Source organism: uncultured Cetobacterium sp., assembly GCF_945952365.1.
In the GTDB taxonomy this organism is placed as follows: Bacteria; Fusobacteriota; Fusobacteriia; order Fusobacteriales; family Fusobacteriaceae; genus Cetobacterium_A.
The window spans coordinates 1-57,671 of record NZ_CAMFHX010000015.1; the positions used below are offsets into that span (position 1 = coordinate 1).

The following is a 57,671-nucleotide window of genomic DNA, read 5'->3' on the forward strand; positions in this document are numbered from 1 at the left end:
CTTTATATATTTTATTAAAATAATTATAGAGTTTTATAAGTATTTGGTAACGGCATTTATGTATTATCAACTAGAAAATTTTAATAAAAGAATAAATAATGCTAACTTTATCTTTAATTTAAATTCAAATCTGAATAAAACTGAACGAACTTTTCTAAACTATCTACTAAAAAACTTTTTAAAATTAGATGATTTAAAGGTTCAAATTCCTACTGAAGAAATTTTAAACTTTCTAAAGTTAGACTTACAAGAAACCAACCTATTTTTAGAACGTCTATCTAAAAAATCTATTTTATATAATTTCAATGATTCATCTGATGATATTTTGGGAGCTTTTAATCTTATAAACTCATACCTTATATCTAATAAAATGACTTTTATTCATCTACCTAAAGAGGTTAAGTATTCAAAATATGTAAAAATTTTATACAGTTTTTCAAATAAGCCAACATATAAATTTTACAGCTACTTCCTTAAAAATTTTATTTTAAAAAAACGATTTGAAGTCAAACTAGAAGAGTTTAAAGATATTTTAAATTCAGATAGTAAATACGAACGTTTTTTTGATTTTGAAAAAAATATACTAAAACCTTTGCTTAAAGATTTAGAGGCCTCTTATAAAATTAGATATGATAAAGTTAAAGTTGGATGTAATTTAAATAATAAAGTCGTTGCTATTGCTTTCTATTTTGAAGATGAGATGTGGGAAGCTGATGAAGATTTGAAATTGAGAAGTATCCTATTTATGATTAAAAGTGATTTACAAGATGTTGCTGAGGTTTATTCGATTTTAAAAAATGGTATTCAAAACCATGGGTATGATATCACATATAAAACTTGTTTTAAAATTAAGCAACTCTATAAAAAAAGTGCACTTACTTTTGATGAGGTTTTAAAAGCAAGTTTTAAAAAGTTAGATTTAAAAGATACTGAACCAGTTGTATATATAAAAAAAGTTTTTAACTCTCCAAAAGAACTCAAAAAATGCTTCACTCAGGAGCTTGAAAAAATAAAACCCGGAATTATGTTAGATACCTCTGTTTTTTGCGAAAAGTTCCTTCAAAGCCTTTTTCTTTTAAAAGATGACAAAATTTTACATTTTAAAAACTCTGATTTTTCAGTTTTTATTAATTGGAAAAATAATGAGGAGTCTATTATCAAAATCTATCTATTTTAATAATAGAAGGAATGAAGAGTAAAAAATTATTCTCTTCATTCCTTTTGTATCTTATTTTTCTAAAATATAAATCTCTTTCGATAAAATCTCTCCTAAAACCTCTATCTCAATTTGGTTATCTCTAGGATTTACAACGGCACTCATCACTTTTTCACCATCGTTTATATATATCTCTACAACACATCTATCAACTATCACTCTTAAATTCATCTCTTTATTTTCAGAAATTTTGCACTCTCTTAAAGTTCCGAAAGTTGTAAGAGGTGTAAAATTATTTATAACACCCTCTCTATCTAAAACGAAAGATTCCCTCTCCTTAAAGTAATTTAACTTTAATCCATCTTTTTCATTTTTAAATAAAGTCATACTAAAGTTATCTAAACTTTTTAATCTCAATTCAATATCATAGCAATTTTTAGCTTTAGAAATTTCTGAAAACTCTGCTATTTTTTCTTTTCTAAAATGTTTCAGCTCCTCTACAGGTAAAGTCAAAACTTTGCTATCTTTTAATGTAACCTCTCTTGGCAAAGTCATCATCCCATTCCACTCCTCTCCATCTAAAGGTGCATGCCCAACTAACCATCCTATTATAATTCTTCTTCCTTTTTCATCCTCAAAACTCTGTGGTGCATAGTATTCAAAACCATAATCAACTCTTTTAAACTCTTCATGCTCAAACGTTCCATTTTCATAGTTAAAATCTCCTAAATAATATCCTGATATACTTTTTTGTCCATCCTCAGATACTCCTTCTGGACTAAACATAAGCAAATCCTTTCCACCAATCTCAAATAAATCAGGACACTCCCACATATATCCCATATTTTTCTCTGAAATTTTACTAAAAAGTTCCCACTTTCTCATATCTTTAGAAGAGTATATTAAAATCTTTCCACCTTCATTATCTTTAGCTCCTATTGCTAAATACCAAAGCTTTCCTCTTTTCCAAACTTTTGGATCTCTCACATGAGCCTTTGAACACTCCTCTGGAATAAAAAGCTCTATCTTCTCTATCTTTTCAAAATTTTCACCATCTTTAGTTTTAGCTAAAACTTGAGTAGGAAGCAAGTCATCAGATCCAATAGTTATTGTATTACCAAATTGATTAGCTTGCTTTGTAAGCATCTTTACTCCTGTATAAAAAAGATACAACTCTCCATTCTCCACTAATCCACTTCCCGAAAAACATCCATCTACATCTCCGAACTCTTCAGAATCTGGATAAAGTGCATGAGGTAAATGTTGCCACTCAAAAAGATTTTTGCTCTTAGCATGCCCCCAAGTCATATTTCCCCAGTAACAATTTTCTGGATTATGCTGATAAAACATATGATACTCTCCATTAAAATATGATAATCCATTCGGATCATTTATCCAATTTTTCTCTGCTGTAAAATGAAATAATGGTCTTTTACTCATCGGCTTTCTCCTTATTATTTTTTATTTTAACATTCATGAAATTAATCAAGAAAATATGAAATCGCTTACATTTGTTTTTAAAATATAAAGATAAGAAAATTCTTATCTTTAATTTTACTAAACTATTTTTTTTATTGTTGTATCTCTAGGAATTAATCTTGGTAATATCTTCATGTGCTTACACTCTCTAACTCCTAATTTCATCTCATTTATCAATCTTTCAAAAGCTAAAAATCCAATCTCTCTAACAGGTTGTGCTACAGTTGTTATAGAAAGATAGCTTGTAAAACTTATGTTATCAAATCCAGCGACTGCTATATCTTCAGGTACCTTTATACCCTTTTCTCTAAAAAAGTTTATAACTTCCATAGCAACTATATCATTTCCTGTGAATATTGCACTAAATTTAAATTCTCCATTTTCTTTTAAGTGTTTCTCCATCGTTTTAAAAACTAATTCTTTTAAATTCCCAGAAGAGTAATTATAAAACTCTATACAGTTTTTATTTTTCAAAGGTATGTTTAAACTTTTTAATCCATCTTTAAACCCTTCAAATTTCTCATCTTTATTTCCTATATAACCTATATCTATATGACCTAAGCTCCCAAAATGTTTAGCTAATAACTCTCCTCCAACTCTATGATCTATAGCAACTCCAGAAAAACTTTCTGTTAGGGTTGAAATTGTAACTACAGGAACCCCTGCTTCAGAGAATTTTTTCAGATAGCTAACATCTCCATCTAAAGGAGAGATTAAAACCCCTGCTGGATTATACTTCAGAGAATTTTCCACCAATTTTTTCTCTTTGTGAGAATTCCCTTGGCTATTCATAAACATAATCTCAAATCCACTTTGATAAGCTTCATCCTCTATAACACTCAACATCTCTGAGAAATATGGATTTACTATATCTGGTAAAATTACAATTATTATTGAACTCTTTCTACTCGAAAGTGATTTTGCAGCACTATTTCCTTTGTATCCTAACTCCGCTATAACATCTAAAACCTTCTGCCTCGTCTGAGGTTCTACATAACTAGTTCCATTTATTACCCTAGAGACAGTCGCTTGAGATACTTCTGCTCTAAGAGCAACATCCTTCATTTTTACCATGAAACAACTCCCTTTTTCATGAAATCGTATACCTATTTCAAAATTTGTTTTTATTATATTACTAAACTTTCTATTTTTCAACAATTTTTATTTTTTAAATTTATTTTTTAGTATAAACTCTTGTAAAATCAATATGTAAAGCATCTATTTTATTTTTAAAATTAAAATCATTGTTGAATTTTTAAACTTTATGTGATATAAATGACGTTATAAACTTTAAGTGAACAATTATATTTTTTTACTTTTTCATGAAAACGCTTTCACAAAGTAAGAAAATAAAGAAAATTCAAAGGAGAATATTATGAGCTTAAAAAATTTAAAAACAATTAACTACATGTATTGGCCGGCTATGGCTCTTTTTATAGGTATTGTTTTCTACCCATTTCTACATGGAATAAGAATTTCCTTTACTGATTGGAATGGATTTTCTCAAAATTTTAACTATGTTGGTTTCAATAACTACAAAAGTTTATTTTTAGATGCTAATTTCTATATGGCTTTTAAAAATACACTTATCTACGGTTTAGGAAGTACACTTTTCCAACAAGTTTTAGGTCTTAGTTATGCTCTTCTATTAAATAGAGATTTTAAAGGTAGAAATCTACTTAGAGCTATAATATATCTACCCGTATTAATTTCTGGACTTATTATGGGATATATGTGGTACTTTATCTTCCAATACAGTGATGGCGCTCTAAATGATATTCTTCTTTTCTTTAATTTGGAACCTAGAGATTGGCTTGGAAATCCATCTTATGGTGTTTGGATTATTGTTGCTGTTAACACTCTTCAATATTGTGGTGTTTCAATGATTATATATTTAGCTGGGCTTCAGTCTATCTCAAAATCTTACTATGAAGCTGCAAATATTGATGGGGCAAGTACTATTCAACAATTTAAATATATTACTCTACCTCTTTTAAAGCCAGCTATTATAACTAGTTTTACTCTAAATCTTATTGGAGGATTAAAACTATTTGATACTATCAAAGCTTTAACAAATGGAGGTCCTGGATACGCTTCAAACTCTTTATCAACACTTATAAATGTTTCATACTTTAGATCTCAAATGGCTGGATACGCTTCATCTATGGGACTTGTTCTATTTATTTTTATAGTCTCTATAACTATTATTATTCAAAAGAAATTTACTGTAAAAGAGGGTGAACTATAGTGAATAAAAATCTAAAAAAAATAGGATTTGCTATCTTAATTTTTATCCTAGGATTTATACATCTGATTCCTATCTATATATCTTTAACTGTTTCATTAAAAAAGAAAAGTGATTTGAGTTCAAGATGGTTTTTACCAAAAGAGTTTTTCTTTGAAAACTTCTCTTTCGCTTTTGAAAAAGCAGAACTTTTATTAGCTATGAGAAATAGTTTCTTTATAACAGCATTATCAATCACTTTGATAACTTTGCTTGGAGCTATGGCTGCTTATCCACTAGCTCGTCATAAAACTATGACTAATAAGATTGTTTTAAATCTAATCTTAGCTGTTATGATGGTCCCTCCTCTAAGTATTTTAGTGCCACTACTAACAATTATGACAAAAATTCATGGTGTAAACACTTACTGGGGAATTATTTTAACACTAACAACATTCAATCTACCTCTAAGTATTTTCCTATATAGTAACTTTATACACACTATACCTAGAGAGCTCGAAGAAGCTGCAATGATTGATGGATGTAGTCAGTTTAAAACTTTCTACACTATAATTTTTCCACTTTTAAAGCCTATAACTGCAACAGTTATTATCCTAACTGGAGTTGGAATCTGGAATGACTATCAATTCTCAGTTTATCTACTTCAGTCACCAAAAATGAAAGTTGTTACTTTAGCTATCTCCTCATTCTTTAGTCACTCATCATCTAACTTAGGAGCGGCTGCAGCTGGAGCTATAATAGCAGTTTTACCGATTGTTACTTTATACATCTTCCTACAAAGATACTTTATTGCAGGAATGACAAGTGGTTCAATAAAATAAAAAAGGAGAAATTATCTATGAAAAAAATTATTTTATCTTTAGCTCTTTCAGGTTTACTTTTAAGTTGTAACAAATCTGAGGATACACCTCAGAAAAAAACTTTAGTTATCACAAGTAACTCTCATGCTCAAGAGCCTTCTTCTATAGCTCTTCAAGAGATTATTGATGAATATACAAAGTCTAACCCTGAAATTAAAATTGATTTTATTCCAGGAAGCTCTGATTATGAAGAAACTATGAAAACAAAAATGGCAACAAACTCTCTACCTGATATTTTTGCAACACATGGTTGGTCGATTAATAGATATAAAGAATATCTAGAACCCCTTAATGATAGAGAGTGGGCTCAATATGTAAGCCCAGCTATAAAACCTGTTATCACTGATACTAACGAAAAGTTTTATGTTCTACCTTTAGATGTAGATATTGTTGGTTTACCGTATAATCTTGATGTTTTAGAAAAAGCTGGAGTTGATCCTAAAACTATTAAAACAACGGATGATTTCCTAGTTGCTTTAGAAAAAGTAAAAAATATTGGTGTGACTCCTATCTACTTAGGTGGTAAAGATTCAGCATCTATCGGAAATATATATGACTGGATTGCACCTGGGTTAATTATTTTAACAAACGACAACCCTCAAGGAGAAAATCTAAAAAATGGAATATTTGACGAAAAAGCTTGGAATATCACAGGTGAATTTATAAAAACTTTAAAAGATAATGGCTACATAAATAGAGATGCTTTAACTGGAAATGATGCAGCTAGAGCTCTTGGAACTGGAAAAGCAGCTTTTCTTTTCTTTGGAACATCTATGATTAGAGAAGGGCTAACTTACAATCCAGATGCAAGAATGGACTTTATTGCACTACCTACTAAAGAAAGAGATCAAAAATCATACTTTATAACAGGTGAAAGACTAGCGCTTGGAGCTTGGAAAGATTCTCCAAATAAAAAGGAAGCTTTAGACTTTTTAGATTATCTTGCAAAACCTGAAAATATCTCTAAAATGGCAACAGCTAATGTTTTACCTACTGGTCTTACAAATGCTAAAAGTGATCTTGGAAAGTTTGAAAGTAGCTATGATTTAGGAGATAAATATCAATATGTTGGATTCTTTGATAGAGAGTATCTGCCTAGTGGAGCTTGGGAAACTCTTTGTTCTATTGGAGCTGGTATAATCTCTGGCCAACTTACTGTCGAAGAAGCCTCTAAAAAAATGAAAGAGGATTTTGATAAACTAAAAAATAAATAGGAGCGACTGTAATGAATATATTTGTTAATTCTAATTCTGAGTTTCATTTACAAAATGATTCTATCAGTTATATTTTAAAAGTTTTGGATAACGGAGACCTTGGACATCTTTACTTTGGAAAAAGATTACATCATAAAGATGATTTTTCAAATATGCTTCAAATCTTTGAACACCAAGTTCCTTATACTCCAGAACAGATTGATGGCGTATCTGGATTTGCATTAGATAGCTTAAAACAAGAGTTTCCATCTTTTGGAACAGGAGATTATAAAGAACCAGCTTATGTAGTTTTACAAAAAAATGGAAGCAGAGTAACCAATTTTAAATTTTCAAAGTATGAGATTTTAGATGAAAAACCCTCTTTAAACGGGCTTCCTCATACATATATTTCAGAAGAAAATGCAGTTAAAACTTTAAAAATAACTTTAAAAGATGAACTTTTAAGCTCTGAGATTATTTTAACTTACTCTATATATAGGGATTTTCCTATTATAACTAGAAGTTCTAGTATCACAAATAATGGCGATGAAGATTTAACTTTAGAAAGATTTTTAAGTTTTAGTATGGATATAGATCAAAAAAAATACGAGCTCCTTCATCTTTCTGGAGCTTGGGCTAGAGAAAGAAATATTGTTACTAATACTATAAATCAAAATAAAATTACTATTGATAGTAAAAGAGGTGCAAGTAGCTCTAACAACAACCCTTTTATAGCTTTAAAAGAGAATGGTGCCGATGAATTCAAAGGTGAATATATTGGAGTTAACCTTGTTTATAGTGGTAATTTTATTGCTGGAGTAGAAAAAGATCACTATAACCATATTAGATTAAATATGGGAATAAATCCTTTCAACTTCTCTTGGATTTTAGAAAAAGATGAGAGCTTTACAGCTCCAGAAGTTGTTATATGTTACTCTGATTGTGGATTAAATAAGATGAGTCAAAACTATCATAAGTTCTATCAAAATCATCTTATTAGAGGTGAATGGCAACATAAAGCTAGGCCAATTCTTATCAACAACTGGGAAGCAACATACTTCGATTTCAATGAAGAAAAAATCTTACAAATTGCTAAAAAAGCTAAAGAGTTAGGAGTTGAACTATTTGTTTTAGACGATGGATGGTTTGGTTCTAGAAATGGAGATACTGCTGGGCTTGGTGATTGGTGGAGCAATCTTGATAAATTAGAAAGTGGAGTAGAGGGTCTCTCTAAAAAAGTTGAAGAGCTTGGTTTAAAATTTGGGCTTTGGTTTGAACCTGAAATGGTAAATCCAGATAGTGATCTTTATAGAACTCACCCTGAATGGGCTCTTTCTATTCAAAATAGAAAACCTACTTTAAGTAGAAATCAGCTTACCTTAGATTTAGGTAGAGATGAGGTTGTAGAATACCTATTTGAAAAAATATCTAACATTTTAAAAAATTCTAAAATCTCATACATTAAATGGGATATGAATAGAAATATGACTGATGTTTGGTCTGGTGTTTTAGAAGGTAAACGTCAAGGTGAAGCAGCTCATAGATATATTTTAGGTGTTTATAAACTTATGGAAAAAATCACTACTGCTTTTCCTGAAATACTATTTGAATCTTGTGCTGGTGGTGGAAATAGATTTGATCCTGGAATGCTTTATTACATGCCTCAAATATGGACAAGTGATAACACTGATGCAGTTGAAAGACTTAAAATTCAATATGGAACATCTGTAGTTTACCCTGTTTCAGCTATGGGAGCACATGTTTCAGCTGTTCCTAACCACCAAACAGGTAGAGTAACTTCTATCAATACAAGAGCACATGTAGCTTTCTTTGGTGCTTTTGGCTACGAGCTTGATCTTAACGAGATAACTCCAAAAGAGATGGAAGAGGTTAAAAAACAAATTATTTTCTTTAAAGAGAATAGAGAACTTCTACAATTTGGAACATTTTACAGAATAGAATCGCCTTTTGAAGGTGAATTTCAAAATATCTCTTGGGCTATGGTAAATAAAGATCAATCTGAAGCTATATTAGGTGTTTATAGAGTTCTCTCTATTCCAAATCCTGGTTTTGATTCTGCTTTTGCTGCTGGATTAAATCCTAGTTTTAAATATTCTATAGAAAATGAAGATATCTTAGGAAAAGTTTTCTATGGTGATGAACTTATGAATTCTGGTATTAAATTTAGAAAAGTGGGATTAGATGCACATAACCCTAAAAGTTTAGAAAATCTTGGAGATTTTAGAAGTAAACTGATAAAAATTTCAAAAGTATAATCTTATCCAAATAGAAAAGTCAGAGTATTTAACTCTGACTTTTTCATTTTTTAAAACACATATCCTATATGTACTTGGAATAGTGTTCCACCATTTAAAACGTCATTTGATACAGAGAAATCCATTGGTCCAAGGAATGTATCCCAACCAATTCCAACTCCATACCCATGTTCACTTCTATCCCATATATCATTTTTAGTTTCAAATCCAGAACTATAATTATATGTTCCTACATTATAGTTAAAGTTTAAATATAAATTAGGAACTATTGTGTATTGCAATCCAGCTGATCCCATAAAGAAGTTATCTGTATAAACAGCTCCTATAGGTAACCCTACAAATGAGTAACTTCTTCCCATAGGGTTATTTCTTAATCCACCAAGATTAAATAACTCAGATAGCGGTGTGTTTTCAGAGTTATACATCTGTCCACCACGAATTCCTGTATTTAAAGACCAGTTTTTACTTAAACTGAAATATTTCGTTCCCATTGCAGAGTACCCTTCATAAGTTTCCCCTGATTTAGCATTTGATTCTGAAAACAGTTGTAACAATCCATTTGAACCAGTCGTTGCATACTCTGCTTGATTCATAGTATCAAAGTAGAAGCTAAAGGTATTTGAAATATAACTTCCATCTTTTTTAAACTCTGAGAAGTTTTCTATTTTTTCTCCAGAGTCATAATATGTATCCATATTTTTAAAGCCTAAAGTGTATCCAGCTATTATATTATTAAAAATTGTTGTTCCTACTGACAAGTTCGTAATAAACGTATCATTTCTATATGTTGAAACATTATCTCCATCTCTATATAAGAAGATAGGATTTAGACCATAACCTAGATCTACTGAAACTATCAACTTATGATTTAGGAAATCATATTGAGTCATATCTGTTAAAGATATTTTTGGATATCTTGAAAACTCAGTTTTTAAAGTATAATTTTTTTGAGAAAGATTAAACTTATTGAAAACTGGTACTTCAGCTACAGCCTCTAATCCTGCACCATAGTTAGATATATAGAACATTCCCGCTTTAAGCTTTGTATCTAACTTCTCTTTTACGGTCAACTTTAACGTTTCTCCTTCAACACTGTAAAATACTCTATCTACAAAAGTTTTAGCATATATTTTTTCTATCCATAGATTTAAATCTTGAACTGACATCTCTCCATCAACAGGTTTTAACTTTTGAACCTCTTTCTCTGTTAAAAGTTCGTTTCCAGATATTTTTATATTTTTTATATGAAACTCTTTTTTAGTAAACTTCTCTTTTTCTGATTTTATTTTATCAAACTCCTCTTTATCAGTTAATTTTAAAAGAGCATAATCTAAACTTTCAGCTGCTGACTCTCCCTCTTTAACTAAAGTTGATAAATTATCAAAGTTTAAAGTACTATGTTTTTTAACATCTGGAGTTATTAAAATATCTGGCAGATGAGCTTGAGTTTGAGTTTTCTCAGTTCCCATATAACTTGATAACTTATCAAGTATCTGAACGATATTTGAATTATCACTTATAACTATTGGATCCGCTGCTATATCAACACCTATAACAACATCCGCTCCCATATTTATAGCTTGTATCACTGGGAAGTTATCTGCAACTCCACCATCTACATAGTAGTTATCCCCATCTCTTATAGGGTCTAAGAATGTTGGTATAGCCATACTTTTCAGTGTTGCTAAAGCTAAATCTCCACTATCTATTGCTACAGACTCTCCTGTTTGCAGATTTGTTGTCATCGCTCTAAATGGAATTGGAAACTCCTTAAAGTCCTTTACTCCCTCTGCTCTAGCAAATATTTTTTTCAACTCTAAATAGATATACTCTCCATTTAAAACACCCATCGGAAGTGATAAATTAAAATCTTCATTCAACGATATTGTAAGAGGATATTTATTCGATTGAGTTTTTTGAACAATACTTTCTAAATCTCTATTTGAAGCATTTCTAAATAGCTCATAAAACTGTAAATCAGTAACTGTTTTTTCTATCTCATCTGGAGTATATCCCACTGAATACATCGCTGCTATTATACTTCCAGCACTTGTTCCTACTACATAGTCCACTGGAATCCCATACTTTTCAATAACTCTCAAAACTCCTATATGTGCAGCACCCTTCGCTCCACCTCCACTCAATACCAATCCAACTTTTGGCCTATTTTCATCAGTAGTTTTTAAAAATGTAGCTTTTAAGTTTTCTAAATTTTTTCTTTTCAGTTCTAATTCTTCAATCTGTCTTTCAATCTCTTTTACCTTAGCTTCTTTAGAATTAACTCTATTTGGTAAATGAGATGCAAAAATAGATAAACTTAATAGATAAAATAGCACTATTTTTTTCAAAAATTTCATTATTTCTCTCCTTATTGATCTTTAGATATCAAAATTCCTGAACCGATAACCAATCCTAGAATCACATTTGTCAGTATAAGTCCTGTTATTATCTCAACAACCACAAGAAATTGAGATAATGCTGTTAGAGGGTAAACATCTCCATACCCTATTGTCGTTATAGTAATAAAGCTAAAGTATATATGTTTAAAGTAAAATTGAAAAGCTCCTAAACTTCGATCTATTCCATTAAATACTGGTTTATCATTAAATAAAGTAAGAAGTGTATATAGCAGCCCAAAACTAATTGCAATCGTAATATATGTTGTTATTACAACAGTTACATCTGAGGCTACAACTCTTCTCCTTCTTCTTAAAAAATCAGCCACTACATATTTTAGCAAAATTATATGAGACAGTATTAATAGTATCACATTTAAGAACGATAGAAAATAGAAAAAATATTTTAAACTCTCATTTTCATTTAAACCTAAAGAAAAATTAATTATTGGAACTAAAATTAAATAATATAGAATCAAAATGGTTGCTTTTAACGGTCCGTCCTTAAATAAAAAATTCCTTTCTTTTAAAAATACAATTGGTAAAATACTAAAAAACATTTTTATCGAGCTTTCTATTATCTGTATAAATAATATTTTTTTCTCTACTATCAAATGTGCAAAAAATGATATTAAAATAGAAATAATCGCTGTCACTATTAAATTTTTAAAAAATTTCAAAATTTGTTCTTTTTTGTATATTCTCATCTATTTCTCCTAGTCTAATATAATATGAAAAAAGCATAGTATCACTATGCTTTTTTAGCTTTATAACTTTAAAAACGCTTTCAACTCTTCAGTTTTGGGATTGGAAAATATTTCACTTGGTATTCCGATCTCTATAATTTTTCCTCCACTCACAAAAATAATACAATCTGCAACACCTTTAGCAAACTCCATCTCATGAGTTACTAAAATCATATCTTTTTTATCTTTTCTCAACTCTTTTATAGCTTCTAAAATCTCCTTTGTCAAAGCTGGATCTAAAGCAGATGTAGGTTCATCAAGTAATAAAACTTTAGGTTCTAAAGCCATCGCTCTAACAATTGCAACTCTTTGTTGCTGTCCACCTGAGAGTTGATGGGGATACTTATCTTTATGTTCAAAAAGTCCAAATCTCTTAAGAAGTTTTAAAGCTCTTTTTTCTGCTTCAACAGGATTTACCTGATGAACTTTTTCTAATGGCAATAAAATATTTTTTAACGCTGTCAAATGAGGAAAAAGATTAAATGCTTGAAATACAACACCTATTCCTTTTCTATATTCATGAAGGCTCTCCTCTTTTTCAGGAACAACCTCACCATTTAAAACTATTCTACCTTTATCTATCGATTCTAATCCTGCTAAAACTCTCAAAAGTGTGGACTTCCCTCCACCTGAGGGACCTATTATGACTAAAGAGTGAATTTGACTCAATTCTAATTCAATCTCATCTAAAACAATCTGCTCCCCAAAAGCTTTAGAAAGTTTTTCTATTTTAATTTCCATAGCTATACCTCCTCTCTAAATACTTCGAAAGATGAGATATTGGATATGTTAATACCAAATACCCTACAGCTAAAATACAGTAATTTTCTATAGGTGAAAATGTCAATGAATCAACCTCTTGAACATTTTTTGTAAACTCATTTACAGCTATTATCGATAATAAAGATGAGTCTTTTATTAAACTTGCAAACTGTCCTGCAAGTGGTGGCATCACTCTTTTTGTAACCTGAGGTAAAATAATATATCTATACGTTTGAAACTTTGTAAAAGCCAAAGCCTTTGCTGTTTCTAGCTGACTTTTATCAATACTTTCAATTCCACTTCTTAAAATTTCACACACATAAGCTCCAGAGAAAATCCCCATTATTAATATTCCCATAACATATCTGTTATTTATACCAAAGGCTGTTCCTATTACATAATAGAATAGATATATCTGAACAATTAAAGGAGTTCCTCTTATCATCTCCGTGAATCCTTTTGAAAAATAATATGTCGGTAAAAATCTTCCCTTTTGACCTAAAACCAAAAGAGCTCCAACTATAAAGCTTGAGATTGAAGAAAATACTGATATCATTAAAGTCATCTTAAATCCTAAAATAAATTTATATCTGTATTTGGTAATTATCCCTCTCCAATTATAGGGATAATCTATACTACTAAAAGCAAAATGAAAAATTCCTAAAACGATTATTGTTACTAAAATTATATTAAACCATTTTACGAATATATTTTCTGTTTCTTTTTCAGGTTTAAAAAATATAGTTTTTAGTATTCTCATATATACTCCTAGTCAAAGAAGAAAGGTACATTTTTCTCTTTAAAGAAAGCTCTCTCCTTACCTAAATATTTGTCAGCTAACTCATTAAACTTTCCACTATTTTTATACTCTGTTATAAACTCATCTATCTGAGCACCTAAATCCTCTTCACCTTTTCTATAAGCTATTGCCCAAGGTTGTGACTCTGTCTCAAATTGTTCTAATAGAGGTGTTGTCGTATCTTGATTTCTCTCCCAGTTTTTATATATTGTAAGAGGGTCATATATAAAAGCATCAACTTTTCCTTGAGAAACTTCCAATATAATTGCACTCTCTTTATCAAAAACTAAAATCTCAGCATTTGGGAAATATTTTTGAGCTACTGTGTGTCCACTTGTTCCCTTTTTTACAGCAACTTTTTTTCCCTTCATATTCAAATCACTAGCTTTTGCTATCCCTGATTTATTATTTACTAACATCGCTAAATAGCTTTTAGCATAAGGTTTTGAAAAATTGACAGATTGTTTTCTTTCCTCTGTTACTGACATTGAAGATATAATCATATCTATTTTCTTTGTTTTTAAAGCTGGAATCAATCCACCATAAGCCATATCCTCTATTATTATATCTTTTCCTAAATATTCTCCTAAAGCATAAGCCATATCTACACTTATCCCTGTTGGTCTTCCCTCTTCATTTGACATTTCAAACGGCGGGTAAGCTAACTCCATTCCAACTATCAATGTTTGTCCTTGAGCAAATGTCAAACTTCCTAAAATCAAAGTTAAAAAAATCAATATTTTTTTCATAAATTCCTCCCTTTATATAAAAAGTTATTTCTATAGCTCTATTCTACTTCTAAATAAAGAAAAGATTTCCTCTATTTTTATACTTTAGATTTTGAAACTTTAATTTGCTAACAACCCTATTTTCAACAAAAATAAACCCGCTGCATATATCATCGGAAAAGCAACTACGCTTCTTAAAAAGAATATTTTCATAACATCAAAAAAATTAAACCCAATTTTTGAATTCATAAGAATAATTCCTGTTTCACTAAAATATATCAACTGTGAAAAAGTTAATCCTCCAATTACAAACCTAGCTAATTCACTTGGACAATCCTTTATGAATACAGCCGGAAGCCACATATCAGTTATTCCTATTATCATAGAAGGAGCCATATATTGAGCTATCTCTCTTTCAAACCCTATAAATTCTAAAAATGGAACCATTGGTGCTGTAACTATTTGAAAAAAGTTTGTTTTATCAGCTAATACTAAACCTATTGTTCCCACAAGCATTATTACAGGAGTAAACGTGACATAGATCGTTAAAACTTTGATAAAAGAATCCTTTAAAACTTTTGTAGCTTTAGTTTTTCCAGCTACATCTGAAGCTAATCTAATAGCATAATTCATGCTCGTATCTCTCTCATTAGGAGCTTTTCCCTCTTTATAATATCTATCTTTAAACTTTTTCAACGGCATTCTAGATATTACAACACCTGTCAAAATTGTACATACTATTATTGTTCCGTAAAAATATCCAAAAATATGTGATAATCTAAGCAAATCCGCCATCATTATTGCAAATGAAATTCCAACTAATGAAAAAGATGTTGCTATAATAGCAGCTTCTTTTTGAGTATAATACCCTTTTTCATATTGTTGATCTGTTACTACGATTCCTATTGTTCCATCTCCAACAAACGAGGCTAAAGCATCAATTGCTGCATACCCTGGAACTTTGAATAGTTTTCTCATATAAGGAGCTATTAAAGTTCCTATGAATTCAACCAATCCAAAAGAAGTCAGTAACGGTATAAGCATAACCTCTAAGAAAAATGTTACTAATATTGTTGGTAGTAACTCATCTATCATCATAAGTCCTGTTGCTTCATCTGCAACAACTCTACTCAAGCTTTCTGGTAAAAAATTATATGTTATTAAAATTAGAATTAAAGCCCCTAATATTCTTATTCCAGCTACAAATTTACTACTTACAAAAAATCCGTCTAAAACTTTATCATTAAAAGTTTTTCTTTTCATTCCTAGAATCGTTCCAAAGATGGTGACCACAGCAAATCCTGCTGTCACTATTTTCACTATATCATCATATCTTTCTACTATATGACTCTTTATGTGACCTAATAACATCCCTGATTCTCCTCCTATTACCATCGGTACTAAGAAAAGCCAAATTCCCACAAAAGAATAAAATCCGAATTTAAAAGTATTGATTACCACTATCATCCTCCTTATATTTTAAATAAAAAAAAGCGTACAAAAGTACGCTTAAATAACTAATAAAAAATAACAAAATTTTATAATATTGTTATGGCAGCGTCACAATATTTCTGTTCACAGGATTACAACATCTTTGCCGTCGGCCTTAGGCTCGTTTGTAAAGGTGAACTTCTATTTAATTTTCATAATGCATTATGAAATATTTTTATCATTTTGTCAATATTTAATTTATTTTTTTTATTTTAATATATCACTATAAAGAGTCATTGCTAAATAGAAGTAGATAACTAATGCTAATGCATCTACAATTGTAGTTACTAAAGGTCCTGCCATTATAGCTGGGTCTAGATTTAATTTTTTTGCTCCTATAGGTAAAAGCCCTCCTACAAGTTTAGCTATAACTACAGTTATTCCTAGAGTTATAGAAACTAATAGTGCCATTTTCAAATCCTGCTTCAATATAAAGTACATACGCAAGAAATTTACTGCTCCTAATCCTAAACCAACAATTAAACTAACTCTTAGCTCTTTCCATACAACTTTTAAATAGTCACCTATTTTTATCTCACCTAGAGCCATTCCTCTTATAATCAAAGTTGAAGATTGTGATCCTGCATTTCCACCAGTATCCATAAGCATTGGAATAGCCGCAGCTAATACAACCATCTGCTCAATAACCTCTTCATATTTACTTATTATAGAACCTGTAAATGTTGCTGATACCATCAACACCAATAGCCATGTTAAACGATTTTTAGCTAAATCAAAAATTGAAGTTTCTAAATACTCCTCCTTACTTGGAGCCATCGCAGCCATCTTTTGGAAATCCTCTGTATTCTCTTCCTCTATAACATCGACCATATCATCTATTGTTATAATTCCAACTAAAATATTCTCTTTATCTATCACTGGTAAAACTGTCAAATCATATTTCTTAAACAAAGTAACTGCATCCTCTTGGTTTGTTGAAGTCTTTACAGATAATATATTTTTATCCATAAGATCACCAATTACCTCATTATCCTGAGATGAAAGCAATTTTTTCAAAGTAATCTGTCCCTCTAATTTTTTATAATTATCTATGACATAGGCTACATCTATTGTTTCAAGTTCCTCGGCATATTTTCTAATATGCTGTAAACTCTCTTCAACTGTAAAACTACTTTTCAACGACAAATACTCTATTGTCATTAAGCTTCCAGCTGAATCCTCTTCATAAGATAGGAACTGATTTATCAAAGAACGATTTTCATGCTTATAATTTTCAAGCACTCTTTTTACAACATTTGAAGGCATCTCCTCTAAAAAATCAATCATATCATCAAAGTATAACTCTTCTAATAACGATTGCAACTTATCATCGTTTATTGAGCTCACAATTTTTATCTGCTCATCGGTATCTAAATTTGCAAATACCTCTGCTGCAATATCCTTGTGTAATAATCTGAAAAGTATTATAGTATCCTTTTCATTTTCATCATTAGCCTCAATAAATTCAGCTATATTAATAGGAGTTTCACAATTTAGAACCTCCTTTAAAGATTTTAAATCCTTTTTTAATAGAAGTTCTTTTACTTTTGTTTCAAACATCTTTCCTCCTTGTTTTTTGCAGAGGAAAAACGAAGAAAAATTCTAGACCTTTCCCCTACAAACGAATATTAAATTGTTATTTTTCACATTGCGTTTGGGATAACTGTCCATCTTTTTCTCTCCTTCGATTTATTTTTACTATACAGCCTGTAAATTATAACCTTTATTAAACAAAAAGTAAATCTTTATATATTTTTACAAAAAACAAAAAGACCTTAGAACTGAGTTCTAAGGTCCTTAAATATCATTACTTTACAGTTACGATGTTAGAAGCTTGAGGTCCTCTGTCACCTTGAACTACGTCAAAAGTAACTTCTTCTCCTTCTACTAACTTCTTGAATCCATCTTTCTTGATTTGAGAGAAGTGTGCGAATACATCTTTCCCGTCCTCACCAGTGATAAATCCGAATCCTTTTTCTTCGTTGAACCATTTAACTGTACCTTTCATTTGATACCTCCATAATTATTTTTTATAATTCTACAAATCTTAATCTTTAAATCAGAGGTTAAACAAACTCAAGTTACCAATGGTTTCTCTTCTAAAAATTTTAAAACTCATATTATTAATCTAGTATTATTATACTACGTTTCTATCAAAAAGTAAATGTTTTTATTTTTAATCTTCCTCATTTATTTTTTATATAGTTCTTAACCTCTAGTTTTAGTACATAAAGCTATTTATTTCCCCCTCAAAAACTATAATTTAATCAATATTTCACATAAAGAAATTTTCTTTTTTCATTTTCTTTTTTCATTTTCTTTTTTTTGAAAAAAAGTTTTATTTATTAATTGAAAAATTATATCTTTTTATAAAAGAATGTATTATAATAGATTCAATTTAAGATATAGGGGGGGAATTTCTATGGATTATACTCTTTATAAAAAATTCGGAGCGCACATCAAAAAAGTAAATGGAACAACTGGAGTTCTCTTTACACTTTGGGCACCAAATGCTGAAAAAATATCAGTTGTTGGGAATTTTAATGATTGGAACGAGAAAAAAAACTACATGACTAAAGATATTGATTCTGGAGTTTGGTCTGTTTTTATCCCTCATTTAAAAGAGGGAACAATCTACAAGTATATGATTGCTGATAAAAATATGAATATGTTTTTAAAAAGCGATCCTTTCGCCTTTTATTCTGAGATAAGACCTAATACTGCTTCTATTGTCTACAACCCTTTTAAAGATTTCAATTGGGAAGATAAAGAGTGGTTAGATAAAAGAGCTCAAGAAAATATTTATAAAAAACCTACAAGTATCTATGAACTACATTTAGGTTCTTGGAAAAGAAACTATAATCGTGGAGCTGGAGTAGAAGACGGAAGAGAGTTTCTAAACTATCGAGAGATTGCTGAAAAACTTGTTCCATATATTTTAGAAACAGGTTTTACACACATTGAGATAATGCCTCTTACCGAGCATCCTTTAGATACATCTTGGGGATATCAAGGTGTTGGCTATTTCTCTATTACAAGTAGATATGGAACTCCTGAAGATTTCAAACACTTAGTCAACGAATGTCATAAAGCTGGAATTGGGGTAATTCTAGACTGGGTTCCTGGACATTTCTGTAAAGATGCTCATGGTTTATATCGATTTGATGGAACACCGCTTTTTGAATACGATCACAATATATTGGGGGAAAATCCCACTTGGGGAACTGCTAACTTTGACTTTACTAAACCCTTTGTTAAGAACTTTTTATTATCAAGTGCAACATTTTTATTTGAACATTTTCATATTGATGGAATTAGAGCTGATGCAATCTCTAATCTTTTATACCTTGAGTACGCCCGTGAAAAAACTGGTCTGAAAAACTCTCTTGGTGGAGATGCAAAGCTAGAAGCTATTGATTTTTTAAGAACACTCAATGAAATAATTTTTAAACTATATAAAAACCCTTTAATGATTGCTGAAGAGGCTACCTCTTGGCCACTAGTTACCGCCCCAAGCTACAAGGGTGGACTTGGATTTAACTATAAATGGAACATGGGATGGATGAACGACATGCTTAAATATATGTCCTACTCACCTTGTGAAAGAGAAAATCATCATAATTTACTTACCTTTTCACTTATGTATGCCTTTAGTGAAAACTATGTTTTAGCTTTATCTCACGATGAAGTTGTGCATGGTAAAAAATCACTTTTAGACAAAATGAGTGGAGACTATATACAAAAATTTGATTCTCTTAGAATGTTTTATGGATTTATGTATGGGCATCCTGGAAAAAAACTTCTCTTTATGGGAGGAGAATTCGGTCAATTTATCGAATGGAGATATTACGAAGAGTTGGAATGGAAACTTTTAAAATATCCACAGCATGATTCTATGAAAACTTATATAAGTAGATTAAATGAATTTTATAAATCCGAACCAGCTCTTTGGGAAAAAGATTCATCTTCAGAAGGATTTGAATGGGTTAACCATAAATTATATTCACAAAAGCTAATCTCTTTTATTAGAAAAGGAGAAAATCCTGAAGATTTCATCTTAGTTATTTGTAACTTCACTAAAAATGAGTATATAAATCACTCGATTGGAGTACCTAGAATGGCTGAATATAAAGAGATTTTCAATAGCGATAAGGATATTTTTGGTGGTTCAAATGTCACAAATACAGAAATAATCAAACCAATAAATAGAGAGTTGGATGAACAACCATTCTCTATATCTATAAACATAGCTCCACTTTGTACACTATTTTTAAAACCAATATTTAGAAAAGGGGGATTTAAACTATGAAAAAGAAAATGATTGCAATGATTTTAGCTGGGGGGCAAGGAAGTAGACTTAAAAAATTAACAAAAGATGTCGCTAAACCTGCTGTTCCTTTTGGGGGAAAGTACAGAATTATAGACTTTCCTTTAAGTAACTGTGTTAACTCAGGAATAGATACTGTCGGGGTTTTAGTGCAGTATAAACCATTTCTTTTAAACAGACATATAGGGGTTGGAAGCCCTTGGGATTTGGATATTGAAGGAGCTGGGGTTAGCATTCTTCCACCATATTCAACAGAAAGTGAAAATCGTTGGTATAAAGGAACCGCTGACGCTATCTTCCAAAATGAAAATTATATTGATATGTATAATCCAGAATATGTTTTAATTCTATCTGGTGACCATATTTACAAAATGGATTATGATAAAATGCTAGATTTTCATATTTCAACAAGCGCTAGTGCTACTGTTGCTGTTATCGATGTTCCTATAGAGGAAGCATCACGTTTTGGTATTATGAATACCACAGAGAACGGTGAAATTTACGAGTTTGAAGAAAAACCTAAAACTCCTAAAAGTACTCTAGCAAGTATGGGTATATATATATTTAACTGGTCTCTTCTTAAAAAAGCTTTAAGAGAGGATCAATTAGATAAAAAATCTGATAAAGATTTTGGAAAAAATATAATCCCTAAGCTTTTAGAAGAGGGACAAAAGCTAATGGCTTATCCTTTTGCTGGATATTGGAAAGATGTTGGAACTATCGAAAGTTTATGGGCTTCAAATATGGACCTTCTAGATGCTTCAAATCCTATCGACCTTTTTGATAAAAATTGGAGAATTTACTCTCAGGCAACTAATAAGCCTGGACATCTTTTAGAAGAGGATGCTGTTATTAAAAACTCTATTATATCTGAAGGTTGTATTATTAAAGGTGAAGTTATAAACTCTGTTTTATCAGCGGAAGTTGTTGTAGAAGAGGGAGCTAAGGTTCATAATAGTGTAGTTTTAGCTGGAGCTGTTATTAAAAAAGATAGCTACATAAATAGAATTATTCTCGGTGAAAAAGGTATAACTGAAGAGGGTAAAAAATATGGAAGAAAAGATGAGATTTTATTTGTTACTGGGGGGGATGAATAATGTTATCAAACTATATTGGAATTATAACTTCTTTTGGAAGTAAGGATCTTCTAAAAGCTTTAACTTTACATAGAGGTATAGCTACTGTTGCTATTGCTGGAAAATATAGAGCTATCGATTTTCCACTTTCATATATGAAAAATGCTGGAATCAAAAATATCCATGTGTTAACTAACAAAAACTGTCGTTCTTTAAGAAATCATCTTGATGTTACAAAATCTTGGGGGTTAAATAGAAAAAATGGTGGTTTAACTATTCATAGTGGGGATTACGCAACTGATACCGATCTTCTACTAGATAACTTTGATGACCTTTTACATTCTAAGGATGAAATGGTTGTCATTGCTCCTACTTATATGGTGGCAAATATAGATTTAGATAAAGCTATTGAGTTTCATGAACTCTCAGAAAGTGATGTAACTGTTATCTATAAAAATATCGCTGAACCAAGTGAAGCTTTTCTAGGTTGTGATATTTTAGAGTTCAATGAAAAAAACTATCTAAATAGAGCTTTTGGAAATTATCTTCCTAAAAAGAATTTAAATATATCTACAGAGATATTTTTAATAAAAAAATCTCTTTTAATGTCTCTAATTTTATCAAAACCCTCTAGAGATTTACCATTAAAGGATATTATATATCGAAGTAAAAATAACTTAAAAATAATGGGATTTGAACATAAAGATTATCTTTCTTGTTTAAACTCATTAGCTAACTATTTTAAAACTAATATTGATTTAATTAATTCAGCTACATTAAAAGAGCTATTTTTCAATGAAAATAGACCTATCTTTAGTAAAGTTAAGGATTCTATTCCTACTCACTATCTGAGTGAATCTGTTGTAAAGAACTCAATTATTTCAAACGAGTGTTTTATTGAGGGAACTGTTGTTAATAGCATACTTTCTAGATATGTAAATATTGAAAAAGGTGCTACTGTTGAAAATTGTATTATTCTTCAAAATTGTACTATAAAATCTGGTACTCATTTGAAAAATGTTATTGTAGATAAAAATGTTGTTTTAGAGAATACAGATCTAGAAGGAAACCCTTTCTACCCTCTTGTTATTCAAAAGAAATATAAGTTTTAATCTTCAAAAGGAGGAAAGCGAATGAAAAATATAAATCTACTTTTTGCTACTTCAGAAGCTGATCCATTTTTAAAAGTTGGAGGGCTTGGGGATGTGTCTCTTGCACTACCTAAAGCCCTTAAAAAAGTGGGAGTTAACGCTAAAGTTATACTCCCTAAAAATGGAAATATTCCTAAGGAGTTCGTCGAAAAAATGGACTTTTTAGGCTCTTTTACAGTTCCTGTTGGTTGGAGAAATCAATATGCTGGACTTTTTCATTTAGAATATGACGGTGTTGATTTCTATTTCTTGGATAATGAATACTACTTTAGAAGACACGTTCCTTACGGTCATTACGACGATGGAGAGATTTTCTCTTTCTATTGCAGAGGAGTTTTAGAAGCTATTAAATATATACCACACTTCACTCCAGATGTTATTCACTGTAATGACTGGCATACTGGAATGATTCCAGTGCTATTAAAAGCTTTTTATAAAGAGGATGAACTTCTTAAAAATACAAAAACAGTTTTCACTATTCACAATTTAAAATATCAAGGTGTTTTCTCAAAAGATATTTTAGGTGAACTTTTAGGATTAGATAACTCATATTACTCTGAAGATAAATTAAAATTCTACGATGGGGTTTCTTTTATGAAAGGTGGTCTTGTATACTCAGATTTAGTTACAACAGTTAGCGAAAACTATTCAAAAGAGATTACTTATCCTTTTTATGGTGAAAAGTTAAATGGCCTAATTGTGGAGCTTGGAGATAAAGTTCACGGTATTGTTAATGGAATTGACTACTCTCTTTACGACCCTAGAAAAGATGATAAACTTTATGAAAAATTTGGACTTACTAATCTAAAGAAAAAAGCTATCAATAAAACTGAGCTTCAAAAAAGATTGGGTTTACCTGTAGATCAAAATATCTTCATGGTTGGATTAGTTTCTCGTTTAGTTAGTCAAAAAGGGCTCGATCTTATTAAGTGGGTTATGGATGAAATTTTAAATATAAATCTTCAATTTGTTGTTCTTGGAACAGGGGATGTTCAATATGAAGATCTCTTTAATTACTACTCATACACTCATCCAGAAAAATTATCTGCTAACATCACTTTTAGTGATGAGTTAGCTAGAAAAATATATGGAGCGTGTGATCTATTTTTAATGCCATCTCTTTTTGAACCTTGTGGCATTGGTCAACTTACAGCTATGAGATATGGAACTATCCCTTTAGTTAGAGAAACTGGTGGGCTTAAAGATACTGTTTCTGATTTCAATCCTTCAACACTAGGAGGAACTGGTTTTGTTTTCCAAAACTACAACGCCCATGATATGTTATTCAAATTAGAATATGCTGCTAAAATCTTCTATGAGGATAAAAAATCATGGACAGCTCTTATGAGATCAGCTATGAAGTATAACTCAGAATGGAAAGAATCTGCTAAAAAATATAAAGCACTTTACGGAGGTCTTTTATGAACTTAAATAAAAACCAATTTAAAGAGGATTACAAAAAACGGCTTATACTTACTTTTGCTCAAACACCTACAGAAGCTTCACCAGAACATAAATACTTAGCTCTTGGAAAACTTATTCGTGATTATCTCTCTGAAACTTGGGCTGAAACTAATACTTTCTATACAAAAAAAGAGGTTAAACAAATTTATTACTTCTCTATGGAGTTTTTAATTGGAAGACTTTTAAATACATATCTTCTAAATTTAGATATTAGAGAAACTGTTCAAGATGGTCTTAAAGATTTAGGAATTGATTTAGATGAACTTCTTGCTCTTGAGCCAGATCCAGCTCTTGGAAATGGAGGACTTGGTAGACTAGCAGCTTGTTTTATGGATTCTTTAGCTTCATTGGGATTTCCAGGTCATGGATGTGGTATTAGATTCAAACATGGACTATTCACTCAAAAAATTGTGAATGGTTATCAAAAAGAACTTTTAAACAACTGGTTAAAAGAGGATTTTCTTTGGGAGATTAAAAAGCCTGAAAAAAGTGTCACTGTAAAATTTGGTGGAAACGTCACTCTAACTAAAACTCATGAAGGGCTTGAACCTATCTACTCTGGATGTGAAGAGATTGTCGCTGTTCCTTATGATATGCCTATACTTGGTTCTAGCAAAGAGATTGTTAACACTTTGAGACTTTTTAGTGCTGAGCTTCCAGATGAGGATATCGATTTAAGCGGACTTCAAAAAGGTGACTATCAAAAATATATAGATAAAAAATATGCAGTTGAAGCTATTTCACAAGTTCTTTATCCAGATGATTCAAGTTTTAGTGGAAAACTTCTTCGTTTAAAGCAAGAATATTTCTTTGTGAGTGCTGGACTTCAAACAATTTTAAGAAGATATAAAGAGATGAAACAACCGATTCATAGATTCCCTGATTTTATTGGAGTACATATAAATGATACTCATCCTGCTATCGCAGTTGGTGAACTTATGAGATTACTACTTGATGAAGAAGGCTTAGATTGGGATAGTGCTTGGGATATAACTGTTAAAACTCTTGCATATACAAATCACACTATCCTAGCAGAAGCTATGGAAAAATGGCCTTACGATATGTTTAAAAAGACTGTTCCTAGAATTCTTATGATAGTAGAGGAGATTGACAGACGTTTCTGTGAAGAGGTTTCTAAAAAATACGATGGAGACCCTAATAAAATCAACTCTATGAGGATAATAAATTATGGTGAAATTAGAATGGCAAACCTAGCTATAATCGGCTCACACTCTGTAAATGGAGTTGCTAAAATACATACTGAAATTTTAAAAAATCGTGAGTTGAAAGATTTCTACCTTCTTTATCCTGAAAAATTTAATAACAAAACAAATGGAATTACTCATAGAAGATGGTTAAAAAATGCAAACCCAGAGCTCTATAAATTAGTAACTGAAAACAGTGGCCCTGAGTGTATTGAAGATACCAATAAATTTATTAATTTTTTAAAATGCATAAACGATGATGCAGTTTTAGAAAAGTTAGATAAAATAAAATTGAAAAATAAAGAAGAGGTTGTTAAATTTGTTAAAAGAAATTATAACATTGATATCAATCCATTCTCTATCTTTGATGTTCAAATAAAAAGATTACATGGATACAAAAGACAACTATTAAATGTTTTTCATATTATATATCTATATAATCAGCTAAAAGAAAATCCAGAACTAGATATCGTTCCTAGAACATTCTTCTTTGGAGCTAAAGCAGCACCTTCATACTATCTAGCTAAAAACATCATAAAACTTATAACTTCAGTGGCTCAAGTTGTAAACAATGACCCTGCTATTAGAAATAAAATCAAAGTTGTTTTCCTTGAAAACTACGGTGTTTCTATTGCTGAACTTATAATTCCTGCTGGTGATGTAAGTGAGCAAATCTCTACAGCATCTAAAGAGGCTTCTGGAACTGGAAATATGAAATTTATGATGAATGGAGCGATTACCTTAGCTACTCTTGATGGTGCTAACGTTGAAATATATGATGAAGTTGGAGATGACAACATGGTTATCTTTGGACTTACATCTTCAGAAGTTATGGATTTAGAGAAAAATCGTAGCTACAATTTCAGAGAGTATCTTGATTCAAACCCTATTTTACAAAGAGTTATTGGGCAATTAAAAGATGGAACTTTCTCTCAAAACCATGATGAGTTTAAAGATGTTTTAAACCATATTTTTGGTGAAGGTGACCCTTACTTTGTGCTTAAAGATTTTTCAGCATACGTTAAAGCTCAAGAGCAGATAAATGCTCTATATGAAAATAAAAAAGGGTGGCTTCAGATGTCTCTTGTCAATATAGCTCACTCTGGTAAGTTCTCTTCTGATAACAGCATTAAAAAATATGCTGAAGATATCTGGCATATTAAGAGGGTGAAGAGAGATGAATAGTCTATCATATTCTTTGGCTAAAGATTCTATAATTTTTAACTCTCAAGATGAAGAATTCAAATCACCTTTTGGAGCTACTGCCGCTGGGGAAAATATTAGATTTAGAATTTTAACTGATAGTTCTATAAACTGTTTAGAAATATTTTTAATTTTAAAAAATGGCAAAAAATCCGAGATTGCACTCATTCAAAATGAAATAACAAAAATAGGAGACCGTGACTATAAAGTCTGGTCTCTTAATTTTATAGCTCCATCAATCGCTAAAACAATTTTTTATCACTTTAAATTAAAAATTGGAAATGAGAATACCGTTTTCTACTATGGAAATAACTCCTTAGCTCTTGGTGGCGTTGGTGAGATTTATGAAAGCTCTCCCCTTGATTTTCAAATAACTCTTTTTTATAAAAATAGTCCCTCTCCAAATTGGTTTAAAGAGAGTATTGTTTATCAAATTTTTCCAGATAGATTTTATAATGGAAACAGAGATAAGAAAATAAATTCTCCTAAAGATAATAGTTTTATCTATGCTAAATGGTCTGACACTCCCATGTACATTAAAAATAAAAAAAATGAAATTGCTCGTTGGGATTTTTTTGGTGGAAATTTAAAGGGAATAACTGAAAAAGTAAAATACTTAAAAACTTTAAATGTTGGAACTCTTTATTTGAATCCTATATTTGAAGCAACTAGCAACCATAGATATGATACAAATAACTATCATCAGATTGATCCTATCCTTGGAAGTTTTAAAGATTTTAAAGATATGATAAAAGAGTGTAAAAAAAATAAAATCTATACTATCTTAGATGGAGTATTTAATCACACTGGAAAAGATAGCCTTTACTTTAAATCTGCTACTAAATCTACCTCTTCACCTTTTTATCCATGGTATAGATTTATTGATTATCCTTACGAGTATGACTCTTGGTGGGGAATTAAAGATTTACCTTGTGTAAATGAATTAGAGCCAAGCTTTTTTAAGTATATTATTGAAGGTGAAAATAGTGTTTTAAATCACTGGATGAAAACTGGAATCAAGGGATGGAGACTTGATGTCGCTGATGAACTTCCTAGTTTTTTCATTGAAAGCTTCAGATATAAATGTAAAGCTATAGATTCTAACTCAATAATAGTTGGGGAGGTTTGGGAGGATGCTAGTAATAAAATTAGTTATGGGCAAAGAAGAGAGTATTTTAATGGTAAACAGCTCGACTCTGTTATGAACTACCCTCTTAGAACCTACCTCTTAAACTTTTATAATGGCAGTATAGATAGCGAAACTCTTTGCAAATATATGAACTCTTTAAAAGAAAATTACCCTAGAGAAAATTACTACTCTCTTTATAACCTTTTAGGAAGTCACGATGTAAAAAGAATAAAAACCTCTGTTAAAGAGATTGTTCAAAATAGCAGTATAGATTCTCAATATCATGAAGCTGCAACTACACGAATTCTAAAATCTTTGAGCTTAATTCAATTTACACTTCCTGGGGTTCCTGTCATCTATTATGGGGATGAGGTTGGACTCGAAGGTGAAAAAGACCCTGACAATAGAAGAACTTATCCTTGGGGAGATGAGGATAAAGACCTTTTAAAGTGGTATCGTAAAATATCTTTTTTAAGAGATAATTCAAATATTTTGAAAAAAGGAGAAGTTAAGTTTTTCTCACCTCATCCTGATGTTTTTGCTTATGTGAGATTCTTTGAAAATAAGAAAGATTTTATTGGAGTTATAACTAGTAGAAATCAAAATAGATCAAAAATTTTCAAGTTAAATTTAAAGGAATTTCTTGGACAGTTTAGTAATAATATTACGACTGACATATATCGTTGGAATGACCCCCTAATCATTCCAACGGATTCATCTACTAATTTCCCAATAAAAATCCCCCCACTAAAGACACTTTTATTCAGCAGTAAAAGGGTCTGACAAAAAAGCTGAGCATCCCCCCGCTCAGCTTTTTTCCTAAGAGTATATGTGATTGTTTTCCCATAGATACTTTTAGGAAAAAAAGTTTTAAAAAATAATGTTTGACAAATTATTTTTCATAGTTTATAATCAATCAAACTTTAGTAGTTAAGAATATTTTAAAGGGGGTCAGGTCATGTTACTTAGAAAAGATAGGAATAGGGTACAAAATAATAAGCAACTCTATATTCTATTATATTCTTAGTAATTTTGATGCTGACCATCCATTTTTATTTTATATATGGTTTTCTTTTTGAAATTATTTATCTTGTATTTAAAGGTCTAAGAGTATGAACTTACTTTTAGACTTTTTTTATATATTAAAATACTAATAAAGGAGATTTTTATGGGAGATTACTTAGCTATACTTAAAACAATTTTCATCGACGGTTACAGATACCAATATGTTTTACAAGGTTTAACATTCTCTGTTGGTGTAACTGCTTTTTCAGCTTTCTTTGGTGTTATTTTAGGAGTTCTTATAGCTCTTTTAAGACTATCAAAGTTTAAATTAATTGCAATTCTTTATATCGATTTGATTAGAGGAACTCCTGCAGTTGTTCAACTTTTAATTCTTGCAAATATTGTTTTTGCTGGTTTCCGTGACATACCTATTTTCTTGGTTGCTGGAATAGCTTTCGGAATAAACTCAAGTGCCTATGTTGCTGAGATTATCAGAGCTGGTATTGAAGGTCTTGACAAAGGTCAGATGGAAGCTTCACGTGCTCTTGGAATGAGTTACCCTATCGCTATGAAAGAGGTTATTATTCCACAGGCTATCAGAAAAATTTTACCCGCTTTAGTTAGTGAGTTTATAACACTTTTAAAAGAAACATCTATCGTTGGATTTATCGGTGGAGTTGATCTTTTAAGATCAGCAAATATAATCACTTCTCAAACATATAGAGGAGTTGAACCACTTCTTTTAGTAGGATTTATATACCTTATTCTAGTTGGAATATTTACAAAAATTATGAGAGGCGTTGAAAAGGGGATGAGCAAAGTATGATAAAAGTGGATAATCTTTTTAAAAGTTTTGGAGAGTTAGAGGTTTTAAAAGGTGTTTCTGTAAATATAAATAAAGGTGAGGTTGTAGCTGTCATCGGTCCATCAGGAAGTGGAAAATCAACTTTTTTAAGATGTCTTAACCGTTTAGAAGAACCAACTCTTGGTCATATCTATATAAGTGGAGAGGATATCATGCATCAAAGTACTAATATAAATGCGATGAGAGCTAAAGTGGGAATGGTTTTCCAGCATTTCAATCTTTTTCCTCATAAAACAGTTTTAGAGAATCTAACTCTAGCGCCTTTAAAAGTAAAAAATTTAAAGAAGGAGTTAGTAGAGGAAAAAGCTCTTGGACTTCTTAAGAAAGTTGGATTGAAAGATAAAGCTCTTGCATACCCCGATCAATTGTCTGGTGGTCAAAAGCAAAGAATAGCAATCGCGAGAGCTCTTTGTATGGACCCAGAAGTTATTCTATTTGATGAACCAACTTCAGCCCTTGACCCAGAGATGATCCGTGAAGTTCTTGATGTTATGAGAGATTTAGCCAAAGAAGGAATGACAATGGTTGTTGTTACTCATGAAATGGGGTTTGCTAGAAAAGTAGCTGATAGAGTTCTCTTCATGGATGCAGGTTCTATCTTAGAGGATACAACTCCTGAAGAGCTCTTCGAGGGGAAAAATCATTCTAGAGCAAAAGAGTTTATAGAAAAAGTTTTAAACCATTAATATATTTTAAATCGGGAGGAGATTATGAAAAAAATTGTTAAAAATTTGGTTTTGGTTTTAATGTTACTACTTAGTTCTCTTAGTTTTGCTAAAGGTAAACTTTATGTAGGAACAAATGCTGAGTTCCCACCTTTTGAATATCTAGATAAAGGTGAGGTTGTTGGTTTTGATATCGACCTTGTTAAAGCTATCGGAGAGAAAATTGATATGGAAATTGTTATTAAAGATATGGCTTTTGATGGTCTTATTCCAGCTTTAGAGATGAACAAAATTGATATAGTTATCGCTGGAATGACTGCAAATGAAGAGAGAAAACAAACTGTTAATTTTTCATCACCATACTACACTGCTAACCAAGTTATTATTTTAAACGAATCTAATGAAGATATTAAAACTTTTGATGATTTAAATGATAAGTTAGTTGGTGTTGTACTTGGATTTACTGGGGATGTTGTTGTAAGTGAGATGAAAAATGTTAAATCTAAAAAATATAATGCGTCTTATGCTGCTATAATGGAACTACAAAATAAAAAAATTGATGCTATAGTTTTAGATTCTGAAACAGCTTTAAACTATGTTAAACACAATAAATCTTTAAAATTAGCCGAAACTTCTGGCGAACCTGAAGAGTATGCAATCGCTATCTCTAAAAAAAATATCGAACTTTTAGAAAAAATAAATAAAGCTTTAGAAGAGATTAAAGCTGATGGAACTTACGATTCTCTCTTAAAAAAACATATGTAAAAATATATAAAAAAATAAAAACCCCTCTAGAAATTATCTAGGGGGATTTTTTTAATTATAAAAATCTTTTGTTGGCTTTCCTAAATAGAATCCTTGACCATAATCAACTCCGTTTTCTCTTAAAAATTCCAATTCTTTCTCATTCTCAATTCCTTCAGAAACTATTTTCAGATTTAAACTCTTCATCATTTTTATTAATCCAACATAAATTGCTTTTCCTTTTTTCTCATCCTCTATCATCGCTAAAATCAAAGATCTATCAAACTTAACAGTATCAATTGGTAAAGTTGCCAAAAGACCCGTTGTTGAATAACCCGCTGTAAAATCATCTATCGATATTCGAATATTTTTATTTTTTAATGAGCTCAATTTTGCTATTATATCTTTTACATCATTTATAAACATACTTTCTGTTATCTCTATCTCTAAATATTTTCCATCAACATCATATGTGTCTAAAAGATTTTCTATATTAGAAACAATATCATCTCTTCTAAATGTTTCTGGTGAGATATTGAATGAAATTCTAAAATCTTTTATAGAGATATCCTTATCTAGTATTTCTCGAATCTTTTTTATAGTTTCTTCTGCCATTTTATAATCTATCTTATAAATTAAATTTATCTCTTCTGCTATTCCAATAAATTCCACTGGCGGAACATTTCCTAACTCAGGATTTTCCCATCTTGCTAATGTTTCTGCACCTTCTAAAGTATTATTTTTCAAATTTAATTTAGGTTGATATACTGCAAAAAATTGAGATTCAATCGCATCCTCTAAACTCTTTTTGATCAACTCTTTTCTTTCAGTACCTTTTATAAAATTACTAGTTGCCTCTTTATACCAAAGATGTTTATTCTTTTTTACAAAATACATTGCTAAATCAGCATTTTTAAATGCTTCTTTAAGTAAAGTTTTTTCATCTTTTATATAGTAACCTAAGCTAAAACTAACCCCTAAACGTCTTAAAAGTCTCGAACTTTTAAACGCCTCTTTTAAGTTCCACAGTTTCTCTTCAATCTCATATTTTTCATATGAATATATGTAAAACTCGTCACCAGAAATTCTAAAAACTTTATCTTTTAAAAAAATACTTTCTAGACATTTACTAGCCTCTATAATTACCTCATCCCCCAATTGATGACCATATAAATCATTTATTTTTTTAAAATTATTGAGATCTAAAACTAAGATACTGCCCTCTATATCATTATTTTTATCACAAAAATCATTGAATACTCTTCTACTTAAAAGCCCTGTTAGATCATCTTTTAGTAACTCTTTATTTTTATTCTCCTCTTTCATCAATCGATAGCTTTGAATAAATATTATTAAAAAAGTAAAAATCACAATACCTAAAATTTGACTATATCTTTTTCTCTCTGACTCTAACTTTTCTAGCTTCTCTCTTCTACTCTCAAATTTAGCTCTTTCTATTATCTCATCTTTATAAAGTGAATTATCTATCGCTTTATTTAAAATATCTCTTAAAATAACATTTTTTTTCTTCAACCCTAAATTAACTGGAACTGTATCAAGAATTTCTACTATATATTTTCCAATTTCAAAATCTTCTGGATTTATTATTACTATCGAATATATTTTATGAGTTTCAAAATCCTTAATCATCTTGTTGTAGTTATCATATGTTACAATATCCTGTTCTAAATAGTATCTTCTTAAAATATCCTCTTGTCTTGTATCTTTTATAACACCTACTCTTTTTCTACCGTCAGGTGGGTCCTTCAAACAGTTTACTTTGTAGATATTTAAATCAAAAATTTTTTTAGTAAATATATACTCCTCTTCTCTCTCCTTAGTCTTAGAAAGAACTATGAAATCTACTTTTGCAATTTTAAGTCTATTAAAAATACTATTCCATTCCTCTTTTACCTTACTTTTATCATCTAAAACTACCCCTATTCTTTCAAATAAAGTTCTCAATAAAACAGGAACGACTCCTTCATATCTCATTTTTTTAGTGGAAAAGTAACTCATCTCTCCTAACTCTTCATATGCTACGCTTACCTCTTTAACATCTTTTAAATAAGCTTTCTCTGCAATTGATAGGGATTTCTCAAAATTCTCTTTAAATATTAAATAACGTCTATCTTCAAACCATTTATTAACTCTATCAGAATATCTTTCTTTTAAAGCGTTATTTATAATAGGTATTAAATCTGAATAAGAATTAATAACTGCTATAGAACTACCTGGAATATTTCCTATTAATATTTTATTTTTCTCAATAGAATTATCTAAATTTGACTCTAATACAAACTCATCTTCATATTTTGCAACATTATCTACTAAAATTTTCTCGATTTTTAAATCATTATTATTTATAATAACATCTAAAAATTCTTCATATATAGAACCTTCTACTACATACACCTTATTATTATCCAAATCTCTAATGCTGTTGATTGGTTTCTTTTTTGATGTTATATATAAATGCTCATCAAATACTTTTTTTGAAAATGTTGTAAAACTTTGTCTTTCTGAAGTTTGAGTAAAATTAGTTAGTATATGAATCTTTTCTTTATTTTTTTCATCTACCCTCCATCAACTATAAAATCCTTTATTAACTACATTATATATGTAGAAAATAAAGGATTCCTTTAAAATTTTCTAAACTTCATATTCTTTTGGAATAATCCCCTTCATTTTCCAGTCATCATAAGGAATTTCCATCTCTTTTATTTTACCATTTCTTATATCTAAAATCCATCCGTGTATTCTCGGATATTTCCCTGTTTCTATTCTATTTCTTATAACAGAAAGTTCAAATATATGTTTCAATTGCTCTAACACATTTAGTTCTGTAAGTCTATCTAGCCTTTCTTCCTCACTTTCAAGACTTTCTAGCTCTTCTCTATGTTCTACCTCTATCTTTTTTATTGGCATCAACCAACTTGATATTATAGATGAGTGTCTACATTTATCATGGGCTGTTTTTATTCCTCCACATTCATAGTGACCTGAAACAATTATATGCTCTACTTCTAATTGCTCTACTGCATATTCTAAAGTTGCTAAGAAATTCATATCATTTGAAAATACTTGGTTTGCTATATTTCTATGAATGAAAAAACTTCCTGGCTCACTCTGTGTAAATGTATCTATTGGCATTCTACTATCTGAGCACCCTATATATAAAAATGGCGGATTTTGTCCTTTTGAAAGATTTTTAAAATAATCTTTATCTAGATCCAATCTCTTTTGAACCCATTCTAAATTCTCTTTTAATAAATCATTATAATTTTGCATTACTTCCTGCTACAAAAAACATATACAAAAGTATCTGTCTTTGATTTTTACCACTTCAACGAACTCTGCCTCGCTATGCTACTACAGTTTATTTAGTTCTCCGTGGTCGTTAATTCCCCATTTAGCCTACGGGTACACAGTATAATTCTCTTTTATGTGAGTATTTTATACTTTTTACAATCTCTTAGATTTATAGAGGCATTTAAATCTCTATCTATTTCAAATCCACAACTACATTTAAAAATACGATCCTTTAATTTTAAATCTTTTTTTATAGTTCCGCAACAAGAACAAGTTTTTGAAGATGGGAAAGTTCTACTAACTACCCTAACTTCAATATTTTGTTTTCTAGATTGTCCAATTAAAAACATTCTAAAATAATACCACTTTTGTTCGGCTATTGATTTTGATAGATTCTTGTTTTTCATCATACCTTTAACATTTAAATCCTCAATTGTTATGTACTCAGGCTTGGTTCTTACCAAAGTATTTACAACTTTTTTTGTATACTCAGTTCTAATATTTGAAAGTCTATAGTTTATCTTTTGAACTGATAGAACATTTTTTTCAATATTCTTTTTTGTAGCAATTTCACCTCTCTTCTTTCTAAATTTTAGACATTCAAATTTTCTACTCAAACTTTTTTGTTTTCGTTTAAGCTTTTTTTCTAATTTTTTAACAACTTTTGTTTTATTGATATTTTTAAATTTTTCTCCAGTAGAAGAAAAAGCTAGTTCCTTAATTCCTAAATCTACACCGATGCCATCTGTTTTCTCTGAGTTACAAAGTTTATTTTCACCATTAACTAAGAAAGAAACAAAATATTTACCAGCTTCTTTTGTAATGGTGCAAGATGTAATCTCTGATTTTAAAGGAAGATACCCTTTTTCTTTTAGTCTTACCCAAGATAACATAGGTATTTTAACTTTGTGTCTTTTAATATCAAAATCAGATTTATTGTTTCTAGGAAGATAAACTCCATAGGAATCTTTTTTCTTTTTGTACTTTGGAAAACCAGCTTCTTTTTTAAAAAACTTTTTAAAAACTTTTTCACAATTTACCATAGCTTGTTTAATAGCTTTGCTGTTAGCTGTTTTTATCCAAGTCATTGTTGAAATTTTAGAAAGTTTATTATTTATGTATTTTGAAAAATCATTAGCTCCCATAAATTTATTATCTGACCCAATTAATTTATTCATACTATAAAGAAGTTCATTAGTTGCTATCATTTCATTATAGATAAACCTACAAATATTAGAAGTATTTTCTATTTTTAAAATCTGTTCTTTTGTAGGCTTAATCTCTATTTTATAGCTTCTCATCTGCTAAAGCCTTTTTGTATTTTTTTAATCCGTATATTCTACAACAATAATTAAGTAAAAAAGATTTTTCATTTACCAAATCATCTTTTGGTTTTACATATTTTTTCATTTTATCACCTCTTATACATTCTTGTACATTCGAGAATATTTGTCAATGTTTTGGTTAATTATTGATTGCCTCCTTAAATTTAATAGAGTGTTATTTTATATTCTACTACATTTCCCAATATATTTCTACTTTTTTAGTGTCTTTTTTTATTTGATTTCATATATGAAACTTTTTTAAAAAACTCGAATTGCTTATTTTCCTTTTTTTTTATAAAATCTGGTTGTTAAATAAATAAACGAAACGAATTTTGAGGAGGTTTCAAATTATGTTAAAAAAACATGAAATTATAGATAGAATCATTAGTACTGGAGTAGTTGCTGTTGTTAGAGCTGAAAACTTAGACGAAGCTAAGCGTATTTCTAACGCTTGTATCGCTGGTGGAGTTAATGCGATAGAGGTTACTTATACTGTTCCTGGAGCAACTGAGGTTATAAGAGAACTTTCTAAAGAGTTCCCTGGAGATGACTTCATCATAGGAGCTGGAACTGTACTTGATACTGAAACTGCTAGACTTGCTATATTAGCTGGAGCAAAATATATTGTTTCGCCAGGATTTGATGCTGAAACTGCTAAACTTTGTAATAGATACGCTATCCCTTACATGCCAGGATGTATGACTATAACTGAGATGCTTAAAGCTATGGAATTAGGTTGTGACATCATAAAGTTATTCCCTGGAAGTGCATTCGGACCAGACTTTATAAAAGCTGTAAAAGCACCTTTACCTCAAGCAAACATAATGCCTACAGGTGGAGTTTCAATAGATAACGTTGATCAATGGATAAAAAATGGAGTAGTTGCTGTTGGTGTTGGTGGTAAATTAGCTACTGGACCGAGTGATGAAATTACTGCTGCTGCTAAAGCTTTCGTTGAGAAAGTTAAAAAGGTTAGAGAGGAGATCTAGTTATGAGTAAAATAGTAACTCTTGGAGAGATTATGTTACGTCTTTCTACAGAAAACAACAATAGATTTGTACAAAGTAATACTTTTAGAGCCGATTATGGTGGTGGAGAGGCTAACGTTGCTGTTTCATTAGCTAACTTTGGAATTGAATCTGAGTATGTTACTAAGTTGCCAAACAATCCACTTTCTGATTCAATCTTCAGATATTTAAAAGCTAACAATGTAGCTACTGAAAATATAGTTTTAGGTGGAGATAGACTTGGAACTTACTACCTTGAAGTTGGAACAAGTGTAAGAGCTTCATCTGTAATCTACGATAGAAAATACTCATCATTCTCTACTTTAGATTATACTGAGCTTCAAATTGAAAAGATTTTAAAAGACTGTAAGATTTTACATCTTTCAGGAATCACTCCTGCTCTTTCAGATAGCTGTAAAGAGTTAATGGATAAAATTATGGTAAAAGCAAAAGAGATGGGAGTTTTAATCAGTTTTGATTTCAACTATAGAGGAAAGCTTTGGACTTTAGATGAAGCTGCTCCTATTTTAACTAGCTACCTACCATATGTAGATATCTGTTTTGCTGGAGTTTTAGATGCTAAAAACATTATGAAACTAGGAGAACATTCGGATTTAACAGAGTATTATAGAGAAATCACAAAAAACTTCCCTAACATTAAGTTTTTGCTTTCGACAAAACGTGAGACTCACTCGGTTAATGAAAACTCTTTAACTGGTTTCGTTTTTAAAGATGGTGAGCTTGTAAGCTCACCTAGATATACCTTCCAAATCGTTGATAGAGTTGGGGGAGGAGATGCCTTCGCTGCTGGTGCACTATTTGGAATCTACAACAACTTATCACCTAAGGAGATTGTAGACTTTGCAACTGCTGCTTCTGTATATAAACATACAGTAAGAGGAGATGCAAACCTAGTTTCAAAAGATGAGATTTACAACATCATCAATAATGGTATTTCAACTGTTTCTAGATAATATATAAAAAAGGTAAGGATACTCACCCCTTACCTTTTTGCTTTTTTATAGTTTTTAATTTATTAGAATTTTTTTAAATCCTCTTCTACACTGCTTATAGTTCCAATATTAAAGTTATCTATTAAAACTTGTAAAACATTTCCTGATAAAAATGCTGGAATTGTTGGTCCTAAGTTTATATTTTTAACTCCTAAATGTAATAGTGCAAGTAAAACGATTACTGCTTTTTGCTCGTACCAAGCTATATTATAAGCTATTGGTAACTCATTGATATCCTCTAAACCAAATACCTCTTTTAATTTCAGAGCTATAACTGCTAACGAGTATGAATCGTTACATTGTCCTGCATCTAAAACTCTTGGAATTCCTCCGATATCACCTAAATCTAACTTATTATATTTATATTTTGCACATCCAGCTGTTAAGATAACTGTATCTTTTGGTAAGTTAGCTGCAAACTCTGTGTAGTAATCTCTAGATTTCATTCTTCCGTCGCATCCAGCCATTACATAGAATCTTCTGATTGCTCCAGATTTTACTGCGTCAATAACTTTATCAGCTAATTGAAGCACTTGGTTATGAGCAAATCCTCCAACTATCTTTCCTGTTTCAATCTCTGTTGGAGATGCACAAGTTTTTGCAAGCTCTATAACTTCACTGAAATCTTTCTTTCCATCTTTTTCAGCTACTCTTTTCCATCCTGGGAATCCTGTTGCATTTGTTGTGAATACTTTTCCTTCATAAGAAGCTCCAGCTTTTGGAGGAACAATACAGTTTGTTGTGAAGATAATTGGACCGTTGAATGTCTCAAACTCCTCTTTTTGTTTCCACCAAGCGTTTCCATAGTTTCCAGCTAAATGTTTATATTTTTTTAGCTCTGGATAATAGTGAGCTGGTAACATCTCAGAGTGAGTATAAACATCTACTCCTGTTCCCTCTGTTTGCTCTAACAACTGAACGATATCATTTAAATCATGACCTGTTATTAAAATTCCTGGATTATTTCTAACTCCAATATTTACCTCTGTGATTTCTGGATTTCCAAATTTACCTGTGTTAGCTGAGTCTAGTAATGCCATTACATCTACTCCAAACTTTCCAGTTTCTAATGTAAGCCCTACTAAATCTCCTAACTCTAAACTATTATCTAATGTAGAAACTAATGCTTTTTCGATAAACATAACAATCTCTGAATTTTCATATCCTAAATTTACAGAGTGCTCATAGTAAGCTGCCATACCTTTTAATCCGTAAGTTATAACCTCTCTTAAAGATCTAACATCTTCATTCTCAGTAGTTAAAACTCCTATATTTAAAGCTTTTTTATTCATCTCCTCTAAAGTTTCAACTCTAAATGTCATAGCATCATGATTAGCTAATCTTTTTATCTCAATTGAATTCTCTTTTATAAAACTTTCTAATCTATCTCTTAATTTTAATCCTTTTAAAATCTCTTCTGCTATCATATTATCATCAAAGTTTGCATTTGTTATAGTTATGAATAGAGCATTTGTTATATAATAATCTAGCTCTGAATTAAATTTTTTATCCTCTAATCTTAGTTCTAAAGCTATATTTTCTCTCAATATTGAGATTCCTTTTGCTACATATATTAATAAATCTTGAAGGTTTGATGTTGTTGGTTGTTTTCCACAAACTCCTACTACTGAGCAGCCTTTATTTCCTGCTGTTTCTTGACATTGAAAACAAAACATTGGTATTTTTTCCATCTTCTTAATCTCCTTTTATTTAAAATTTCTAAATAGATTATATCAGTATAGTTTATATTTTGCTGTAACATATGTTACAAAAGAACTTTTTTTCTAGTAGATTTGATTTATTTAGAGTATAATTGGATTAATTCTTAAAATATTTTTTATTGGGAGGAATTTATGAAGAAATTTACATTTTTAATCGTTTTTCTACTTTTAGTTATGGGATGTAGCAATAATACTAACTATAAAGTTTCTGATTTTTTTGTTGCTGGAGACTTTGAATACAAAGGTGGATTTGAAGGTGCTGGATTTAAAACTTCTAGCAAATATATAAATCATAATGGACATAGGTTTATTATTGAAAATATAACCGATACTGCAACTACAGTTCAAAAAATATATCTAATTACAAAAGATTCAATTGATTTAGTTTTTACTGGGGAAGATACCACTGCTGATTTAGCTACTCTTAATCTTAATACTAGAGAGACTGTTTTAAAGCTTCCATTTAAGATTGGAAACAATTGGACTTCTGCTGGAAATAGGTATGAAATTATTGATTTTATCGATGCTGAATCTGGTCAAGAGATAACAGTTGAAAAAACATATGGCAATGGAAACGTCGAAAGAATAATATACCAAAAAGGATTTGGCAAAATATCTAGAGTTTTAATTTTAGGGAGTTAGCTTATGAAAAAACTTGTACCTGCTATGGAAAAAATTGATAAAATTTTTAATTATCTATACCTTAAAGAGAGAGCTTCTCAAGCTGAAATCTCTAGGGATTTATCTATACCTAAAGCTACAACAAATAGGCTTCTTTATACCTTAGTTTCTATTGGATATGTGAGTCAAAGTGGAAAAGAGTATACTCTTGGAAATAAATTTGATTATTTTTCTAATAAAAATGAAAACTATAATCTTATAAAAAATATCTCATACCCATATTTAGAGGAACTATCTTTAAAATTTAAAGAGACATTTAAAGTGAGTGTATTTGATAAAAATAAAATTAGAGTAATTGCTTCTGTTGAAAGTAATGATTATTATAAAATTACTGTTCCTGAAAATGCAATTTTTCCACTTCATGCTGGAGCTGCTAGTAAAATTTTAATCTGTCAATTAACAGAAAAAAAATTAAGCTCTCTTCTTCCTGAAGTTTTACCAAAATATACTGAAAATACTATTACAAATAGAGATATATTGAAAAAAGAGCTTTTTAAAGTGAATATAAAAAAAATTGCTTTTGATAATATGGAGCACTCAAACACTATCAGTGCTGTCGCTACTCCAATATATGATAAAAATAATAAAATTATAGCTGCTCTTAGTTGTCCTTTTTTTAGTAACAACTCAAATGAGCCTCATATAAACGAAATTATTAGAGCTATGAAAGAGGTTTGTAATAAAATTAGTGAGGTTTTACAAAAAATGTCTTATTAATTTTAATTTTTTTAAAGGAAATATAAATTTTTCTCGAATAATAGAAACGATGTTAGTAAAACTAACCACGCTTTTTAAAGGAGGATTTTTTATGGATAATATGAATTTAGTATTTCAAATGAACAAATTTGTTGGAGATTTACATGTTTTCAAAACGAAAGTTCACAATTTTCATTGGAATTTAGTTGGAGAGCACTTTTTCGTTATCCATCCTATGCTAGATGGAATTATGTCAGAGATTGATGAGCAGATAGATTCTGTAGCAGAAAGATTACTTATGGCTGGACACAGACCTCATGCATCTCTAGATGTTTATTTAAAACATACAGTTCTTTCTGAGGTTGAAAGCAAGCCTTATTGTGCTAAAGAAGCGGTTAACCTTATGTTAGGTGATTTTAAAGTTCTTTTAGCAGAGATTAATATAATAATGAAGTTAGCTGAGAAAGAGGATAATCAAGCTACACTTTCTCTTATGACTGATATAGCTGCTCTTTACCAAAAACATATCTGGATGTTTGGAGCTTGGCTTGCATAACTAATTCAAAAAGAAAACCCCTTGAAATTTCAAGGGGCTTTTTTATTACTTATTCTCTAAAGCGAATAATCTTTTATTTAATTTAATCATTTTCTTAATTAACTCTCTTTCAGAAAGAGCTGTCATTAAGTGGTCTTGTGCGTGAACAAAAACCATTGATAAAGGAACTTTTTGTCCTCCAGCTTCTTTTTGAATCATATCTGTTTGAACGTGATGAGCCTTTAATACTGCTGAGTCACACTCTTTCATACACTCTTCAGCTTCTTCAAACTTCCCCTCTTCAGCAAATGCTAAAGCTTGGTGAGCACACCCTTTTGCCTCTCCAGCATATGCAACTATTGAAAATATGATCTCTTCTAATTCATCTTCTGTAAAATCTACCATTTTAATTCCTCCCAAACCAATAATTATTTTTTTATTTGAATTTTGAATTTTTGCCAAGGTTTTACGCTATCTAATAATCCAATATAATTCTCATCTAATTTTCCTACTACACTTGTTTTACCACAGTTTTTCATATCTTTTCTTGCAATATGTAACTCTCCTGCATATTGACCATAAAGTGATGATTCTATTAAAATATCTCCTTTTTTGATATCTACTGCATTGAATAACTCAAAGTGAGTTCCTTTATATTTTACTCTTGATTGAGTTGATCTCACTACATACTCTCCGATGTCTCCTCTATGGTAGTGTAACTCTTTTTCTATTATATCTTTTTCAACTGATCCAACACCATCATAAACTTCACACTCGAATTCTAACATCTCTTTATTGATATCTGCAAGTTTTTTTAGTTCCTCTTCTGTTGGGAAACAGTTTGAAATTATTACTACATCTATTCCTTCGTTGAATAACTCTCTTCCTTGAACTTCGATAGGTAAATCTCTATGCTCCTCTAAAGTACAAAGTCCATCATTTACTGGCCATGGACCAAATGTTCCTGTTTGTGATGTTACGAATGCTGCTGTTGTTAAAGAGAACCCTTTAAATCTCTTGTTACAACTTCTGAAATGTTCTCTTGAAAGTCCTGTATATCTATGTGGATAGAAGTTATGACATCCAACTAATTTTTCGCTGTTTGGCATATAATCCATTATTGTATTAACATAGTTTGTATCTTGACTCATATTTATCTCTACTAGTAATCCATGCTCATTAAATGTCATTATACTCTCTTCATTTCCTGAGAATCCTAAATCCAATCTAACTCCACATGCTCCGATCTCTTTAAAGAAAGATAAATCTTCATAGCTGATATTTAATTTACTGAATATTGATGGAGCAACGTCTACCATAACTTCCATTCCAAAGCTATTTGCGTGTGCTATTGTATCTTTAAACTCTTGTAATATAACCTCTTTATCCCCATCTACTGATAATAAGCAAGTAAAAACTCTTTTGTATCCATATTTTGCAGCTAACTCTATATAGTTTTTATTTTCCTCTAAAGTAGCGTGAAAAGGATATACTGAAATTCCTAATTGTTTCATATCGAACTCCCTCCTGAAAACCTTTGTTTTACTTAGTTTTTACTAGATTTTTGGAAGTAAGTCAAGAGTTTAAACTGTAGGAAAAAATATAGATATTTTTTCGTCTAATAACTCTAATAATATAAGGAGTTTTATAGTTTCTTTTCTATTTAACGCTTAAATTTATTTTTTTTCTCCAGTAGGTTCTTCAGCTATTTTATATATCTCAATACTACTTTCCCTTCCTTTATCTAAGTATAAAATATTAATTTTATGTCTATCATCTTTATACTCTAACGTTTCTCCGACTTTCATACCTCTTAAAACTTTTAAGAAACTATAGTTATAATAAAATTTACATTTTAATAACTCTTTATATAATCTCGATTCAAATATAAATCTATTTAAGAAGATATCTACGGTTTTACTTATAAGTATATATTTTTCTGTATACTCTATATTTGGAGTTTCCTTTAAAGCTAAACATATCGCCTCATCTAATGAACCTGAAATCCCTTTATCTAGATGGTATAAATTATTTCGTACAAAATCTACCCCCTCTTTTAAAAGAGCTTCCTCTATAACTTTACTTATTTTCGAAATAGAATCTACTCTATCTCTTAAAGGTAGCAGTAGTCTATCTATCTCTTCAGCTAATATAGATGAAAGTTTATGATCAAATGAAAACTCTATCTCCATTATTTTACTTGTGAAGCCATCACTATTTTTTATCTTTGTATACTCTATATTATATTTTGTCAATTGGTTTATATCATCTAGTGCAGGTTTTAATATTGTTTTTTCAAAATCATAAAATCTTTCATAATTTTCCTGGCCTACACCTAAAAGTTCTTTTAAATTATCTCTACTTATTAAAAATCCACCTTGATTTCTATTTTTTATCATAGCTAAATACAGTTGGAAACTTTTCTTATCTTTAAATAGTAAAATTAGAAGTAAATCTATATCATCAAATATTCCACTCTCTTTAAGAGATTTTAAAGATCTAGAAACAAATAATCTATACTCCTCTCTATTTCTTAAATAAAAGTCAAAAATTGGAAATGAAGAAAAAAATATCTCCTCCTCTTTTTCTATAAGTTTTAAATATATCCTTCTTTTGAAAAATTTATCTAAAAATTCACCAATATTACCTCTCTCACCAACTAAATTTCTTAACTCTTTTTCTGTAAAAATTATATATTTTTCATTTTTACCCTTATATCTCTCTCTTACAATCTCTAAAAAATCTCTTTCTTTCTTATTTAATTTTTTGTCGGTATCTATAAAAAGATCATTTTTAGAAAAATCAAAAGCCATTTTCTTCATATTTTCACCACCTTTTTTAATCAATTTTAAGTTTTTTTAAAAAAATTTAATTTTTTTTTGTTTTTTTTTAACAGTTTTAGGTTAAAATTAGACGATTTTTTTTAGTTTTTTTTTCGTTCTTTATAAAGAATACAACATTTACAACTATTTTTCAAGTTTTTTTTAAAAAAAACATTTGTATTTCGACGAAAAAAGTCTTAAACTTGTTAAATTTGACTTTTTTTAAAACATATTCTATAATTATAGTGTCAGGTGAATGAATCGCCAGAAGAATTTAAAATAAGTAAATCAAAAATTCAAAATATTTAGTTTAAAAGGAGAAACAATTATGAAAAAAATATTATTACTTTGTTCTGCAGGAATGTCAACAAGTATGGTTGTAAAGAAAATGGAAGCTGCTGCTGCTGCTGAAAATATAGAAGTAAAAATCGATGCTGTAGGATTAGAGCAATTCCACGAGTTATTACCTCAATATGATGTATTCCTTTTAGGACCACAAGTTAGATTTAAGAAAGCTGAGTTAGGAGCTATCGCTGCTGCTGCTGGTAAACCATTAGATGTAATCGATACTATGGCTTACGGAACATTAAACGGAAAGAAAATTTTAGACTATGCTTTAAGCTTATCTAAATAGTAATAAAAAATAATACTTTATTTAAAACACGGGAGGGTAACAAAATGAAAAAATCACTTTATTTATTAGCTGCATTATCATTATTAGGTACAAATGTTTTTGCTAAAGAAGTTGTAGCAGAACCAGTTGTTGAAACAAGTAAAGAAGTTATTGTTGAACCTGTAGTAGTAATCGAAGAGGTTGCTGCACCAGCTTGGTCATTCGGAGCTAGAACTTACTTAGAGACAGAGGATTTTGATAATGGATCAACTATATCTGGTGGAGACGATGAAGATGGAACTTTCTGGGGAGTAGGAGTTTCTGCAACTAAAGGAAAGTTAACTTTAGATTTAAATGTTGAAAGAAGATTCGGTGGAGATTTATCTTTATCTAAATCAGATGCTGAGTGGGAATCTACAAGAGTTGACTACAAAGTAAGATATCAACTATTTGAAAAACAAGCGTTCCATTTAAAGTATAGAAATGAAACTAGAGTAAGAGATTTCTCAAGAGATACTTATCACTCTGATTGGACTAGAGATAGATATGAGTTAGGAACTGACTTCAATCACTTCAATGGATTACTAGCTGGATGGTTAGTTGCTGGTCTTGATAGAGATAAATCAAGTGACGAAGGAAAAGCAACATCTAGAGATAACGGTTGGTACTGGGAAGGAGACTTCGGTCCATCATTCAAGTTAACTGATAAGTTATCATTCAACCCTACTTTATTCACTACTGGAGAGATGTATGATTCTTATGAGATGGTTGAAACTCAAATCAGAATCATGATGCCATATCAAGCTACTGATAAGTTAACTATCATGCCAAGAGTTAGATTCACTTTAGATAGAACTCAAGATGCTAAATGGAATGGAGATTACATTGAGCAATATCAAAACAAAGCTGGAGACAGAATCAGATATGAGTTAATGGCTAACTATGTATTCAACGACCAACTATCTACATTCGTAGGAGTTGCTTATGAAAGTAATACAAGAACTTATAAGAATGACGATAAGTTATTCGATTGGACACCTGCTAACGGAGACCACGATATTGATTTAATCTGGGCATACGCTGGATTAAACTATAGATTCTAATAGAAAACTATTACAAAATTATGGGGAGGGGAAGTTTTTTCCTCCACCCCTTTCTATAAAATTTGATATAATAAAAATACTAAAAAAACGGAGGAAAATATTATGAGTAACTTTATGAACATTATTGAAGAAAAACTAATGCCTGTTGCTGCAAAAGTTGGACAAAACAGATATTTAAATGCAATCAAAGACGGATTCGTTTACACAATGCCGTTCCTTATCATCGGTTCATTTATCCTTTTAATGGTAAACCTACCATTTACTGATCCTAACAACGTACTTTACATGGAATGGTACGCTAACTTAATGGGAGCTTTCAAAGGAGATTTAGTACAACCATTCTACGTAAGTATGGGAATTATGTCTTTATTCGTTTCTTATGGAATTGGAATGTCTTTATCTAATAGCTACGGTCTTAACGGTACAACTGGTGGATTCTTATCAATGTATGCCTTTTTACTGACATCTGCTAAGCTAGATTGGTTACCTGTTGGTCAAGCTGAAGGAGCTACATCTTTATTCCTTATACCTGATGGTGGATGGATGCCAATCATGGATGCTAGATATCTTGATGCAAAAGGGTTATTTACAGCTATCTTAGGAGCTATTATTGCTATCGAAATATTCAGACTACTTGTACAAAAGAAGTTTGTTATTAAACTTCCTGATTCTGTACCACCTGCAATCGCTAAATCATTCGAATTATTAATACCAATCGTATTCGTAACAATTCTTTTCCATGCGGTAAATATATTCGCTGTAAAGAGTTTAGGTATAATGGTTCCTGAAATCATCTTAAAAGCGTTTGCTCCATTACTAAATATGTCTGATTCATTAATCTCTGTAATCTTCATCATCATAATCACTCACCTTTTATGGTTTGCTGGATTACACGGAACAAACATCGTTATAGCAATTATTAACTCTATAACTTTATCTAACCTTGCTGCTAATCAAGCTGCAATTCAAGCTGGAGAAGCTTTACCAAAAATATTCGCAGGTGGATTCCTTGATGCTTATGTTTACATAGGAGGAGCTGGAGCAACTTTAGGACTTGCCCTTGCTATGTCTGTGAGTAAAAATGCACACATTAAATCTATTGGAAAACTTTCAGTTATTCCTGCAGTATTTAATATCAACGAGCCTATTATGTTCGGAGCACCAATTGTAATGAACCCATTACTATTCATTCCATTCGTTGGAATTCCAGTATTAAATGCTTGTATAGCATGGTTCGCTACAAAGTTTGATTTAGTAGGAAAAATCATTACTCTTGTTCCTTGGACAACTCCAGGACCAATCGGAGCTTTACTTGCTACAAACTTCAGTGTTGCTGCATTCATTCTAAGTTGTGCTCTAGTTGCTGTTTCATTCTTCTTATACATACCTTTCTTAAGAGTTTATGAGAAGTCATTAAACGAAACTGAAGCTTAATTAAAAGAAATCTTTTTAAATAAAGTGCTAATATAAATAAAGAACCCCACGGCTGCATAGTCGTGGGGTTTCCCCTTTTAAAAATATTATTTCGAAAGTTCTAAAAACTCATCCTCTGTTAAAATTTTAACTGTTCCTAACTCTTCAGCTTTTTTCAATTTACTTCCAGCATCTTCACCAACAATTAAATAATCTAATTTTTTACTCACTGATGACAGATTAACGCCACCTAAAGATTCAATCAAATCTTTAATCTCCTCTCTTTTAAATTTTTGAAGCTTCCCTGTAAATAAAAATGTTTTTCCACTAAACTTTCCTTCAACTTTAACTTCATCTTTTTTATCTTCAACTACTTTTCCAAAATTAATTCCAAACTCTTTTAACTTTTGAATAATCTCTAAAGATTTTTCATCTCTAAAATAGTTATAAACAGATTGAGCTACTTTTTCTCCAACTCCATCTATCTCTAAAAGTTCCTCTTTGCTCATAGAAGCTAAACAATCTATATTTTTACTTTTTTTAGCTAAAACATCCCCCAAGAATTTTCCGACAAAAGGAATTCCAAGAGCGTAAAGTGTTTTTGAATATGGTCTAGATTTACTTTTTTCTATTGAAGCTAGCAATTTTTCGACACTTTTCTCTCCCATTTTGTCTAAAGTCATAAGTTCATCTTTATGTTTATGAAGTTCAAAAATATCTCTTATATCCTTTACATAACCTAATTGAAGCATTTTTTCTACTATTTTACTTCCAAAGCCACTTATATTCATAGCGTCACGAGAAACAAAATACTCAATACCTCCTTGAACTATAGCTGGGCAAGATGGATTTACACATTTTAAATCTACTAACCCCTCCTCTTTCTCTAAAACAGAGTTACAAACAGGGCAATTTGTTGGTACAACTACCTCTTTTTCAGCCCCTGTTCTGACCTCTTTTACAGAACTTACTACTTGTGGAATAATCTCTGCAGCTTTCTCTATAAAAACTCTATCTCCAATTCTGATATCTTTTCTAATTATCTCATCCATATTATGAAGACTTGCTCTCTTAACCTTACTTCCTGATAACTCAACCTCTCTTAATTCTGCTACAGGAGTAACTTTCCCTGTTCTACCAACTTGCCAAGTTATATCTAATAACTCTGTTGTTACCTGCTTTGCTGGGAACTTATACGCTATTGCCCATCTTGGACTCTTCGTTGTATAGCCTACCTCTTCCCAAAGAGTTATATCGTTCAATTTTATAACTAGTCCATCTGTCTCATAATCTAAACGCTCTTTTTCAACTTCCCAAAAAGCGATTCTCTCTTCCATCACTGACATATCCCTGATTATATCTGCAACACCAGTTGTTTTTATGCCTACTTTTTCTAAATATTCTAAACTCTCTTTATGAGTTTTAAATCCATATTGCTCAGCATCAACTATAAAATAAAAATATGCATCTAGTCCTCTCTCTTTTACAATTTCAGAATCTATCTGTCTCAAAGTTCCACTAGCAGCGTTTCTTGGATTAGCAAAAATCTCCTCTCCAACTTCTAATCTCTCTTCATTTAAAGTTTTGAATCTAGAAAGTGGTAATACAATCTCTCCTCTAACTTCTAAACTTACATCCTCTTTTAAAAAGTTAGGAATACTCTCGATAGCTAAGATATTTTCTGTAACATCCTCACCCTCTATTCCGTCACCTCTTGTAACGGCTCTTTTAAGCTCTCCATTCTCATATGTAACACTTATACTTGCTCCATCAAGCTTAAGCTCTAAAACATACTCTAATTCACTTTGAACAGAATCAATATTTTTTTCTACTCTTTCTGTAAAAGCAATTACATCCTCTATATTATATGAATTATTCAAACTTAGCATAGGCTTTTTATGAATAACTTTCTGGAATTTACTCTCTTTCAAACTACTCGCTCCTACAATATTTGTTGGAGAATGTTCATTTTTATATTCAGGATAATTTTTTTCTAACTCATCTAACTCTTTTAAAAGTTTATCAAACTCTACATCAGAAATCAGTGACTCATTTTTTGTATAGTAATAGTAGTTATAACGCTCTATATCTTGTCTCAGTTCATCTATTCTGTCTTTTGGATTCTTCTCTTCATTTATTTCGAATAATTTCAGCATCTTCCACCATCCCATTTTATTTTTTTACCTTAATTATACCACTTTTTCATTTACAAATTAAGAAAATAGTGGTAATAGATATGTAGAGGAATCTTTCAATTTAATTTTATGGAGGTAAAGAATGGAAAATATTATTTTATCACCTAACAAGTATATTCAAGGGGTTGATGCTTTGAAAAATATAGCAAAATACGCCAAGAAAAATGCTTTTGTAGTTGCAGATGAATTTGTATTAAGTATTACCGAAGACATAATCAATGAAAGTTTTAAAAATGAAAATTTAGAAGTGATTTTTGAGATTTTTAATAGAGAGTGCTCAAAAGTTGAAGTAAATAGATTAAAAGAGATTTTGAAAACTAAAGATTCAAAAATTATAATTGGAGTAGGGGGTGGAAAAACTTTAGATACAGCAAAAGCTGTAGCATATTATTGTAATCTCCCTGTTATGATTGTTCCAACTATTGCATCAACTGATGCACCTTGTAGTGCTTTATCAGTTTTATATACCGAAGATGGGCAATTTGATGAGTATCTTCTTTTACCAAGTAACCCTGATATAGTTTTAATGGATACAAAAATTATATCTCGAGCTCCTGCTAGACTTTTAGCAAGTGGGATGGGAGATGCTCTATCGACTTACTTTGAAGCTAGAGCTTGCGAGCGATCGAATGCTCTTAATATGGGTGGTGGATTGCCTACGAAGGCTGCTATGGCTCTTGCTAAGCTTTGCTTTGATATTCTTATAGCAGATGGAGAAAAAGCTATGTTTGCTGCTCAAAGATCAGTTTGTACAAAAGCTGTTGAAAATATAATAGAAGCTAATACATATTTGAGTGGAATTGGATTTGAAAGTGGTGGACTTGCTGCTGCTCATGCTATCCACAATGGATTAACTATTCTAGAAGAGTGCCATGATTTATATCACGGTGAAAAAGTAGCCTTTGGAGTTTTAGTGCAACTTTTCTTGGAAAATGCTCCTATGGAAGAGATTGATGAGGTTTTATTCTTCTGTAAAAATATAGGTTTACCTACATCTTTAGAAGAGCTTGGTATAAGTTCACTTGAAACAGATAAACTTTTCAAAGTTGCAGAGTTAGCTACTGCTCCGGGTGAAACAATCCATAATATGCCGTTTGAAGTTACTGCAGAAAAGGTTTTAGCTGCTATTCTAGCTGCCGATAACTATGGTGGAATTTAAATATGTGATAATAGAAAAACCCTTGGAAATCCAAGGGTTTTTTATATTACATTCTATTAGAATGTTACTTTCATAGCTGCGTATGCAACTGGTTGCCATCTCCAATCAGATGCTTCGCTTTGTCCTATTTTATCCCAGTTTCTGTACTCTGCTCCTGCTCCTGTGCTTAATGCAAAGTTCTCAGTTACTTTATACTCAAGGTCTAAAGTTAATAAAGCATATAACTCATAACTGTTTTTCTCAGATTTAACAACCTCACCTTTAGAGTTTTCAGAATATTTATCATATTGTCCGAAGATGTATGGGTCATATCCTCCTTCGAAGTTGAAATCTAAAGCATAGTTATTATTTGCATATAATGCAAAGTTTCTTCTTAAGTAGATCTCCCACTCAGGCTCGAATGCTTTATCTTTGTTGTTTGTTAAATCAGAGTTTGTATGGAAGTCCTCTCCATAGAAGTTTTGGTTTAGGTAGATTGTACCGTCCCAAGTAAATCCTAATGGTAAGTTACCTGCATAATCAATGTCAGCTCCTACAGTATTTTTGTAAGCTCCTCCATTGTTTGCTGCCATCGTATGTTTAAATTTAGGTGCGAATACTAAATTGCTTAGTAATCCTCCTTCGTTTTTATAAACATTTAATCTTGCTTGATACTCAAATGATTGTTTCTCATCAGTTGCATCTTTATATTCAACTCTTGAAGTGAATAGATCATTATGCTTATAGTAAGCTCTTAATCTTGTTTCAGTTCCATCTTTGCTATTTTTATATCTTTCGTCATTTGTTTCTAAATCGCTATAATCTCTTATTCTTCCTTGAACAGAGAACTTTTCAGTTGCTTGAACACCAAACGTTGTTTGAAGTCTTGCATAATTGTTTTTCCCTGTATGCCATGTATCTCCTGAAGATATTTTATCTCCGTGTCCTTCTGTTTCTCCGTATGCTTTGTACTCTAATCCTAAGTATCCACTTGGCTTGAATTCAGGTGTTAATTCTACTACTACTACCTCTTCAACTACAGGCTCAGCAACAACGATTACCTCTTTTGATACCTCAACTGGAGCTACTATAACCTCTTTAGCTTGTACTGCAGTTCCTACAACAAGTAAAGATCCTAATAAAAGTGCTAATTTTTTCATAAAATCCCCTCCGATTTTAATTTTTTTCAAAAAATTTATTTAGTAAAAGAATAAATCTTTTTTACTATATCCTTTATACAATATTTTTCTATTTTTGTAAATAAAATTTTTCTAAGTAAATTTTATTATTATACTTTTTTAGCATTAAAACCCTTTATTTTAAACGTTTATAATGATAAATATACTTTTTAAAAAAATTTTACTAAATAAAAAACATTTCAATAAAAAAAGAGATAGATTTCTCTATCCCTTCAAATTAATCTTCCAAATTTTCTGTAAAATGATAATTATAGAATATATAATTTATCGGTAAAAATGAAGCTATAAGCTCCTGTCTTTTAATTTTATCATCTAATACAATTAGATTTTCATGAACCTCACCCAATTGGAACTCTTGTAAAAACATTTTTAAATAACTTAAAAACAGTGAGCTTTTAAATATTCTTCCAGAAAGTAAGAAAGTATCAAGTGGAAGTAGATTATTGTGGTTAATCATTAAAATTGCGATATATTTCGCTACTTTTCTTAACGATTTACACTCTATTATCTCTCCAGACTCAGCTCTTTTTATAAATTCATTTAAATCCATATTTTTATACAAAGATTCTATACGAGGAGAGTAATTACTTTCCTTTAAAATTTCTTCAAAAATATATTTTGGAGAAACCATTGTATCAAAACATCCCTTCTTTTTACAAATATCACAGTAAATATTTGAATTTGGCTCTACTATAAAATGTCTTGTTCCCATTGATCTATAGTGAGTAATCGCAGGATTTACAAGTTTATTATCTATAACTATTGCAGAACCTCTTTTATCTCCATATTTAATCAAGAAAAAGTTTTTATAAACTGGATCTAAAAAAGCTTCATATAAAGCTTGAGCTCTTATCTCTGTTTCAACAAAAACATACCCTGTAAACTTTTCCATAATTGCTTTTTTTAAAGTTATAAATCTATCCTCTTTAAATAAATCTAAAGATTTTTTTACAATAAACTCATTTGTCATAACAACTCCAACTCCAAGAATTCTATCTCTTGGTGCTGTGCTTTTCTCTACAATATTTTCTATAAATTTTAATAATGCTTTTAGATACTCTTCAAAATCGCCATTATAAGCATTTTCAAATTTTAACTCCTCTATGACTTCATTTCTTAGGTTCGTTAATATAACTCTCGTAAAACTTTCCTCTATAAGTACTCCAATAGAAAAAAATCTGTCATAATTTATAACCAATAAATTTTTTTTTCTACCATTTTCATCAACATATTTTTTTTCTAAAAGTATATTATCCCCTAATAATTTTTTTGAAATCTTAGTTAAAGCTGCTGGAGAAACCATTATATTTTCAGCAATCTCTAACTTATTTGAACCCCCACGCTGATCAATAAATTTCAATAAATTTGTGATATTTTTATTTTGACTTTTAAAATCCATCCCCATCTCCTTAATTTTTATATTGACAAACCCTTTTTTTTCATGTATATTTTACCTTGTAAAAGATATTTCGTTGAAAACTAATTTTATTTTTTACTTAGTTGAATATAAAACGACGTTTTTAATTTATTATAACATATATTGATAATAAGGTGCTAAACTTATTATATAAATAACCAACAACCCTCCAGTTGAAGGTTAGAAATACCCGTGTGAAGAAGAGGTGTTCCCGTCATCTCTTCTTTTTTATTGCTTTTTTATTTTTTTTTAGCTACAATTTCAGTATCTTAAAATATTTTAGGAGGTAAAAATGAAAATAAAACCTATTGGTAAAAGAGTTTTAGTTGAAATCATCAATTTAGAAGAAAAAACTTCCACTGGTATAATTTTAATCCAAAATAACGAGGAAAAAAATTATAGAGTTGGAAATATTATCTCTTTAAGTAATGATTCTGAAATTATTGAACAATTCAAACTTAATGATAAGATTATATTCTCTAAAAAATCAGGTATTAAAATCTCTCATTCATCATCTGAAAAAACTTTACTCGAGCTAGATGAAATTTTAGGAGTTGTTGAAGAATAAAAAAATCCCCAAAATGGGGATTTTTTTATTAGAACTCTTTACCACCAGAAACTTTAACATCAACTTCATATTTTTTTAAAGCTTTCACTGCACTTTCTAAGGCTTTTGTTATTGTAGAAACTTCCATATAAGGCATATTTTTTTTATCTACAACTTGTTGAGTTATATATGGAACATGTATAAATCCACCTTTTATATTTAAATTATTTTTAGAAATATAGTAAAGTAATGAATACATTATATGATTACAAACATATGTTCCTGCTGTGTTTGAAACCGAAGCTGGAATATGAGCTGCTTTAATCTCTTCAACTATCCCTTTTATAGGAAGTGTCGCAAAATATGCATTCTCTCCATCTTCATAAACAGGTGTATCTATAGGTTGATACCCTTCGTTATCAGGAATTCTTCCATCATCCATATTTATAGCTACTCTTTCAACAGACATATCATATCTTCCACCAGCTTGTCCTATACACATAACTACATCTGGCTTATGCTCATCTATACCTGCAAAAAGTTTCTCTGCTGATTTTTTAAATACCGTTGGAATTTGAAGTTTTATTACCTCAATCCCATCAACCATATCTTGCATCGCATTTACTGCTTCCCAAGCTGGATTTATACTTTCTCCTCCAAAAGGATCAAATCCTGTAATTAAAACTTTCATTTCTTACCTCCTAAATTTAAAATGCTAATAAGTACATAAGTACTATATGAATTAGTAAAAGAGGTACTGCAACAGCTACCTGCTTTAAAATAACTCCATTTTTATTTTTCATCTCTAAAATTGATGCTGGAACTATATTGAAATTAGCTCCCATAGGAGTTAATAGTGTTCCACAGAATCCTGCTGTAAGACCTAGTGCTCCAACTACTGCTGGGTTTCCACCTTGAGCTATAACAAACGGATATCCTATCCCTGCTGTTATAACAGCAAATGCAGCAAATCCATTTCCCATAATCATAGTAAATATAGCCATTGCTAAACAATAAACTATTACTCCTGCTAAAATATCTCCTTCAGTTACAAAACTTCCCATTATTGAAGCTATAACTGTTCCTACTCCTGCTTTTGCAAAAACTGATCCTAAAGATCCTAAAAGTTGAGGCAAAATAACAGTTGGTCCCATTTGTTGTAAAATTCTACTTGAATCGTAAGGGATATTTTTCAACTTTTCTTTTGTTACTAACATTGTAACTAAAAGAGCAACTAAAGCTCCTATCCCAAGACCAATTAATCCACCTAAACTTGTAAATTGAGCAATCGCAAATGCCACAACTCCAATTAACCCAGCTGGAATAAATAGTGTATTTCCAATTTTATGAGCTTGATTCTCTCTGAACTCATCGCTACTTGTTGTAAATGTTGCAAGTGAAACTGATTTAGTTGCACTTAGAACTCCCATAACTAAAAGTAAACCTCCAACTACTGCTGGATTTACATAAGGTCCTCCTATAAATAAGAAACCAAATATCATCCAAAAAGCTGTTGATCCTAATCTCTTCGGATTGCTTTTATCTAAAAATGAGTATACTCCACTAACTAATAAAATAACTCCGCAAAGTATATACATAAACTCTAATAACATCGTTGTATTCACTAAAATTTCCTCCTACTTTGCTCTTAATTTCTTTATTTTTCTGTCTAAGTTATAATATTGAATATATGCTAATATCAATGTTATAATTGCCACTGGAATAGAAGCTTTTGCTACATCGTAAGCCTCTACTTTTACTCCAAGCTCTTGAAGAGTTCCAACTATTAGTAAAACTCCTGATGAAGCTACGAATACATTTTGTCCAAAGAAATTTGCATAGTTTTCAGAAGCATTTGTGATACCTTTTAAATCTTCATCTAACTCTTCAGAAACAACCCCATCCTTTTCAATAGCACCTTTTGCCATTGGATAGATAAGTGGTCTAATAAATTGCACATGTCCACCTAATCTCATTGATAAAACTGCAGCTAACATTCTAACAGTTACATATATCGATAATACCTTTCCTGCTGTTGCACCTTTTAATTTAGAGATACAAATTGATGCTCTCTCTCTTAATCCATTTCTCTCTAAAATTCCAACTACAGAAAGTGTTAATAATAGTAGTGTCATATATCTTGTTTGAACAAATGCTGTTCCTAATATATTTAAAACCTCAACAAAGTCAATTCCAGCAACTAATCCAGTTGCTATTCCAGCCATCAAAACAACAGCTATCGTATCTAATTTGATTACAAATCCAATTAGAATAATTAATACCCCTATTAATTTAATCACAGTACTTCACCTAAATCCTCTCTTTTGAATGAATATCTTTTTCCACAGAAGTGACACTCAGCTTCAACCTCTCCCTTTTCAGCTAGAATCTCTTCTAATTGAGTTTTTCCTAATGTTATAACTCCTCTATAGAACTTTTCTCTATCACAGTTGCAGTTATACTTTATCTCTTTTTCCTCTAAAATTTCATAGTTTTCAATCAATGTTTCTGGATTTTCATCATTCATATCATCATATAAAAGATGTAACATTGATTCTAAATTCATTCCACCTCTAAACAATTCAGTTACGCTTCTAATAGCTCCAATTTTTCTTTCTAACTCAACTATGAAACTCTCCTCTGCATCAGGTAGAAGTTGAATCATATATCCACCAGCTGATCTAACTGTAGTTTCATTTTCTAAGTCTACACCTAAAGCTATAACTGTAGGTGTTTGCTCTGAAGTTACAAAATAATAAGCTATATCATAAGCTATCTCTCCACTTGTAATTGTAGAAATCCCTACATATGGTTCTTTTAAACCTAAATCTTTTATTACATTTAAAGTTCCTTGCCCTACTAAATTTTGAACATCTGGTTGACCATTCTCTTTTGCTGGTAAGTCTGCATCTGGGTTTGAAACATACCCTTTTACACCATCTTTATTTATTGTTGCTACCATTGTTGATAGTGGTCCATCTGTAAGTGTTCTAAGAGTTAAAACATCATCACCTTTCAATGTAGCTCCCATCATAACTGACGCTGATAACAGTCTTCCAAAAGCTGAAATAGCCGTTGGGCTACACTTATGGATATCTAAAGCCTCTTGAACAATATCCTTTGTGTCTACAAGAACAAATCTTGCATTTTTACTTACTCCTCTTATTAATCTACTCATTTTCATCACCTCTAATAATCTATATAATCTTTTAATTCCTCATATCTTTTTTCAGATATGACTTTTTTTACTTCTAAATTATTTCTAAAAATACCACTTTCATGGTATTTTCTAATACTTTGGATCTCTTTTTTAGTAAATCCATAATATATTAAAGTTTTATCATCTACTTTATTTACATTGAATCTTTTCATTTTAAAGTTTTTAGGTTCTTTAAATTTAAGTTTTAATTTTTCAGCAGTTTTAGCTCCTATTCCAGATATTTTTGTCATGTCTGAAAGTTTTCTAAAACCACCAGTGATATCTCTATACTCAACTATTTTATCTACATAGCTTTTCGATATTCCACTTTTTAACATATCTGCTGCAGTAGCACTATTTATATCTAACAATAAATTATTCGATTCTAAAGTGTTTTTACTTTCTATAACCTTAAATTCACTCTGCACTAACCCAAAAGAAGTTAGAGAAAAAATTAACATTAAAGCATATAAAAATACCTTTTTCATAAACACCTCTCTCAAAATTTTATGAGAAAAACTCTATTTTCTTCTTATGTCTTAACTTCATTTCAGCTATGTAAAGTGCTGGATCTTTTGGATTAACCAATCTTTCTATCTGATCGTTGTACTCTGTATCTTTGTGAATAGATTTGCTAATTGCTCCTCCACCTAATCCCATAGTTTGCTGATTTTCCTCTATCATCTCTATATTAAATCTAGATTCTGCTCCTGGAATAGAATAACCTACATTCTCTCCCCACTCTAAACTATTCTTTTGACGATACATAT

51 protein-coding genes (1 of these 51 running past the window's edge) are annotated in these 57,671 nt (G+C 30.4%); 24 read left to right on the forward strand and 27 right to left on the reverse strand.

Annotated features, from left to right (window positions below; all coding sequences use genetic code 11):
- Positions 1-1,177 (forward strand): hypothetical protein (locus tag Q0O83_RS06860; protein WP_294095527.1); only part of this gene is annotated, 1,177 nt, incomplete at its 5' end.
- Between the two features lie 51 nt (positions 1,178-1,228).
- Here Q0O83_RS06860 and Q0O83_RS06865 read toward each other — a convergent pair.
- On the reverse strand, positions 1,229-2,596 hold the full coding sequence (locus Q0O83_RS06865; RefSeq protein ID WP_294095529.1) for a glycoside hydrolase family 32 protein: 1,368 nt from the start codon (positions 2,594-2,596) through the stop codon (positions 1,229-1,231).
- 117 nt (positions 2,597-2,713) lie between these two features.
- Positions 2,714-3,709 carry a LacI family DNA-binding transcriptional regulator gene (locus tag Q0O83_RS06870; protein WP_294095531.1) on the reverse strand — a complete coding sequence of 332 codons (996 nt, stop codon included), beginning with the start codon at positions 3,707-3,709 and terminating at the stop codon, positions 2,714-2,716.
- Between the two features lie 301 nt (positions 3,710-4,010).
- On the opposite strand from Q0O83_RS06870, the gene Q0O83_RS06875 reads away from it, so the two are divergent.
- The 4 genes from Q0O83_RS06875 to Q0O83_RS06890 are packed head-to-tail and all read left to right on the forward strand — an operon-like array spanning position 4,011 to position 9,209.
- Positions 4,011-4,883, forward strand: coding sequence for a sugar ABC transporter permease (locus Q0O83_RS06875; protein WP_294095533.1), 873 nt, complete (start codon positions 4,011-4,013; stop codon positions 4,881-4,883).
- Entirely contained in the window at positions 4,883-5,701 is an 819-nt protein-coding gene (locus Q0O83_RS06880) for a carbohydrate ABC transporter permease (protein WP_294095535.1), read from the forward strand. Before Q0O83_RS06875 ends, Q0O83_RS06880 begins: the two co-directional genes overlap by 1 nt.
- Positions 5,702-5,718: 17 nt before the next feature.
- Positions 5,719-6,954: an extracellular solute-binding protein gene (locus Q0O83_RS06885; RefSeq protein WP_294095537.1), complete on the forward strand. Its 1,236-nt coding sequence runs from the start codon at positions 5,719-5,721 to the stop codon at positions 6,952-6,954.
- An 11-nt stretch (positions 6,955-6,965) separates the two neighbouring features.
- On the forward strand, positions 6,966-9,209 hold the full coding sequence (locus Q0O83_RS06890) for an alpha-galactosidase (RefSeq protein ID WP_294095539.1): 2,244 nt from the start codon (positions 6,966-6,968) through the stop codon (positions 9,207-9,209).
- Between the two features lie 50 nt (positions 9,210-9,259).
- Here the strand turns inward: Q0O83_RS06890 and Q0O83_RS06895 are convergent, their stop codons facing one another.
- The 8 genes from Q0O83_RS06895 to Q0O83_RS06930 all read right to left on the reverse strand — a co-directional run bounded on the left by Q0O83_RS06895 (position 9,260) and on the right by Q0O83_RS06930 (position 18,139).
- Positions 9,260-11,566, reverse strand: coding sequence for a patatin-like phospholipase family protein (locus tag Q0O83_RS06895; RefSeq protein ID WP_294095541.1), 2,307 nt, complete (start codon positions 11,564-11,566; stop codon positions 9,260-9,262).
- A gap of 11 nt (positions 11,567-11,577) precedes the next feature.
- Entirely contained in the window at positions 11,578-12,312 is a 735-nt protein-coding gene (locus Q0O83_RS06900) for a potassium channel family protein (protein WP_294095544.1), read from the reverse strand.
- A gap of 60 nt (positions 12,313-12,372) precedes the next feature.
- On the reverse strand, positions 12,373-13,092 hold the full coding sequence (locus Q0O83_RS06905) for an amino acid ABC transporter ATP-binding protein (protein ID WP_294095546.1): 720 nt from the start codon (positions 13,090-13,092) through the stop codon (positions 12,373-12,375).
- The gene (locus Q0O83_RS06910; protein WP_294095549.1) at positions 13,082-13,873 is read right to left on the reverse strand and encodes an amino acid ABC transporter permease; all 792 of its coding nucleotides are present in this window, start codon (positions 13,871-13,873) and stop codon (positions 13,082-13,084) included. Before Q0O83_RS06910 ends, Q0O83_RS06905 begins: the two co-directional genes overlap by 11 nt.
- An 8-nt stretch (positions 13,874-13,881) precedes the next feature.
- On the reverse strand, positions 13,882-14,661 hold the full coding sequence (locus tag Q0O83_RS06915; protein WP_294095552.1) for a transporter substrate-binding domain-containing protein: 780 nt from the start codon (positions 14,659-14,661) through the stop codon (positions 13,882-13,884).
- A gap of 99 nt (positions 14,662-14,760) precedes the next feature.
- Complete coding sequence (locus tag Q0O83_RS06920) at positions 14,761-16,101, reverse strand: nucleoside recognition domain-containing protein (RefSeq protein ID WP_294095555.1); 1,341 nt, start codon at positions 16,099-16,101, stop codon at positions 14,761-14,763.
- A 237-nt stretch (positions 16,102-16,338) separates the two neighbouring features.
- Positions 16,339-17,691, reverse strand: a complete 1,353-nt coding sequence (mgtE, locus tag Q0O83_RS06925; RefSeq protein ID WP_294095558.1) for a magnesium transporter — start codon at positions 17,689-17,691, stop codon at positions 16,339-16,341.
- A gap of 247 nt (positions 17,692-17,938) precedes the next feature.
- On the reverse strand, positions 17,939-18,139 hold the full coding sequence (locus Q0O83_RS06930; protein ID WP_047382936.1) for a cold-shock protein: 201 nt from the start codon (positions 18,137-18,139) through the stop codon (positions 17,939-17,941).
- A 414-nt stretch (positions 18,140-18,553) separates the two neighbouring features.
- Here Q0O83_RS06930 and glgB point away from each other — a divergent pair, with 414 nt between their 5' ends.
- From glgB to Q0O83_RS06975, 9 genes are all read left to right on the forward strand, one after another.
- Entirely contained in the window at positions 18,554-20,440 is a 1,887-nt protein-coding gene (gene glgB / locus Q0O83_RS06935) for a 1,4-alpha-glucan branching protein GlgB (protein ID WP_294095562.1), read from the forward strand.
- Positions 20,441-20,457: 17 nt separating this feature from the next.
- Positions 20,458-21,555, forward strand: a complete 1,098-nt coding sequence (locus Q0O83_RS06940) for a glucose-1-phosphate adenylyltransferase (protein WP_366515955.1) — start codon at positions 20,458-20,460, stop codon at positions 21,553-21,555.
- The gene (gene glgD / locus Q0O83_RS06945; protein ID WP_294095566.1) at positions 21,555-22,646 is read left to right on the forward strand and encodes a glucose-1-phosphate adenylyltransferase subunit GlgD; all 1,092 of its coding nucleotides are present in this window, start codon (positions 21,555-21,557) and stop codon (positions 22,644-22,646) included. Before Q0O83_RS06940 ends, glgD begins: the two co-directional genes overlap by 1 nt.
- 21 nt (positions 22,647-22,667) lie before the next feature.
- Positions 22,668-24,110, forward strand: coding sequence for a glycogen synthase GlgA (glgA, locus tag Q0O83_RS06950; protein WP_294095568.1), 1,443 nt, complete (start codon positions 22,668-22,670; stop codon positions 24,108-24,110).
- A complete protein-coding gene (locus Q0O83_RS06955) occupies positions 24,107-26,539 on the forward strand; it encodes a glycogen/starch/alpha-glucan phosphorylase (protein ID WP_294095569.1) in 2,433 nt (810 codons plus the stop codon). The genes glgA and Q0O83_RS06955 overlap by 4 nt, the downstream gene beginning before the upstream one ends.
- Positions 26,532-28,469, forward strand: a complete 1,938-nt coding sequence (locus Q0O83_RS06960; protein ID WP_294095571.1) for a glycoside hydrolase family 13 protein — start codon at positions 26,532-26,534, stop codon at positions 28,467-28,469. Before Q0O83_RS06955 ends, Q0O83_RS06960 begins: the two co-directional genes overlap by 8 nt.
- A 385-nt stretch (positions 28,470-28,854) precedes the next feature.
- Positions 28,855-29,517: an amino acid ABC transporter permease gene (locus Q0O83_RS06965; RefSeq protein ID WP_294095573.1), complete on the forward strand. Its 663-nt coding sequence runs from the start codon at positions 28,855-28,857 to the stop codon at positions 29,515-29,517.
- Entirely contained in the window at positions 29,514-30,242 is a 729-nt protein-coding gene (locus tag Q0O83_RS06970; protein WP_294095575.1) for an amino acid ABC transporter ATP-binding protein, read from the forward strand. The genes Q0O83_RS06965 and Q0O83_RS06970 overlap by 4 nt, the downstream gene beginning before the upstream one ends.
- 24 nt (positions 30,243-30,266) lie before the next feature.
- The gene (locus tag Q0O83_RS06975) at positions 30,267-30,986 is read left to right on the forward strand and encodes a basic amino acid ABC transporter substrate-binding protein (RefSeq protein ID WP_294095577.1); all 720 of its coding nucleotides are present in this window, start codon (positions 30,267-30,269) and stop codon (positions 30,984-30,986) included.
- Between the two features lie 51 nt (positions 30,987-31,037).
- Here the strand turns inward: Q0O83_RS06975 and Q0O83_RS06980 are convergent, their stop codons facing one another.
- The 4 genes from Q0O83_RS06980 to Q0O83_RS06995 all read right to left on the reverse strand — a co-directional run bounded on the left by Q0O83_RS06980 (position 31,038) and on the right by Q0O83_RS06995 (position 35,687).
- The gene (locus tag Q0O83_RS06980) at positions 31,038-33,380 is read right to left on the reverse strand and encodes an EAL domain-containing protein (RefSeq protein ID WP_366515954.1); all 2,343 of its coding nucleotides are present in this window, start codon (positions 33,378-33,380) and stop codon (positions 31,038-31,040) included.
- Between the two features lie 237 nt (positions 33,381-33,617).
- Complete coding sequence (locus Q0O83_RS06985; RefSeq protein WP_294095578.1) at positions 33,618-34,256, reverse strand: carbonic anhydrase; 639 nt, start codon at positions 34,254-34,256, stop codon at positions 33,618-33,620.
- 152 nt (positions 34,257-34,408) lie between these two features.
- Positions 34,409-35,578 carry a transposase gene (locus Q0O83_RS06990; RefSeq protein WP_294095580.1) on the reverse strand — a complete coding sequence of 390 codons (1,170 nt, stop codon included), beginning with the start codon at positions 35,576-35,578 and terminating at the stop codon, positions 34,409-34,411.
- On the reverse strand, positions 35,565-35,687 hold the full coding sequence (locus tag Q0O83_RS06995) for a hypothetical protein (RefSeq protein ID WP_294095583.1): 123 nt from the start codon (positions 35,685-35,687) through the stop codon (positions 35,565-35,567). The genes Q0O83_RS06990 and Q0O83_RS06995 overlap by 14 nt, the downstream gene beginning before the upstream one ends.
- 265 nt (positions 35,688-35,952) lie before the next feature.
- Between Q0O83_RS06995 and Q0O83_RS07000 the strand changes: the two genes are divergently transcribed.
- Both Q0O83_RS07000 and Q0O83_RS07005 read left to right on the forward strand, forming a co-directional pair.
- Entirely contained in the window at positions 35,953-36,591 is a 639-nt protein-coding gene (locus tag Q0O83_RS07000) for a bifunctional 2-keto-4-hydroxyglutarate aldolase/2-keto-3-deoxy-6-phosphogluconate aldolase (RefSeq protein WP_294095585.1), read from the forward strand.
- A 2-nt stretch (positions 36,592-36,593) separates the two neighbouring features.
- Positions 36,594-37,583 carry a sugar kinase gene (locus tag Q0O83_RS07005; protein WP_294095587.1) on the forward strand — a complete coding sequence of 330 codons (990 nt, stop codon included), beginning with the start codon at positions 36,594-36,596 and terminating at the stop codon, positions 37,581-37,583.
- 62 nt (positions 37,584-37,645) lie between these two features.
- Here the strand turns inward: Q0O83_RS07005 and hcp are convergent, their stop codons facing one another.
- Positions 37,646-39,313, reverse strand: coding sequence for a hydroxylamine reductase (gene hcp, locus Q0O83_RS07010; protein WP_294095589.1), 1,668 nt, complete (start codon positions 39,311-39,313; stop codon positions 37,646-37,648).
- Positions 39,314-39,475: 162 nt separating this feature from the next.
- Between hcp and Q0O83_RS07015 the strand changes: the two genes are divergently transcribed.
- The 3 genes from Q0O83_RS07015 (at position 39,476) to Q0O83_RS07025 (ending at position 41,276) form a co-directional block, all read left to right on the forward strand.
- On the forward strand, positions 39,476-39,985 hold the full coding sequence (locus tag Q0O83_RS07015; protein ID WP_294095592.1) for a hypothetical protein: 510 nt from the start codon (positions 39,476-39,478) through the stop codon (positions 39,983-39,985).
- A 3-nt stretch (positions 39,986-39,988) separates the two neighbouring features.
- Positions 39,989-40,741, forward strand: a complete 753-nt coding sequence (locus Q0O83_RS07020) for an IclR family transcriptional regulator (RefSeq protein ID WP_294095594.1) — start codon at positions 39,989-39,991, stop codon at positions 40,739-40,741.
- Between the two features lie 91 nt (positions 40,742-40,832).
- On the forward strand, positions 40,833-41,276 hold the full coding sequence (locus Q0O83_RS07025) for a DNA starvation/stationary phase protection protein (RefSeq protein ID WP_294095596.1): 444 nt from the start codon (positions 40,833-40,835) through the stop codon (positions 41,274-41,276).
- Between the two features lie 45 nt (positions 41,277-41,321).
- Here the strand turns inward: Q0O83_RS07025 and Q0O83_RS07030 are convergent, their stop codons facing one another.
- From Q0O83_RS07030 to Q0O83_RS07040, 3 genes are all read right to left on the reverse strand, one after another.
- Positions 41,322-41,660 carry a PTS lactose/cellobiose transporter subunit IIA gene (locus Q0O83_RS07030; RefSeq protein ID WP_294095599.1) on the reverse strand — a complete coding sequence of 113 codons (339 nt, stop codon included), beginning with the start codon at positions 41,658-41,660 and terminating at the stop codon, positions 41,322-41,324.
- A 23-nt stretch (positions 41,661-41,683) separates the two neighbouring features.
- The gene (locus tag Q0O83_RS07035) at positions 41,684-42,769 is read right to left on the reverse strand and encodes a MupG family TIM beta-alpha barrel fold protein (RefSeq protein ID WP_294095601.1); all 1,086 of its coding nucleotides are present in this window, start codon (positions 42,767-42,769) and stop codon (positions 41,684-41,686) included.
- Positions 42,770-42,931: 162 nt separating this feature from the next.
- Positions 42,932-44,077, reverse strand: coding sequence for a replication initiation protein (locus Q0O83_RS07040; protein WP_294095603.1), 1,146 nt, complete (start codon positions 44,075-44,077; stop codon positions 42,932-42,934).
- A gap of 328 nt (positions 44,078-44,405) precedes the next feature.
- On the opposite strand from Q0O83_RS07040, the gene Q0O83_RS07045 reads away from it, so the two are divergent.
- The 3 genes from Q0O83_RS07045 (at position 44,406) to celB (ending at position 47,227) form a co-directional block, all read left to right on the forward strand.
- Positions 44,406-44,711 carry a PTS sugar transporter subunit IIB gene (locus tag Q0O83_RS07045; RefSeq protein WP_047382966.1) on the forward strand — a complete coding sequence of 102 codons (306 nt, stop codon included), beginning with the start codon at positions 44,406-44,408 and terminating at the stop codon, positions 44,709-44,711.
- 44 nt (positions 44,712-44,755) lie between these two features.
- Positions 44,756-45,793, forward strand: a complete 1,038-nt coding sequence (locus tag Q0O83_RS07050) for a hypothetical protein (RefSeq protein ID WP_294095607.1) — start codon at positions 44,756-44,758, stop codon at positions 45,791-45,793.
- 102 nt (positions 45,794-45,895) lie between these two features.
- The gene (gene celB / locus Q0O83_RS07055) at positions 45,896-47,227 is read left to right on the forward strand and encodes a PTS cellobiose transporter subunit IIC (RefSeq protein ID WP_294095610.1); all 1,332 of its coding nucleotides are present in this window, start codon (positions 45,896-45,898) and stop codon (positions 47,225-47,227) included.
- An 86-nt stretch (positions 47,228-47,313) separates the two neighbouring features.
- Here the strand turns inward: celB and ligA are convergent, their stop codons facing one another.
- The gene (gene ligA, locus Q0O83_RS07060) at positions 47,314-49,362 is read right to left on the reverse strand and encodes an NAD-dependent DNA ligase LigA (protein ID WP_294095612.1); all 2,049 of its coding nucleotides are present in this window, start codon (positions 49,360-49,362) and stop codon (positions 47,314-47,316) included.
- Positions 49,363-49,483: 121 nt separating this feature from the next.
- Here ligA and Q0O83_RS07065 point away from each other — a divergent pair, with 121 nt between their 5' ends.
- Positions 49,484-50,560: a glycerol dehydrogenase gene (locus Q0O83_RS07065; RefSeq protein WP_294095614.1), complete on the forward strand. Its 1,077-nt coding sequence runs from the start codon at positions 49,484-49,486 to the stop codon at positions 50,558-50,560.
- Positions 50,561-50,616: 56 nt separating this feature from the next.
- Here Q0O83_RS07065 and Q0O83_RS07070 read toward each other — a convergent pair whose 3' ends face one another.
- Both Q0O83_RS07070 and Q0O83_RS07075 read right to left on the reverse strand, forming a co-directional pair.
- The gene (locus Q0O83_RS07070; protein ID WP_294095616.1) at positions 50,617-51,699 is read right to left on the reverse strand and encodes a hypothetical protein; all 1,083 of its coding nucleotides are present in this window, start codon (positions 51,697-51,699) and stop codon (positions 50,617-50,619) included.
- A 256-nt stretch (positions 51,700-51,955) separates the two neighbouring features.
- Positions 51,956-53,137, reverse strand: coding sequence for an ROK family protein (locus Q0O83_RS07075; RefSeq protein ID WP_294095619.1), 1,182 nt, complete (start codon positions 53,135-53,137; stop codon positions 51,956-51,958).
- A gap of 310 nt (positions 53,138-53,447) precedes the next feature.
- Between Q0O83_RS07075 and Q0O83_RS07080 the strand changes: the two genes are divergently transcribed.
- A complete protein-coding gene (locus Q0O83_RS07080; protein ID WP_294095621.1) occupies positions 53,448-53,723 on the forward strand; it encodes a hypothetical protein in 276 nt (91 codons plus the stop codon).
- 28 nt (positions 53,724-53,751) lie between these two features.
- Here the strand turns inward: Q0O83_RS07080 and pcp are convergent, their stop codons facing one another.
- The 6 genes in view from pcp to Q0O83_RS07110 are tightly spaced (at most 19 nt apart) and all read right to left on the reverse strand, a layout consistent with a single transcriptional unit that may run on beyond the window.
- Positions 53,752-54,393, reverse strand: coding sequence for a pyroglutamyl-peptidase I (gene pcp / locus Q0O83_RS07085; RefSeq protein WP_294095622.1), 642 nt, complete (start codon positions 54,391-54,393; stop codon positions 53,752-53,754).
- Positions 54,394-54,409: 16 nt separating this feature from the next.
- Positions 54,410-55,327: a DUF979 domain-containing protein gene (locus tag Q0O83_RS07090; RefSeq protein WP_294095624.1), complete on the reverse strand. Its 918-nt coding sequence runs from the start codon at positions 55,325-55,327 to the stop codon at positions 54,410-54,412.
- Positions 55,328-55,339: 12 nt separating this feature from the next.
- Positions 55,340-56,002 (reverse strand): DUF969 domain-containing protein, encoded by a 663-nt coding sequence (locus tag Q0O83_RS07095; RefSeq protein ID WP_294095627.1) that lies wholly within the window; start codon positions 56,000-56,002, stop codon positions 55,340-55,342.
- The gene (gene hslO, locus Q0O83_RS07100) at positions 55,999-56,880 is read right to left on the reverse strand and encodes an Hsp33 family molecular chaperone HslO (protein ID WP_294095628.1); all 882 of its coding nucleotides are present in this window, start codon (positions 56,878-56,880) and stop codon (positions 55,999-56,001) included. Before hslO ends, Q0O83_RS07095 begins: the two co-directional genes overlap by 4 nt.
- Positions 56,881-56,891: 11 nt before the next feature.
- Positions 56,892-57,389: a helix-hairpin-helix domain-containing protein gene (locus Q0O83_RS07105; RefSeq protein ID WP_294095631.1), complete on the reverse strand. Its 498-nt coding sequence runs from the start codon at positions 57,387-57,389 to the stop codon at positions 56,892-56,894.
- Positions 57,390-57,408: 19 nt separating this feature from the next.
- Positions 57,409-57,671, reverse strand: partial view of a coproporphyrinogen III oxidase gene (locus tag Q0O83_RS07110; RefSeq protein WP_294095633.1) — the final stretch only. The gene runs 1,129 nt beyond the window's last position; only the last 263 of its 1,392 coding nucleotides appear in the window; its start codon lies off the right edge, out of view; it ends in the stop codon at positions 57,409-57,411.

What these genes read in the sequence shown, in the direction of transcription:
- Q0O83_RS06865 (WP_294095529.1), bottom strand. Translation starts at nt 2,596, where the DNA reads ATGAGTAAAAGACCATTATTTCATTTTACAGCAGAGAAAAATTGGATA.
- Q0O83_RS06870 (WP_294095531.1), bottom strand. Translation starts at nt 3,709, where the DNA reads ATGGTAAAAATGAAGGATGTTGCTCTTAGAGCAGAAGTATCTCAAGCG.
- Q0O83_RS06875 (WP_294095533.1), top strand. Translation starts at nt 4,011, where the DNA reads ATGAGCTTAAAAAATTTAAAAACAATTAACTACATGTATTGGCCGGCT.
- Q0O83_RS06885 (WP_294095537.1), top strand. Translation starts at nt 5,719, where the DNA reads ATGAAAAAAATTATTTTATCTTTAGCTCTTTCAGGTTTACTTTTAAGT.
- Q0O83_RS06890 (WP_294095539.1), top strand. Translation starts at nt 6,966, where the DNA reads ATGAATATATTTGTTAATTCTAATTCTGAGTTTCATTTACAAAATGAT.
- Q0O83_RS06895 (WP_294095541.1), bottom strand. Translation starts at nt 11,566, where the DNA reads ATGAAATTTTTGAAAAAAATAGTGCTATTTTATCTATTAAGTTTATCT.
- Q0O83_RS06900 (WP_294095544.1), bottom strand. Translation starts at nt 12,312, where the DNA reads ATGAGAATATACAAAAAAGAACAAATTTTGAAATTTTTTAAAAATTTA.
- Q0O83_RS06905 (WP_294095546.1), bottom strand. Translation starts at nt 13,092, where the DNA reads ATGGAAATTAAAATAGAAAAACTTTCTAAAGCTTTTGGGGAGCAGATT.
- Q0O83_RS06910 (WP_294095549.1), bottom strand. Translation starts at nt 13,873, where the DNA reads ATGAGAATACTAAAAACTATATTTTTTAAACCTGAAAAAGAAACAGAA.
- Q0O83_RS06915 (WP_294095552.1), bottom strand. Translation starts at nt 14,661, where the DNA reads ATGAAAAAAATATTGATTTTTTTAACTTTGATTTTAGGAAGTTTGACA.
- mgtE (WP_294095558.1), bottom strand. Translation starts at nt 17,691, where the DNA reads ATGTTTGAAACAAAAGTAAAAGAACTTCTATTAAAAAAGGATTTAAAA.
- Q0O83_RS06930 (WP_047382936.1), bottom strand. Translation starts at nt 18,139, where the DNA reads ATGAAAGGTACAGTTAAATGGTTCAACGAAGAAAAAGGATTCGGATTT.
- glgB (WP_294095562.1), top strand. Translation starts at nt 18,554, where the DNA reads ATGGATTATACTCTTTATAAAAAATTCGGAGCGCACATCAAAAAAGTA.
- Q0O83_RS06940 (WP_366515955.1), top strand. Translation starts at nt 20,458, where the DNA reads ATGATTTTAGCTGGGGGGCAAGGAAGTAGACTTAAAAAATTAACAAAA.
- glgD (WP_294095566.1), top strand. Translation starts at nt 21,555, where the DNA reads ATGTTATCAAACTATATTGGAATTATAACTTCTTTTGGAAGTAAGGAT.
- glgA (WP_294095568.1), top strand. Translation starts at nt 22,668, where the DNA reads ATGAAAAATATAAATCTACTTTTTGCTACTTCAGAAGCTGATCCATTT.
- Q0O83_RS06955 (WP_294095569.1), top strand. Translation starts at nt 24,107, where the DNA reads ATGAACTTAAATAAAAACCAATTTAAAGAGGATTACAAAAAACGGCTT.
- Q0O83_RS06960 (WP_294095571.1), top strand. Translation starts at nt 26,532, where the DNA reads ATGAATAGTCTATCATATTCTTTGGCTAAAGATTCTATAATTTTTAAC.
- Q0O83_RS06965 (WP_294095573.1), top strand. Translation starts at nt 28,855, where the DNA reads ATGGGAGATTACTTAGCTATACTTAAAACAATTTTCATCGACGGTTAC.
- Q0O83_RS06970 (WP_294095575.1), top strand. Translation starts at nt 29,514, where the DNA reads ATGATAAAAGTGGATAATCTTTTTAAAAGTTTTGGAGAGTTAGAGGTT.
- Q0O83_RS06975 (WP_294095577.1), top strand. Translation starts at nt 30,267, where the DNA reads ATGAAAAAAATTGTTAAAAATTTGGTTTTGGTTTTAATGTTACTACTT.
- Q0O83_RS06985 (WP_294095578.1), bottom strand. Translation starts at nt 34,256, where the DNA reads ATGCAAAATTATAATGATTTATTAAAAGAGAATTTAGAATGGGTTCAA.
- Q0O83_RS06990 (WP_294095580.1), bottom strand. Translation starts at nt 35,578, where the DNA reads ATGAGAAGCTATAAAATAGAGATTAAGCCTACAAAAGAACAGATTTTA.
- Q0O83_RS06995 (WP_294095583.1), bottom strand. Translation starts at nt 35,687, where the DNA reads ATGAAAAAATATGTAAAACCAAAAGATGATTTGGTAAATGAAAAATCT.
- Q0O83_RS07000 (WP_294095585.1), top strand. Translation starts at nt 35,953, where the DNA reads ATGTTAAAAAAACATGAAATTATAGATAGAATCATTAGTACTGGAGTA.
- Q0O83_RS07005 (WP_294095587.1), top strand. Translation starts at nt 36,594, where the DNA reads ATGAGTAAAATAGTAACTCTTGGAGAGATTATGTTACGTCTTTCTACA.
- hcp (WP_294095589.1), bottom strand. Translation starts at nt 39,313, where the DNA reads ATGGAAAAAATACCAATGTTTTGTTTTCAATGTCAAGAAACAGCAGGA.
- Q0O83_RS07015 (WP_294095592.1), top strand. Translation starts at nt 39,476, where the DNA reads ATGAAGAAATTTACATTTTTAATCGTTTTTCTACTTTTAGTTATGGGA.
- Q0O83_RS07020 (WP_294095594.1), top strand. Translation starts at nt 39,989, where the DNA reads ATGAAAAAACTTGTACCTGCTATGGAAAAAATTGATAAAATTTTTAAT.
- Q0O83_RS07025 (WP_294095596.1), top strand. Translation starts at nt 40,833, where the DNA reads ATGGATAATATGAATTTAGTATTTCAAATGAACAAATTTGTTGGAGAT.
- Q0O83_RS07030 (WP_294095599.1), bottom strand. Translation starts at nt 41,660, where the DNA reads ATGGTAGATTTTACAGAAGATGAATTAGAAGAGATCATATTTTCAATA.
- Q0O83_RS07035 (WP_294095601.1), bottom strand. Translation starts at nt 42,769, where the DNA reads ATGAAACAATTAGGAATTTCAGTATATCCTTTTCACGCTACTTTAGAG.
- Q0O83_RS07040 (WP_294095603.1), bottom strand. Translation starts at nt 44,077, where the DNA reads ATGAAGAAAATGGCTTTTGATTTTTCTAAAAATGATCTTTTTATAGAT.
- Q0O83_RS07045 (WP_047382966.1), top strand. Translation starts at nt 44,406, where the DNA reads ATGAAAAAAATATTATTACTTTGTTCTGCAGGAATGTCAACAAGTATG.
- Q0O83_RS07050 (WP_294095607.1), top strand. Translation starts at nt 44,756, where the DNA reads ATGAAAAAATCACTTTATTTATTAGCTGCATTATCATTATTAGGTACA.
- celB (WP_294095610.1), top strand. Translation starts at nt 45,896, where the DNA reads ATGAGTAACTTTATGAACATTATTGAAGAAAAACTAATGCCTGTTGCT.
- ligA (WP_294095612.1), bottom strand. Translation starts at nt 49,362, where the DNA reads ATGCTGAAATTATTCGAAATAAATGAAGAGAAGAATCCAAAAGACAGA.
- Q0O83_RS07065 (WP_294095614.1), top strand. Translation starts at nt 49,484, where the DNA reads ATGGAAAATATTATTTTATCACCTAACAAGTATATTCAAGGGGTTGAT.
- Q0O83_RS07070 (WP_294095616.1), bottom strand. Translation starts at nt 51,699, where the DNA reads ATGAAAAAATTAGCACTTTTATTAGGATCTTTACTTGTTGTAGGAACT.
- Q0O83_RS07075 (WP_294095619.1), bottom strand. Translation starts at nt 53,137, where the DNA reads ATGGATTTTAAAAGTCAAAATAAAAATATCACAAATTTATTGAAATTT.
- Q0O83_RS07080 (WP_294095621.1), top strand. Translation starts at nt 53,448, where the DNA reads ATGAAAATAAAACCTATTGGTAAAAGAGTTTTAGTTGAAATCATCAAT.
- pcp (WP_294095622.1), bottom strand. Translation starts at nt 54,393, where the DNA reads ATGAAAGTTTTAATTACAGGATTTGATCCTTTTGGAGGAGAAAGTATA.
- hslO (WP_294095628.1), bottom strand. Translation starts at nt 56,880, where the DNA reads ATGAGTAGATTAATAAGAGGAGTAAGTAAAAATGCAAGATTTGTTCTT.
- Q0O83_RS07105 (WP_294095631.1), bottom strand. Translation starts at nt 57,389, where the DNA reads ATGAAAAAGGTATTTTTATATGCTTTAATGTTAATTTTTTCTCTAACT.